The 55045-nt window shown below is 43.3% G+C and carries 42 protein-coding genes; 39 read left to right on the top strand and 3 right to left on the bottom strand.

The window, feature by feature from the left end:
• The 31 genes from ABUA34_RS04665 to hisF all read left to right on the top strand — a co-directional run.
• Window positions 1-800 (top strand): translation initiation factor IF-2 (locus ABUA34_RS04665; RefSeq protein WP_502880260.1); only part of this gene is annotated, 800 nt, incomplete at its 5' end.
• Between the two features lie 8 nt (window positions 801-808).
• A complete protein-coding gene (rbfA, locus tag ABUA34_RS04660; protein WP_015534838.1) occupies window positions 809-1222 on the top strand; it encodes a 30S ribosome-binding factor RbfA in 414 nt (137 codons plus the stop codon).
• 33 nt (window positions 1223-1255) lie between these two features.
• A complete protein-coding gene (locus ABUA34_RS04655; protein ID WP_349818310.1) occupies window positions 1256-2203 on the top strand; it encodes a DHH family phosphoesterase in 948 nt (315 codons plus the stop codon).
• An 84-nt stretch (window positions 2204-2287) separates the two neighbouring features.
• Window positions 2288-3190 (top strand): tRNA pseudouridine(55) synthase TruB, encoded by a 903-nt coding sequence (truB, locus tag ABUA34_RS04650; protein WP_055273491.1) that lies wholly within the window; start codon window positions 2288-2290, stop codon window positions 3188-3190.
• Between the two features lie 12 nt (window positions 3191-3202).
• Entirely contained in the window at window positions 3203-4174 is a 972-nt protein-coding gene (locus ABUA34_RS04645) for a bifunctional riboflavin kinase/FAD synthetase (RefSeq protein ID WP_055144663.1), read from the top strand.
• A 134-nt stretch (window positions 4175-4308) separates the two neighbouring features.
• Window positions 4309-9624, top strand: coding sequence for a glycoside hydrolase family 9 protein (locus ABUA34_RS04640; protein WP_349822918.1), 5316 nt, complete (start codon window positions 4309-4311; stop codon window positions 9622-9624).
• A gap of 173 nt (window positions 9625-9797) precedes the next feature.
• Window positions 9798-10259 carry a MarR family winged helix-turn-helix transcriptional regulator gene (locus ABUA34_RS04635; protein ID WP_022216762.1) on the top strand — a complete coding sequence of 154 codons (462 nt, stop codon included), beginning with the start codon at window positions 9798-9800 and terminating at the stop codon, window positions 10257-10259.
• A complete protein-coding gene (locus tag ABUA34_RS04630; RefSeq protein ID WP_349822917.1) occupies window positions 10256-10951 on the top strand; it encodes a YczE/YyaS/YitT family protein in 696 nt (231 codons plus the stop codon). Before ABUA34_RS04635 ends, ABUA34_RS04630 begins: the two co-directional genes overlap by 4 nt.
• Window positions 10952-11254: 303 nt before the next feature.
• Complete coding sequence (locus tag ABUA34_RS04625; RefSeq protein WP_022216761.1) at window positions 11255-12766, top strand: class I SAM-dependent DNA methyltransferase; 1512 nt, start codon at window positions 11255-11257, stop codon at window positions 12764-12766.
• Window positions 12767-13256: 490 nt separating this feature from the next.
• A complete protein-coding gene (locus ABUA34_RS04620) occupies window positions 13257-14300 on the top strand; it encodes a restriction endonuclease subunit S (protein WP_173794566.1) in 1044 nt (347 codons plus the stop codon).
• A gap of 109 nt (window positions 14301-14409) precedes the next feature.
• A complete protein-coding gene (gene xerA, locus ABUA34_RS04615) occupies window positions 14410-15378 on the top strand; it encodes a site-specific tyrosine recombinase/integron integrase (RefSeq protein ID WP_117551461.1) in 969 nt (322 codons plus the stop codon).
• Between the two features lie 67 nt (window positions 15379-15445).
• Window positions 15446-16618: a restriction endonuclease subunit S gene (locus tag ABUA34_RS04610; RefSeq protein WP_173794565.1), complete on the top strand. Its 1173-nt coding sequence runs from the start codon at window positions 15446-15448 to the stop codon at window positions 16616-16618.
• Window positions 16611-19991, top strand: coding sequence for a DEAD/DEAH box helicase family protein (locus tag ABUA34_RS04605; RefSeq protein WP_349822916.1), 3381 nt, complete (start codon window positions 16611-16613; stop codon window positions 19989-19991). Before ABUA34_RS04610 ends, ABUA34_RS04605 begins: the two co-directional genes overlap by 8 nt.
• A gap of 123 nt (window positions 19992-20114) precedes the next feature.
• Complete coding sequence (locus tag ABUA34_RS04600; RefSeq protein WP_156329363.1) at window positions 20115-20516, top strand: hypothetical protein; 402 nt, start codon at window positions 20115-20117, stop codon at window positions 20514-20516.
• 21 nt (window positions 20517-20537) lie between these two features.
• Entirely contained in the window at window positions 20538-26081 is a 5544-nt protein-coding gene (locus ABUA34_RS04595) for a DUF4132 domain-containing protein (protein ID WP_349822915.1), read from the top strand.
• A gap of 81 nt (window positions 26082-26162) precedes the next feature.
• A complete protein-coding gene (locus ABUA34_RS04590; protein WP_242859157.1) occupies window positions 26163-26405 on the top strand; it encodes an aspartate dehydrogenase in 243 nt (80 codons plus the stop codon).
• Window positions 26406-26604: 199 nt separating this feature from the next.
• A complete protein-coding gene (gene ylxM, locus ABUA34_RS04585) occupies window positions 26605-26961 on the top strand; it encodes a YlxM family DNA-binding protein (protein ID WP_120123079.1) in 357 nt (118 codons plus the stop codon).
• A gap of 30 nt (window positions 26962-26991) precedes the next feature.
• A complete protein-coding gene (gene ffh / locus ABUA34_RS04580; RefSeq protein ID WP_349822914.1) occupies window positions 26992-28338 on the top strand; it encodes a signal recognition particle protein in 1347 nt (448 codons plus the stop codon).
• Between the two features lie 25 nt (window positions 28339-28363).
• Window positions 28364-28609 carry a 30S ribosomal protein S16 gene (gene rpsP / locus ABUA34_RS04575; protein ID WP_004851225.1) on the top strand — a complete coding sequence of 82 codons (246 nt, stop codon included), beginning with the start codon at window positions 28364-28366 and terminating at the stop codon, window positions 28607-28609.
• Between the two features lie 102 nt (window positions 28610-28711).
• A complete protein-coding gene (locus ABUA34_RS04570) occupies window positions 28712-28939 on the top strand; it encodes a KH domain-containing protein (RefSeq protein WP_004851223.1) in 228 nt (75 codons plus the stop codon).
• Between the two features lie 124 nt (window positions 28940-29063).
• Window positions 29064-29606: a ribosome maturation factor RimM gene (rimM, locus tag ABUA34_RS04565; protein ID WP_015534851.1), complete on the top strand. Its 543-nt coding sequence runs from the start codon at window positions 29064-29066 to the stop codon at window positions 29604-29606.
• 49 nt (window positions 29607-29655) lie between these two features.
• On the top strand, window positions 29656-30381 hold the full coding sequence (trmD, locus tag ABUA34_RS04560; RefSeq protein WP_349822913.1) for a tRNA (guanosine(37)-N1)-methyltransferase TrmD: 726 nt from the start codon (window positions 29656-29658) through the stop codon (window positions 30379-30381).
• 138 nt (window positions 30382-30519) lie between these two features.
• Entirely contained in the window at window positions 30520-31164 is a 645-nt protein-coding gene (locus ABUA34_RS04555) for a hypothetical protein (protein ID WP_055144623.1), read from the top strand.
• Window positions 31165-31329: 165 nt separating this feature from the next.
• A complete protein-coding gene (locus ABUA34_RS04550; protein ID WP_022216567.1) occupies window positions 31330-32007 on the top strand; it encodes a response regulator transcription factor in 678 nt (225 codons plus the stop codon).
• Entirely contained in the window at window positions 32007-33617 is a 1611-nt protein-coding gene (locus ABUA34_RS04545) for a sensor histidine kinase (RefSeq protein ID WP_349822912.1), read from the top strand. The genes ABUA34_RS04550 and ABUA34_RS04545 overlap by 1 nt, the downstream gene beginning before the upstream one ends.
• Before the next feature lie 101 nt (window positions 33618-33718).
• The gene (locus ABUA34_RS04540) at window positions 33719-35620 is read left to right on the top strand and encodes a DNA gyrase/topoisomerase IV subunit B (protein ID WP_022216565.1); all 1902 of its coding nucleotides are present in this window, start codon (window positions 33719-33721) and stop codon (window positions 35618-35620) included.
• A gap of 63 nt (window positions 35621-35683) precedes the next feature.
• A complete protein-coding gene (locus ABUA34_RS04535) occupies window positions 35684-37960 on the top strand; it encodes a DNA gyrase subunit A (RefSeq protein WP_055279995.1) in 2277 nt (758 codons plus the stop codon).
• Between the two features lie 130 nt (window positions 37961-38090).
• Window positions 38091-38357: a type II toxin-antitoxin system Phd/YefM family antitoxin gene (locus tag ABUA34_RS04530; protein ID WP_022216563.1), complete on the top strand. Its 267-nt coding sequence runs from the start codon at window positions 38091-38093 to the stop codon at window positions 38355-38357.
• Window positions 38350-38613 carry a Txe/YoeB family addiction module toxin gene (locus tag ABUA34_RS04525; protein ID WP_055273462.1) on the top strand — a complete coding sequence of 88 codons (264 nt, stop codon included), beginning with the start codon at window positions 38350-38352 and terminating at the stop codon, window positions 38611-38613. Before ABUA34_RS04530 ends, ABUA34_RS04525 begins: the two co-directional genes overlap by 8 nt.
• Before the next feature lie 69 nt (window positions 38614-38682).
• A complete protein-coding gene (gene hisH, locus ABUA34_RS04520; RefSeq protein ID WP_055222847.1) occupies window positions 38683-39294 on the top strand; it encodes an imidazole glycerol phosphate synthase subunit HisH in 612 nt (203 codons plus the stop codon).
• 3 nt (window positions 39295-39297) lie between these two features.
• Window positions 39298-40059, top strand: a complete 762-nt coding sequence (gene hisF, locus ABUA34_RS04515) for an imidazole glycerol phosphate synthase subunit HisF (RefSeq protein ID WP_055222526.1) — start codon at window positions 39298-39300, stop codon at window positions 40057-40059.
• Between the two features lie 243 nt (window positions 40060-40302).
• Here the strand turns inward: hisF and ABUA34_RS04510 are convergent, their stop codons facing one another.
• Both ABUA34_RS04510 and ABUA34_RS04505 read right to left on the bottom strand, forming a co-directional pair.
• Window positions 40303-41067, bottom strand: a complete 765-nt coding sequence (locus ABUA34_RS04510; RefSeq protein ID WP_349822911.1) for a hypothetical protein — start codon at window positions 41065-41067, stop codon at window positions 40303-40305.
• Between the two features lie 3 nt (window positions 41068-41070).
• Window positions 41071-41544 carry an RNA polymerase sigma factor gene (locus ABUA34_RS04505; protein WP_004851201.1) on the bottom strand — a complete coding sequence of 158 codons (474 nt, stop codon included), beginning with the start codon at window positions 41542-41544 and terminating at the stop codon, window positions 41071-41073.
• Window positions 41545-41828: 284 nt separating this feature from the next.
• On the opposite strand from ABUA34_RS04505, the gene ABUA34_RS04500 reads away from it, so the two are divergent.
• The 7 genes from ABUA34_RS04500 (at window position 41829) to ABUA34_RS04470 (ending at window position 49890) form a co-directional block, all read left to right on the top strand.
• Window positions 41829-42896, top strand: coding sequence for a hypothetical protein (locus tag ABUA34_RS04500; protein WP_349822910.1), 1068 nt, complete (start codon window positions 41829-41831; stop codon window positions 42894-42896).
• Between the two features lie 102 nt (window positions 42897-42998).
• Complete coding sequence (locus ABUA34_RS04495) at window positions 42999-44417, top strand: hypothetical protein (RefSeq protein ID WP_349822909.1); 1419 nt, start codon at window positions 42999-43001, stop codon at window positions 44415-44417.
• A gap of 78 nt (window positions 44418-44495) precedes the next feature.
• Window positions 44496-44618, top strand: a complete 123-nt coding sequence (locus ABUA34_RS04490; RefSeq protein ID WP_349822908.1) for a hypothetical protein — start codon at window positions 44496-44498, stop codon at window positions 44616-44618.
• Window positions 44615-45565, top strand: coding sequence for a DUF1848 domain-containing protein (locus ABUA34_RS04485; protein WP_022216556.1), 951 nt, complete (start codon window positions 44615-44617; stop codon window positions 45563-45565). Before ABUA34_RS04490 ends, ABUA34_RS04485 begins: the two co-directional genes overlap by 4 nt.
• Window positions 45566-45654: 89 nt before the next feature.
• Window positions 45655-46749, top strand: coding sequence for a hypothetical protein (locus tag ABUA34_RS04480; protein WP_349822907.1), 1095 nt, complete (start codon window positions 45655-45657; stop codon window positions 46747-46749).
• A 3-nt stretch (window positions 46750-46752) separates the two neighbouring features.
• Entirely contained in the window at window positions 46753-48351 is a 1599-nt protein-coding gene (locus tag ABUA34_RS04475) for a hypothetical protein (RefSeq protein WP_349822906.1), read from the top strand.
• Between the two features lie 174 nt (window positions 48352-48525).
• Entirely contained in the window at window positions 48526-49890 is a 1365-nt protein-coding gene (locus tag ABUA34_RS04470; RefSeq protein ID WP_349822905.1) for an AAA family ATPase, read from the top strand.
• A gap of 104 nt (window positions 49891-49994) precedes the next feature.
• Here ABUA34_RS04470 and ABUA34_RS04465 read toward each other — a convergent pair whose 3' ends face one another.
• A complete protein-coding gene (locus ABUA34_RS04465; RefSeq protein ID WP_349822904.1) occupies window positions 49995-54215 on the bottom strand; it encodes an acyl-CoA dehydratase activase-related protein in 4221 nt (1406 codons plus the stop codon).
• A gap of 214 nt (window positions 54216-54429) precedes the next feature.
• Here ABUA34_RS04465 and ABUA34_RS04460 point away from each other — a divergent pair, with 214 nt between their 5' ends.
• On the top strand, window positions 54430-54765 hold the full coding sequence (locus tag ABUA34_RS04460; protein WP_022216550.1) for a LysM peptidoglycan-binding domain-containing protein: 336 nt from the start codon (window positions 54430-54432) through the stop codon (window positions 54763-54765).
• Window positions 54766-55045 lie beyond the last annotated feature (280 nt).

Below are 55045 nucleotides of genomic sequence, written 5' to 3'. Positions count from 1 at the left end.
CACCTGTACAGATCCAGGGTCTCAACACAGTTCCTGATGCAGGCGAGATATTCATGGCAGTTGACAATGAGAAGGAAGCAAGAACCATATCAGAGACATATATCTCGCAGGGTAAGGAGAAGCTTCTTGCAGATACAAAGCAGAGAATGTCACTTGACGATCTGTACAGCCAGATCCAGGCCGGCAACCTCAAGGAGCTCAAGATCATCATCAAGGCAGATGTACAGGGTTCAGTTGAGGCCGTTAAGCAGAGTCTCTTAAAACTCTCAAATGACGAGGTCGTTATCAAGTGCATACATGCAGGTGTAGGTGCTATCAACGAGTCAGATATAATTCTTGCATCAGCATCAAATGCCATCGTAATCGGTTTCAATATCAGACCGGATGCGAGAGCAAAGGATATGGCTGACAGCGAGGGGGTAGATGTTCGTCTGTACAGAGTCATTTACAATGCAATAGAGGATATTGATTCAGCAATGAAGGGTATGCTTGATCCTATATATGAGGAGAAGGTCATCGGACACGCAGAGATCAGACAGACATACAAGGCTTCTGGTATCGGTGTCATTGCCGGTTCATATGTTCTCGACGGAACAATCAACAGAAACTGCAGCGTAAGGATTACCAGAGAGGGCAATCTTATATTTGAAGGAAAGCTTGCTTCACTCAAGAGATTCAAGGATGATGTCAAGGAAGTTAAGTCCGGCTTTGAGTGTGGTATGGTATTCGAGAACTTCCAGGACGTTGCAGAGGAAGATCAGATAGAGGCATACGAGATGGTAGAGGTGCCTAGAAAGTAGTAATAGATATGAGAAAAAACAGTGTAAAGAATAACAGGATCAACGGTGAGGTCCAGAGAGAACTCAGCAGGATCATCAGCCGTGAGATCAAGGATCCAAGAATATCACCTATGACTTCGGTCGTTGATGTGGTTGTCACACCTGATCTCAAGTTCTGTAAGGCATATATCAGTGTCCTGGGTGACCAGGATGCTGTTGATTCCACATTTGCAGGGTTGAACAGCGCAATGGGATATATCAGAAGAGAGCTTGCTCATTCTGTAAATCTGCGCAATACACCGGAGATAACATTTATCATGGACCAGTCCATAGAGTATGGTGTCAGTATGTCCCACAAGATAGATGAGGCTCTCGGAAAGCATGGCGATGCTGACGAGAGTACAGATGAAAACTCAGAGAGTGAAGATGAGTTTGAAGAGTAGGATATAATATGAGAATTTAAAAGGAGGTATATCATGAACGATCTTATAAGGGAGATAGAGAACGCAGACAGCATAGCCATAACAGGACATATCAATCCTGATGGTGACTGTATAGGTTCAACACTTGGAATGTATAACTATATTACAAGCAATTACCCTGACAAGAGGGTTCAGGTATATCTTCAGGAATTCCCGGATGTATTCATGTTCCTGAATGGTGCATCTACTGTAAAGCATGAGGCAGATGACGAGACCTATGATCTGTTTATGTCGCTTGACTGCGGAGATATGGACAGATTCACACCATTTGTCAGATATTATGAGACTGCGAAGAGAACCTTGTGTATAGACCACCATGTGTCCAATAAGGGCTTTGGTGATGTGTGCTATGTGGAAAGTGATGCGTGCTCCGCTGCGGAAGCTATATTCAAGCTCCTTGACGCTGATAAGATCAATCAGAAGTGTGCAGAGTGCTTGTATACCGGAATAGTCCACGATACGGGAGTGTTTAAGCACAGCAATACAACAAGGGCAGCCATGACTATAGCGGGAATCCTGATAGAGAAGGGGGCAAGACCAAGCTTTGTCATAGATGAGACCTTCTACAAGAAGACGCTCATACAGAACAAGCTTCTGGGCTATGCGCTTCTCAACATGAAGCAGTTTGCAGATGGAAAGATAACCCATACACTTCTGACAAAGGAGGACTTTGACAGATTTGGTGCCAGCAAGATGGATACGGATGGAATCGTGGATCAGCTCAGACTGACATCAGGTACTGAGGTTGCTTTCTTCATGTATCAGGCTGGTGAGGATAATTACAAGATATCCCTCAGGGCAAATGATATCGTGAACGTGAGTGAGATCGCGTGCAGCCACGGCGGTGGCGGCCATGTGAAGGCTGCGGGATGCAATATGTCAGGTGATCCGGAAAAGATAGTTGCGGAGATAGTTGCGGATATAGAGAAACAGCTTGGCTGATAAATTGCAGAAAAGATGTGATCTGGAACAGGTACTGATACAGCAGACTGATGTAAAAGACTTTGGATTGGATTTGAAATAGTTATGATAGATGGATTTATCAATATATATAAGGAGCAGGGGTTCACGTCATTTGATGTGGTGGCAAAGCTCCGTGGTATATTAAAACAGAAAAAGATAGGTCATACCGGAACTCTCGATCCCATGGCGGAGGGAGTTCTTCTTGTGTGTCTGGGAAGTGCTACGAAGATGTGCGACCTGCTCACTGAGAAGAACAAGACATACACATGTACCATGCTTCTCGGAAAGACAAGTGACACCGAAGACGTGACAGGAGTCATGACAGACGTGACAGATGTATATCCTGATGAGAAGACAGTCAGGGCTGCGGTGATGAGTTTTGTAGGCGATTACATGCAGATCCCACCGATGTATTCAGCCATCAAGGTGAATGGTAAGAAGCTCTATGAACTGGCAAGAGCCGGACAGGTCATTGAGAGGGATCCGAGACCGGTCACGATACATGGGATTACTATACAGTCAGTAGAACTCCCGAGAGTGACATTTGATGTGAGCTGTTCCAAGGGAACATACATCAGAAGCCTGTGCAGGGATATAGGAGAAAAGCTTGGCTGCGGTGCTGTGATGGAGAAGCTTGTCAGAACCGAGGTGAAGGGCTTTACTATAGAAGAAAGTCTGACGCTTGATGAGGTGGAGAAGGCAAGGGATGACGGGACACTCATGCAGCATATATTAACAACGGATAAGCTCATGCCGGATATACCGGAGCTTCATATAGCTGAGAAGGGTGTTAAGCTTCTGGCAAATGGAAATAAGCTCAGTGCGGATGCATTTGCCGAGAATAAGATACACAGGGATACCTATGTCAAGGTGTTCGATGAGAATGGAAGATTTGCGGCACTGTATGAATACAGCGATGAGAAGAGGCAGTATGTGCCATTTAAGATGTTTCCGGTGAGTAATTAAGGACAGACAGTTATGATTCATATAAAGGACACGAAGAAGGTAAAACTGAATAGCACAGAGCGCACGGCGGTTGCCCTGGGCAAGTTTGATGGTATCCATCAGGGACACATGCTGTTGATAGAGCAGGTGTTGAAGCTTCAGAGACAGGGATATATGGGCGTTGTGTTCACATTTGACATGAGGGAGAATCATGTGTTTGATGTGAGCAATATGAAGACCATATACACATCTGACGAGAAGGCACAGGTGGTATCGGATACCGGAGTTGACGTCCTGGTTGAATATCCGTTTGATGATGCATTTGCGGCTACAGAGCCGAAGGCGTTCATCAGAGATGTTCTGGTGGACATGATGCGGGCCGGATATGTCGTGGTTGGAAGCGATTACAGATTCGGCAGAGACAGAAAGGGCGATGTGGATACCCTCAGAAGCTATGCGGACGAGTATGGATATAAGGTCATAGTCATAGACAAGCTGGAACAGGATGACGAGGTGGTCAGCTCAACTGTCATCAGGAAGAATATTTCTGAGGGAGATGTGAGGTCGGTCATTCCGATGCTCGGCAGACCGTACAGTATGACAGGTGAAGTGGTGTCCGGTAAACAGCTTGGAAGGACAATAGGAATACCGACTGCGAATATGCTGCCGGAGGAGCGCAAGCTGTACCCGCCGGCTGGTGTGTATGCTTCAAGGATCAGGATAATCCGGGGGAAGCATACGGGACATGAGGATCCTTTCAGAGTCTATATGGGAATCACCAACATAGGAGACAATCCTACAGTTAACGACAAGGGAAATATCACCATAGAGACGAATATCTTCGACTTTGACAGGAACATATATGGACAGGTCATCAAGGTGGAGCTTATCGAGCAGATCCGAGGTGAGAAGAAATTTGGAAGCCTGGATGAGCTCAAGGCCCAGATGGCAAATGACATAGAAACTTCAAAAAGAATACTTGCTAAAAAAGTATTGGTAAAATAGCACAGAAAACATTGGTAATTATGCGTATAAATAATGACGGATTATTGGGTCGCATGAAGATGTTTTCTGTGCTATATTTTTAATAATAGGGTATTTTTTAGGAGGAAAAAGGAAGTACAAGGAGGAAAAGTAAAATGAGAAAGAAAGCAGCGAGCAGGATCCTGGCATATGTTCTCACCTTATGCATGATCATCGGCAGTATAACCTGGCCGGAGATCACAGCTAAGGCGGAGAGCATCACGCTGGATCTGAAACCGGACACCGGCTGGAAGACGGTGACTGCGGCAACAGATGAGTGGAGTGATTATGGAAAGGCGGAGATCAGGTTTTCGCCGTCATCAGATCTTGCATCTATGAAGGCTATTGCGGATGCGGGATACAAGACGCTCAAGATCACATATGCGGTTGATACATTTACCGCTGCAAGTGGACAGAATGCGGGAGTTATGCCATTTGCATCATATGGGTCTTCATGGTCAAATAATGACAAGTGGATCGATCTGTCCAAGACCGGTCAGTTTGAGACCGTACTTGATCTGGCATCTATCAGCACAACCAGCACGGAGAAGGTGGCATTTGGTATACAGGTTGCCAATCTTCAGGAGAACAGCACGATCAAATTCAGGATCGTGTCAGCGGTTCTCTCAGGAACAAAGAGCACCTCGGGCGGTTCGTCAGGGGAGTCAGGCGGTTCAGGCAGTGCAGATCTTGATTCAATTGGAAACACAAGTTCAAGCGTAACTGCAAGCCTTGCCGATGGAGATGGAACAGCCAGGGGAGATGGCTACTACGAGACAGAGATAACGATAAATAACAAGAGCAATTCATACATAGCTGACTGGATAGCGGTAGCTGATGTGAATGGTTCGGTAACTGCAGTTAAGGATTACAGCAGCTGGTCAGATCTCAAGGGGGTATTCAGTGATGGAAAGCTGTACATATATCCAAACACATCCAAGAAGTCAGGTGCAGTAAATGCCGGTTCGAGCGTGAGATATTCAAAGCTTGGCTACACAGGTACGGCAAACGGTGTGTCTATAACAGGTGTCAAGGTGTACTACAGCTCACAGTCAGGTGCATTTGACTCATTTATCGGTTCGCTTTCATCATCATCTGGCGGAGCCGGGGACAACACAGGTGAGATCAATACAGATGTTGAGTACAATTATGCAAAGCTTCTTCAGGAGTCACTGTATCTTTATGATGCGAATATGTGCGGAAGTGATGTATCTGCAAAGAGTGAGTTCTCTTGGAGATCAAACTGCCATACTGAGGATGCAAAAACAACATATAATGGAAAGACTGTGGATGTCAGCGGTGGATACCATGATGCGGGAGATCATGCCAAGTTTGGTCTGCCACAGGCATATTCGGCTACGGTCCTAGGACTTGCTCACATGGAGTTTGCTGAGGCATTTGCGGATACTGCTACAGAGGCACACTACAAGAGGATCATGGACAGATTCGTTAATTATTTCGAGAGATGCACAGTCCTTGGAAGTGATGGCTCGGTTCGGGCTTTCTGTTACCAGGTCGGTGATGGAAATGTAGATCATGGATACTGGGGAGCTCCGGAAAAGCAGTCATCTAGAAGTGGACAGGCAACATTCACATCTGATTCGGATACGTGTACAGATATCGTTTCAGAGACAGCGGCGGCACTTGCGGCATATTATATAAATTACAAGGATAAGAAAGCGCTTTCCTATGCGGAGAAGCTTTTCACATATGCGGATACTAAGGCTAAGAAGAACAGCTCGGGTCCGGCATCTGGTTTCTATAATTCGGATTCATGGGAAGATGACTACGCCCTTGCGGCGGCTCTTCTGTACAAGGCTACAGGTAAATCAGCATATGCAACAAAATACAATAATGTATATGGTGGCAGAACAAATCCTAACTGGGCTCTTTGCTGGAATAACGTGGCTCAGGCGGCTCTGCTCTACAGTCCTAATTCATCAAAGAAGAGTGTGTTCGTGGAGAACCAGTCAGGACTTATAGCAAGCAAGACACAGTCAGGAGATAACAACTTCTGCCTGATAGACAGCTGGGGATCGGCGAGATATAACACTGCTCATCAGATGACAGGTCTTCTGTATGATACTATATATGGGAAGAATGATTATTCATCATGGGCAAATGGTCAGATGAGGTACATACTTGGCAACAATGCAGGTTCAAAGTGTTTCGTTGTCGGTTACAACAAGTATTCATCAAAGTACCCTCATCACAGAGCCTCAAGCGGATATCAGGGTTCTGTAACTGGAAATGCATATACAAAGCAGGCACATGTACTAGTCGGCGCTTTGGTTGGCGGCCCGGCGGGTTCGAGTACATCCTATGTAGACAACTCAGAAGATTATAACCAGAACGAGGTTGCACTGGATTATAATGCAAGCCTTGTGGGTGCAGCAGCTGGACTTTATCTGTATGTGAAGAATAGCGGAACAGATGAGGAGAAGGCAGCACAGAAGGTGGTTCCAAAGAGCGAGGTGTCGTCAGAGCTCAGGACGATACGCGGGGAGTCAGGTGGAGACATGACAACAGAGGACGACACGAAGGATCCTTCAACTGGCTCAACCGGATCGACTGGCTCAACTGGATCAACAACGGGTTCAACGTCTGAGAAAGACACAGAGACTCCGTCAGAGACACCGGCCGTAAAGGTTACAGGAATCTCATTTGACAAGACATACATAACACTTAATGTGGGTGACAGTGATGAGATCAAGGCAACGATAACACCTGCTGATGCAAAAGATACATCCCTTGTGTGGTCAAGTTCAGATAAGGCTAAGGTATCCGTACAGAATGGCAAGATTACAGCCCTCGCAGCCGGAACGGCAACTATCACAGCTACGGCTAAGGATGGCTCGGAAATAAAATCGGATTGTGTTGTCAAGGTACTCACTCCTGGAAAGCTGTCATGTAGCAGTGATGCCAAGGCATGGACAGACCTCGTATATGGCTATACAAATGCGAATCATGCAGCTATTGAGCTGTCAAACTCCGGGGAGACAACCCTTACAGATGTAAAGGCCGAGCTTAAGGATGGAACGGCATTCCAGATCGTTTCATCACCAGCAGGGCAGATTTCTGCAGGGAATAAAACAACAGTGTCTGTGAAACCGGTAAACGGTCTTGGCGCCGGAATCTACAGTGATACACTGGTTATATCAACAGCAAATGGCTCAGCGAACGTAACACTTAAGGCGACGGTGGCAAAGGGAGAAAATACCGCCGTTGTCACTCTGACAAAAACTTCAGTAACATCTGATTCGGTGACCGTCAGCGGTCAGGTGTCAGGAGCAGCAGGCGAGATTGAGTATGCAATATCAGGCGATAAGAATATGGTTGAATCAAAGCTTGTATGGCAGAAGGATGCTCAGTTTACCGGGCTTAAGGAATTTACTACATATTATGTGTATAGCCGAGTAAAAGAAACTGCAAATGTCAAGGCTGGTCAGATCAGCCAGGCACTTGGGGTGACTACACTTTTATCAGATCCTTTCGTAATTGATATCGGAAGACTGAATGACAGCAGATATGTTGGAGCGCTCGTTGACAGTGAAGGAAATCCGACAGTAAAGGTATCACAGTCTGGTGGAATCATATCAGTTTCATTTACCGAGAATAAGGATTACACGATCACAGGCAATGGCGAGGATGTAATTGTCGATACCGTAAATGCAAGTGGAATAACCGTGGACAATGCTACTGTAAAGAAGATCACGGTTCGTCCGGGCAATTCTGGAACATTTGTCATACAGGTAAGCGGAGAAAATAAGATTGCTGATGGTATAACATGTGTAAGCGATAACAGTAACGCAGCGGATGTAAAGGTTTCTGGAAAGGATACATCTTCCAAGATATCAACGGCGACACCGGGTGCGGCTGCGATCAAGGCAGATGGAAATATCGAGATAGACAATATACAGATAAAGTCCGACGGCAAGGGAATTGAATCTGCAGGAACGGTGAAGATAGCTGGAGGAAGCAACAGCATAGATTCCGTATCTTCTGCAATATCGGCATCGGATGTGGAGATCACCGGAGGCTCTGTTGATGCAAAGTCATCAGGACTTGGCGATGGGGAGTCGGTAATCTCAGCAGACAATTCTATCAAACTGGTTGGTGGAAGTGTTACGGCGGATGCATCCGGATCAGCCGGTGGAAATTCATTTGGCGTAAAGTCAGATGATGGAACGATCATTGTTGATGGCGATGTGTCAATAGGTGGAGATCCAATTTATTCCAAGGATCCGGTAGACAGCAAGGGCGACAGTGTAACCATGGTAAAGGTTGTGTTCACAGATGAGAATGGCAACCAGTTGTATGCGTCATCTGTAAACAAGGGATCAACTCTTGATCTGTCGAAAATAAATATCACCATGTCTGATGGTACTGATTACAAGACATCGAGGGCTGGATATGCGCTGGCATGGCAGGATGAAGCCGGAACAAGCTATAATGCTGATTCTGCATACGGCGCTGTATCAGAGGATATAACATTTAAGGCTGTATGGACATGGATAGTTGTGGATATAAGCGTTGATGCAAATATTACATTTGCGGCAACTGGAAATGCTTCGTACAAGACTACATATACAGGCGCAGCGATAAGACCGGCCGTAAAGGTTGTATCACGTGGAAGAACACTTGATGCGGGAACTGACTATATAGTTTCATATAGCAGCAATACCAATGCCGGTACAGCAAAGGTAGTTGTCAAAGGTCAGGGCAGATATAAGGGCTCAAAGACTTTTACATTTGCAATAAACAAGCAGGCGATAAGTAAAGCCTCTGTGACAATCACAAAGTCGGCTGTATATACAGGCAAAGCAATAACACCAGCGGTGAAGGTTACCTGCGGCAAGCGGACACTCACAGCGGGCAAGGATTACAGAGTTGCATATTCGTCAAATAAAGACTTTGGCAAGGCAAAAGTTGTGATAATGGGAATCGGTAATTACAGTGGAACACAGACAAAGTATTTTGACATAACTGCGGCTGTGGGTAAGATCTATGCAAATGGAAATTACAAGTACAAGATCACAAATGCATCCCTGAATGGCAAGGGAACGGTAACTCTCGTATCTGTTGTCAAGAAGACCAAGACAGTTGTGGTTCCTGACACTATAAAGCTTGGTGGCAAGACATTTAAGGTCACAGCGATAGGAAAAGCGGCGTTCAAGAAGAATGTAAAGGTTACAAAGGTGACCTTGGGCAAAAACGTCAAGACTATAGGTGCCAAGGCGTTCTATGGATGTAAGAAGCTCAGGACAGTAGTGATAAAGAATACACAGATGACAGGAAAAACAGTTGGATCTGGTGCATTTACAGGGACATACGCCAAGATGACCGTCAAGGTTCCGTCGAAGAAGCTTAAGAGTTATAAGACAATCTTTCTGAAAAGAGGAGTGTCAAAGAAAGCAGTCATAAAGAAATAAAGGCTCAATAAAATAAAGAATAATTGGAGATCCGGGGTGGTTCATATGATCCCGGATCTTTTTTGTGCGTATGGAGGTGACCGAAGTTCGATTTGACATGGGTAAAAATATGTGTATAATATCGTTAGCATTCTAATAATTAGAATTATAACTATCTGGAGAGGAGAATCCATATGGACGAACATACAAAATCCATACATTATCTGCTGATGGCGGATCATTTCATGGTGCAGAAGGCATTGCTGAGTCAGATAAAGGATACAGAGCTCACCATGGGACAGCCCAAGGTGCTGGACTATCTGAAGGATCATGATGGGGCGTGTCAGAAGGATATCGCGGCGGGATGTCATATAGAGCCGGCATCGATAACCGCTGTGTTGAGTGGCATGGAGAATAAAGGTTATATACAGAGAAGTACAAAGTCAGGGGACAGAAGATCCCTGTACGTGTATTTGACAGATAAGGGCAGAGAGTATGTGGAGATGCTCAATAAGAAGTTTGACTTAGTTGAATCTGTGGCACTGAGGGGATTTACCGCGGAAGAGACGGAAGAATTGCAGTCACTTCTTGTAAGGGTGTACGACAATATGAAGGGCAGCGAAAAAGACAACAGAAAAGAGGAACGTAAGAGATGAAGAACATGAAGGTAAGAATCCCAATGTATTTTGTTGGACTGTTTATTATGACTATAGGAATAGCACTTTCAGTCAAATCCAATCTGGGAGTGTCGCCGGTGAGCTCTATACCATATACGATGACATGTGTATGGGGAATCGAGATGGGAAAGGCAACGATCATATTCCATGCGGCATTGGTGCTTATACAGATCATTATACTTCGAAAGAATTTCAAACCGATAAATCTCCTTCAGATAGTGGTTGGAGTAGTATTTGGATACTTCACGACATTCTGCAATTATCTTGCCACATTTCTGCCATCAACAGATAACATAGTTGTCAGGGTTGTTTTGATGCTTGTGAGTACCATATTCATAGCAGGCGGAATATTCTTTTATCTGCCGGCGAATCTTATCCCACTTGCCGGGGAGGGTGTTATGCAGGCTGTCTCAGAGGTCACACACATTGAATTTTCAAAGGTAAAGATCGGATTTGACTGTTCTATGGTGGCTGTGTCGGTCGTAACATGTCTGATCTGCATACATAGTCTTGGAAGCGTGGGCGCCGGTACGGTTATTGCCGCATTCCTTGTTGGATTCAATCTGGGTAAGTTGAATAAGGCATTTGGCGGAAAACGAGATAAACTTCTTGGAAAGCACACATACACTGAGGAGGAAGTGCTCAGGGAAAGAATGGAGCAATTGCATTAGGACTTTTGGATAAAATTGTATCGTATAAACTATTTTATAATGGTAATCAAAATTACCAATTAGAACTGCAATCTGCCTGCATTGTATTTGAAGTCGTCGAAATCATCGGGTATCCGTGTGAGCTCGTCTACGTATGCCTGACTGTCGTATGGCTCATTTGCATTTATATGATGTTCCATATCTGTTATTTTCCCTTCATAAATGGCTAGTCTGGGGAGTTTTATTTGTTTGCTTTTGATATTACGTGGTGTATAATTTAGCCATACAAATTTTGGTTTGTTGTATGTGCAAAGGAGAATACAAATGATAACAGGGGATTTGAAGAATAAAATAGACAGTTTATGGGACATATTTGCCGCGGGTGGACTTGTCAATCCACTTGAGGTTATAGAGCAGATAACATATCTTATGTTTATCCATGATCTTGATGATGTGGACAACAAAAAGGCAAAGGAATGCGAGATGCTAGGGCTTCCGTTTAGCAGTATATTTGCTGATGAGGTGAAGATAGGAGACAGAAACATTGACGGAAAGCAACTCAAATGGTCTGTATTCAGGGATTTTCCTGCTGAGAAAATGTACAGTGTCATGCAGGAATGGGTTTTCCCATTTATAAAAAATCTTCATAGTGACAAGAACAGCGCATATTCAAAATATATGGATGATGCCATATTCAAGCTTCCGACACCGATTCTTCTTTCGAAGGTTGTTGATTCGCTGGATGAGATATATAAATTGATGAATGAAATCCAGTCAGTTGACGTGAGAGGCGATGTATATGAATATTTGCTTTCAAAGATAGCACAGTCTGGAAGAAACGGTCAGTTCAGGACGCCGAGACACATCATCCGTATGATGGTTGAGATGATGGATCCGGCAGCAGACGAGATGATATGTGATCCTGCGTGTGGAACATCCGGTTTCCTTGTTGCGTCAGGGGAGTACCTCAGAGAAAAGAAGAAAGAAGACATCTTTTATAACAAAGCAAATAGAGATCACTATATGAATCATATGTTCTATGGATATGATATGGATAGAACGATGCTTCGTATAGGTGCTATGAATATGATGACACATGGTATAGATAATCCATGTATTGAATATAGAGACAGCTTATCAGATCAGAATAGTGATAAGAATAAATATACACTTGTTCTTGCAAATCCACCGTTCAAGGGAAGTCTGGATGCTGAATCAGTTTCAGCAGATCTTCTCAAGATGTGCAAGACAAAGAAGACAGAATTGCTGTTCCTTACATTGTTCATAAGGATATTGCAGGTAGGCGGCAGATGTGCATGTATAGTTCCGGATGGAGTGCTATTTGGCTCGTCTGCAGCACATAAGGCAATCCGTAAAGAAATAGTGGAAAATCAGAAACTTCAGGCAGTCATCTCCATGCCATCAGGAGTGTTTAAGCCATATGCAGGAGTGTCAACTGCGATACTGATATTTACAAAGACAGATCACGGTGGAACGGACAAAGTATGGTTCTATGATATGACAGCAGACGGATACAGTCTTGACGATAAGAGAACACCGGTAAATGATAACGATATACCTGACATAATAGAGAGATTTGCACATCTTGACAAAGAAAATGACAGAAAGCGAACGGACAAGTCATTCTTTGTGTCAAAGGAAGAGATAGTGGACAATGCTTACGACCTCAGCATCAATAAGTACAAGGAAGTAGAGTATACACCAGTAGAGTATCCGCCTACATCTGAGATAATGGCAAATATAAGAGATTTGGAGAGACAGATAAGTCAGGAAATGGATGAACTTGAGAAATTGTTGGCTGATGATAACCAGTAATTTATTGAAAATATTAGGAAAGGGGAAAACAAACTCGACTTTAGCAAATTCGTATTTGTATGAGTAAATGACAATCGAATATATGTTTGACATGAAAGCGGTTGGATGCTAATATATTATTAAAAGGTGCTACCGATAGACGGTTAGCCCTGATATTACGCTTACAAAAAAGTAACCGCCAAGTTTTGTCAGGACAGGGCGGTTACTTTTTTGTCTTATTTCTTATCATTGCTCTTAGAGCCAACGGCATAACCAAGAGCAAAGCATGTAATGCATAAGCTGATGATGGCTATAAAAAGTTCCGTTGTAAGCATAAGCACAAACCTCCGTATAGATTTCCACAAGTGGATTTATCTATGTTAACACAGGCTATAAACTCCTGTGGCGAAGGCTAACCGCCTACCGAATAGGGTAGCACCAAATATACTATAACAAACATATGTTCGGCATACAACATAAAAATAAATGGCGAGCTTGTGGAATAGTGTAGATGAAATTGAAATTAGAAGATGTATGTGAAAGAGGTTCTTCTAGTTTAAAACAATCAGATATTTTGGGGATGACAGGTGATTATCCAATTTATGGGGCCTCGGGTTATATAGGAAATGTGGATTTTTATCATCAGGAAAAACCATATGTTGCTATTGTTAAAGATGGGGCAGGAATTGGAAGAACTACGTTTCATACGGCTAAATCGTCTGTTATTGGAACAATGCAATATCTTTTGCCAAAAGATAATGTGTTGCCAAAATATCTATATTATGTTGTAGGGCATATGCATTTGGAAAAGTATTTTTCTGGTGCGACAATACCTCATATTTACTTTAAAGATTATAAAAGTGAAGAGTTTAATTATGATTCACTCGATAAGCAAAAAAATATCGTGGAAATCTTAGGACGATGTGAAAAAGTAATTAGTGCAAGAAAAAGGGAGTTAGAGTTATTAGATAGCCTTATCAAAGCCCGATTTGTAGAGATGTTTGGTGATGTAAAATATGGATCTGAACGATGGGGAGGAAAGCCTTTTAAAGATATTACTATTAATCTTGATTCTAAGAGAAAGCCAGTAAAAGACGCAGATAGAAAAAGAATGCAAGGGATATATCCATATTATGGGGCAACTGGGATTGTAGATTACATAAATGATTATAGACAAGACGGTGACTTCCTTTTGATTTCTGAAGATGGAAAGGCTTTAGAATTGCGTAGTAAACCTATTGCTTTTTTAGCGTCTGGAAAAATATGGGTAAATAATCACGCGCATGTTCAGCAATGTACCGATGAATGTAATATGATTTATTTAATGTATCATATCAACTTCATGGATATTAGTATCTGGGTAACAGGAATTGATCAGAAGAAGTTAAATAGGGCAAATTTGGATACAATACCCATTGCCTTACCACCAATAGAACTTCAAGAACAGTTTGCCGCCTTCGTCCACCAAGTCGACAAATCAAAAGTTGTTGTACAAAAGGCCCTTGATGAGGCTCAGTTATTGTTTGATAGTTTGATGCAGAAATATTTTGGATAATAATTTATAGCATATGTTTGCTCAAAATGTGTTTAATGTATAGAAATAAGAATTAAATAAGGTTTGACTGGTGAAGGATGTTGGTAGAATCTGAAAGGAGAATACTAGCATGGAAGAAAAATTAGTCAAGATACTTAACGAGATGGCAGATTATCTGAATATATCTCAGATGAAGAAATTACAGGAGACGTTACTTAAACATTTGGCAGAGAATGAGGCTAAGACAGAAGAAATCCCTAATGTAGAATATTTGAAAATGTTTATTGACGCAAAGCAGATTGAGGGATGTTCTGAAAGAACTTTGCAGTATTATCGTGTTACTATTGAGCATATGCTTGGAAGTATTGACACACCTATCAGAAAGATAACGACTGACGAGATAAGAGGGTATCTTGTTGATTATCAGAAGGTTAATAATTGCAGCAAAGTAACTGTAGACAATGTCCGGAGAAATATGTCGAGCTTTTTTAGCTGGCTTGAAGAAGAGGACTACATACTGAAGAGTCCTATGAGGCGAATACATAAAATAAAGACGAAACAGCCAGTTAAGGAAACTATAACTGATGAAATGATTGAAAAACTTCGTGATAATTGTACGTGCGTCAGGGATCTTGCCATGATTGATCTATTGTATTCAACCGGTATACGAGTAGGCGAATTGGTAGGTTTAAATATATCGGATATTGATTTTGAAGAGCGGGAATGCATAGTATTCGGTAAAGGTGATAAGGAAAGAAGAGTTTATTTCGATGCAAAGGCAAAGCTGCATTTGCAAGAATATATAGAGAGCAGGACGGATGATAATCCAGCTTTATTTGTCACTCTTGATGCGCCGCATGCAAGATTAAAGATAAGTGGAGTTGAGATAAGAGTTAGAGAACTGGGAAGAAAATTGAATATAGACAAAATACATCCACATAAATTTAGAAGAACAATGGCAACCAGAGCTATCGATAAAGGAATGCCGATAGAGCAGGTGCAGAAGATATTGGGACACTCACAGATAGATACGACTATGCAGTACGCGATAGTTAATCAAAATAATGTAAAGGTATCGCATAGACGGTATATTGCATGATGTATTTGTTGTGGATATATATTTATGATTCACAAGCCTCAAATTCGTATTTGTATGAATGATGTGGATGAGATTACTAGATATATGTGATTTTCAAGGCGGTTCACAGCCACCTAAAGAAGAATGGTCGTTTGCTGAACAAGAAGGATATATTCGTATGCTTCAAATACGAGATTTTACACAAAGTGAAAAAGTGACACCTGAATATATTAAAATTAGTAATTGTATAAAAACTTGTACAGAGGATGATGTTCTTATAGCTAGATATGGCGCATCAATTGGAAAGGTTTTAACTGGCATAGCAGGTGCATATAATGTTGCGATAATGCGCACTATTCCTGATACAGATATAATTCGTAAAAGGTTTTTGTATTACTATTTGAAATCTTCGTATTTTCAGTACGCTATTTTAAATGTAGGCTCAAGGGCTGCTCAAGCAGGGTTTAATAAAACAGATTTGGCAAAATTGGAAATTACTTGTCCAGAGTTATCAAAACAGGATAAAATTGTAAAAATTTTGGAAAAAGTAGAATCCATTATCCAAAAGAGAAAAGATCAATTAAATGCACTAGATTATATTATCAAAGCCCGATTTGTGGAGATGTTTGGTGATGTTATTCATAATGATAGAAAATGGGAATGTAAGCAGTTTTCTGATATTACTACTTCAAGATTAGGTAAAATGCTCGATGCTAAACATCAGATAGGTACATGTAAATATCCTTATTTAGCTAATTTCAATGTTCAATGGTTTAGATTTGAATTAGGTAATTTGAATGAAATGGATTTTAATGAAAAAGATCGTGAAGAATTTTGTCTTGAGGATGGAGATTTACTTGTCTGTGAAGGTGGAGAGATCGGTAGATGTGCAGTTTGGCATAATCAGGTTAAGAAATGTTATTTTCAAAAGGCACTTCATAGGGTGAGATGCAACCAAAACATAATTTTACCAGATTATTTGTCATGGTGGTTTAAGTATAATTGTGAGAATGGTGGTTTTGCTGCTATTGAAGGAGCTAAGGCGACAATATCTCATTTGACCGGTGCTAAAATGAAAATGTTAGATGTGACAGTTCCGCCAATTGAGTTGCAAGAACAATTTGTAGACTTTATCAAACATGTCGACAAATCAAAATTGCTCTCTCTCATCAAACTACTGGAACAACTGATTACTTACCTATATAATGTGTTTATAATATACCGACAAGACAAAGGGGAGGAGGTAGAAAAATATGAATAATTTCGACTTCTTAAGGGATGAACCAAGATTTGCCGCATTTGCTGGGGTTGCAATATCGGCTGAGAGAATAATTCTTATAGATCCTGATGTGTGTATACTCAATTGCCGCAGGGCTATGGAGTTTGCAATAAAATGGATTTATTCAGTTGAGACTTCACTTGAAACGCCGTATCAGGATAATCTTCACAGTTTATTGAATTCAGAGGACTTCAGAGATTATGTGGGAAATGACCTGTGGAGACGATTGGATTATATACGAAGAAAAGGCAACAGTGTGGCTCACAATAACAGGCGTCAGGGATTTGACGAGGCTATGCTTTGCCTGGAGAATCTGCATATATTTATGGACTTTATTTCATGTTGTTATGTACGGGGATATGAGCAGAGAGAATTTGATAGAAATGCCATATTGAACAGACGTGAAAATGCCAAGAAATCTAGGGAGAATGCTGAGAATGCAAAGAGCCAGCTCAAAGAACAGGAAGAGTTGATTCGCCAGAATCAGGAAGAGATTGAAAGACAGAAGATAGATCTAAAGACATTGGCTGAGGAAAATGCAGATCTCAAGGAGAAGTTATCTGCACGCAGTCAGGTACAGAGGCAGCGTTATAAGCAGCATCCGCTTGATATATCTGAGTTCGAGACAAGGAAACTCTATATAGATGCTATGCTTGAGGACGCAGGATGGGTACAGGGATCAGACTGGATCGATGAAGTTGATGTTGATGGTGTTCCTAGCAGGTCAGGAAATGGACGGGTGGACTATGTGCTTTACGATGATACACAGATACCACTTGCTATTATAGAGGCAAAGAAGACATGTGTCGGAGTTGAGGCAGGCAGATATCAGGCGAAGAAGTATGCAGACAGCATTGAGAGAAAGTATGGCAGAAGACCTGTTATCTTCCTTACAAATGGGTTTGAGACGCATATTATTGATGGACAGTATCCGGAGAGAAAGTGTTCGTGCATTTACTCCAAAAGGGATCTGGAAAAGTGGTTTAATCTGAGGTCTATGAGGACAAGTCTCAGAAACGTAACGGTAGATAAGACAATTGCCGGACGTTATTACCAGGAGGCAGCGATAAAAGCAGTGTGCGATGCATTTGACCAGAAGAACAGAAGAAAAGCATTGCTTGTCATGGCTACAGGTTCTGGTAAGACACGAACAGTAATCGCACTTTGCAAGATACTGATAAATGCCGGATGGGTGAAGAATATTCTGTTTCTGGCAGATAGAAATTCGCTTGTTACGCAGGCTAAGCGTAATTTTGTGAATATGCTGCAGGATTTATCCTGTACGAATCTGGTGGAGGAGAAGAATAATTATAATGCAAGGTGTGTATTTTCCACATACCAGACCATGATCGGATGCGTTGACAGTGCAAGTGACAAGGGTGGAAGAATATTTACCTGCGGACATTTTGATCTGATCATATGTGATGAGGCGCACAGGTCAATATATAACAAGTATAAAGATATATTCACTTATTTTGATGCACCGCTTGTGGGACTTACGGCGACACCGAAGGATGAAGTGGACAAGAATACTTATGATATATTTGAACTTGCAAATGGAGTTCCTACATATGGCTATGATCTTGCACAGGCTGTTGAGGATGAATATCTTGTTGATTATATGACAATTGAGAGCAAGGTAAAGTTCCTTGATGAGGGAATTGTATATGAAGAACTTTCGGACGCAGATAAGGAAGAGTATGAGAAAACATTTGTGACAGAGTCTGGGGATGTACCGGATAAGATAGAGTCCGCTGCGCTTAATTCCTGGTTATTCAACAAGGATACAATAAGAAAAGTCTTACGTGTATTTATGGATAATGGAATCAAGATAGATTACGGGCAGAAGATAGGAAAAACAATAATATTTGCAAAGAATCATACTCACGCAGAGAAGATATTTGAAGTATTCAATGAGGAATATCCGCATCTTGTTGGGTACGCGGAAGTTATAGATAATCAGACAAAATTTGCGCAGAAAGCAATAGATGACTTTTCTGATCCTAACAAATTGCCACAGATAGCCATATCAGTTGATATGCTTGATACAGGAATAGATGTTCCAGAGATACTCAATCTGGTATTTTTCAAGAAGGTAATGAGTAAGGCAAAATTCTGGCAGATGATAGGAAGGGGAACCAGACTTTGCGAAGGACTGCTGGACGGTAAAGATAAAGAGTTGTTCTATATATTTGATTTCTGTAGTAACTTTGAGTTCTTCAGGGTAAAGAAAAAGGGCAAAGAGGCTGTAAATGTGATGCCTATACAGGGTGCGATATTCCAGAGAAGATTTGAGATAGCGTATAAGCTGCAGTCACTTACTGATAGGGACGGCAGGGTGAATTTCTTCTTGGAAAAACTGATATCTGACATGAGCAGTGAAGTGCAGAGATTGTCGAGGGATAACAGGGATAATTTTATAGTAAAGCAGCATCTGAGATATCTGGACAAATACTCGGATGAAGTTAACTACCAGAAAATAACGTTCCCTGATGTCAATATCGTAAAGGAAGAGGTATCGCCTTATATCATGGCAGATGGTGATGAGCCGAGTGCTTTGAGATTTGATGCGCTTATATATGGCTTGGAGCTTGCACATGTGGCGGGAAAGAATGACGAGAGAGCAAAGAGAGATCTTATAAAAAGGGCTAATGCACTTTCAAGACTTATAGGAAAACATATTGATGAGATTGATTGCAGAAAAGAAATCATAGATAAAGTATTGTCGGATAGCTATGTAGATGGTGCTGGAATTATAGAGTTCGAAGAGATAAGGACAGGACTTAGGGATATCATGAGCTTTATAAAAAGCACAGTACAAACATACGACACTAACTTTGATGATGATATCCTATCTACTGACTGGCATGAATCAGAACTTGAGAACGATGATCTGAAGAATTATAAAGCAAAGGCTGAATTCTATATAAAACAGCATCAGGATAATATTGTAATTGCAAAACTCAAGACAAATAAGCCACTTACTACTGGGGATGTGAAGGCACTTGAGGATATCCTTTGGAATGAGATTGGAACGAGAAAGGATTATGAGGGTGAGATCGGTGACAAGCCTCTTGGTGAATTTGTCCGTGAGATAGTAGGGCTTGATATGAACGCTGCAAAGGAGGCGTTTAGTGAATATCTGAATGAAACAAATTATGACAGCAGGCAGATATACTTTGTCAATCAGATAGTTGAGTATGTGGTGCACAATGGAATGATAAAGGATATGTCAGTGCTGATGGAGTCGCCATTTACAGACAGGGGAAGTATAACGGATATATTTAACGCGTCTGTATGGATGGGCATAAAGAAAGTAATAGATCAGATAAATGCAAATGCTAATGTGGCTTAACAGACGCTATTATTCAATATGTGCAATTTTGCACAAGTTGAACATTTATTTCAGTATGTGCAATTTCTGCACAATGTGAATATACATATAACAAGATTTCGGGGGAATCACATGACTTTATACATGAACATAAAACAGCTCGGCAAGCGGAAGAACACAGTGCACAAGGTCCCATTTGAATATGACACAGCACCGAGCACGCTGCGGGAACTCATAACAGAGACAGTAAAGATCTGCGTGGCACAGTACATATCCCGCATGGATCGCGGCGATGCAGTGCTGACAGATGAACAGATCGATGATATGGGAAGAATAGGAAAGATAGCGTTCGGGATCGTCTATGGGGAGAAGAAACCGGATGTGGATGAAGCAGTGAAGACAGCCATTCAAGGATTTGAGGATGGGCTGTTCAGAGTGTTCCGCGGTATGGATGAATTAACGGAGCTGGACAGGGAAGAGAAGTTTAACGAAGGGGATGAGATCACATTTATCCGCCTCACAATGCTGGCGGGCAGAATGTGGTAGAACATAAAGAAAGGGGTTACAATGGCAGAGGACAAGAAGACAAGGCTTGAGCTTGAGGAGCAGAAGAAGATCGCAGATGAAGTGAGAGAGGTATTTGACGAGAATTCCACGAAACTCAGAAAGAGCTATAGTGCGGATGCGCAGAAGCTTCTTAAGGAGATGGATAATTACTATGGAGATGTAAAAGAGTCAATGATCGGCAAGAGACTTGAGACATTTCTTGAGAATGAAAAGAATGTTCCTTCGGAATTCTTCAGGAACGAGCTGAAGCATTTGCCGGGGTGGGTGCCAGATCATCTGATGGAAGATTTCTACACTTCTATAGACAGCATAATCAAGTGGCAGACAAGCCAGTATTATTACAGAAGAACCATGCGAACGAAGAGGTATGGGGCATTTCTTGACAGATATTTCAGGATCATGAATGAATATCACTCCATGGGGATATACGGATGCGACATAGTATCTCTCTACAAGGAGAAATTACCGCAGGATATATTGTGCTATTACAGGGATGGCAGCAGCAATGGGTATAGAATAGTATCTGAATATTGGATACAGGCGGAGCTCGACAGGGGGAATGCAGAGCTTGAGGAAGTGCTCATGGACATCATGTTCGGTGAGAGTGCGCAGGCAAGGCTCACGACAAATATCCTCAGGGGAATATATATGAGTTCCAACACAAGACTCCATGAGGCTGTAGGCAAGCTGCTCGTTGCGGCAAAGCTTCAGGAGGGACTCAGGCAGGCGATCTGTGAGAACATGGATTATGGAACGGCAGGTGCATTTATGACCCTGTTCCATGTGATAAAGGAGAATGATCTTCTGAGATTCTCATCTGTCATGAGGGCTGTAGCCACCTGGACGGGACTTGTGGCTGACGAGGAGAGCAAGCTTGACCGTATACAGAAGAAACAGCTGCTTCTTATAGATACATATCTGAATGATGAAAATGCAAGGCGTGAAGCTTTATCCGGCGAGGATGCCATGCAGATCTATCTTGCGCTGTGGAGCTATGGTTTCTTTGATGTGGACGAGGCATGCCATGTGATGAACAAGCTGGCGATTGATGGCAGCAGACACCAAAGACTGGTATTTGGCACATATATCAGGGCAATGAGTCTGGGAAAGGTGTACACACACAGCGTTGCAAAGGAATTTATCAAGAGATTCCCAGACGAGATGGACACCATGGCGGTCATCATGCCAAGCTTTATGTCGGATTACCAGCCTTATATGAATAGTCTCATATATAAAGACGGCAGATCGTACAACAATGAACTTAAGAAAATGACATTTGCCGAGGTGGACAAATATTTTGACAACAGGAAAGAATGTCAGGAGATGTACGATATCCTCATGGGCATACTTGAGCGCATGCCAAAGAAGAGGCTTGAGTTTGATCCGTGTGTATTTCCATGGAATGCCGAATATCTGGACAGATCCGCAATTATCATGAGACTTGCGGTCTGTGCAAGCGCTCTAAAGGACGAGGACAAGATCACGCACATAGCGGAGATGGTTCCTGAGATAGATTCCGCAAGATATAGCAGAGATGCGCTTCTGCTTCTGCTTGTAAGGCAGCCGGCAAATGACAGGCAGCGTGCCATACTGGTGGACGCAGTTGCCGACAAGGAGACATATACCAGAAACAAGGCGGCGATGATCGTTAAGGATATGAAACTTTCGCCGGAGAATTATGTACAGCTTGAGAATATGCTCAAGTACAAGAAGTCAGACATAAGGGAGACTGTACTGTCTATACTTTATAAACTTGACGGTGATGACATGGATGATCTCATCGGAAGACTTCTCACAGATGCCAAGGAGGAGAAGAGAACAGCGGGACTTGACCTGCTGCTCCAGCTCAAAAATGATGAGAACAGGCAGAAACTTTTTGCAGATTGTGTTGGTCATATAGACGCTATGCAGAGAGAGTCTGCGAATGGAAGATCCAGTGTTACAACTAAGGAGCAGATTCTTATACGTGAGATTAAAAATGTTGGTAAGGAAAGAGCCGGTGCAGATGAGGGATATGGACTTTATGATGTAAATGCGGACTATGAGCCGGCATTTGACAAGAGTTATCTGGCTGAGTGCTTTGAGCTTTACAAAAAGTATTTCCCTGAAAGCGGAATTGCAAATGGTGATCTGTGCAGGACTGCCAAGAGCGAGGGTGCATTTGCAAAACTCAAATCAAAGCTCCTGCCTAAAAAGAAAGATACAGCAGCTGATTCAGAAGTAATAAATATATTAAGAAAATTTGATGCATTTGTGGATGAACACAAAAATGATGAGTATGAGATGGCTGACGGAGAGATCGGCCTGCTTGGTGAGGCAGGTGGGAAAATATATGTGAACCGTGACAAGGTGGCATGTGAGGAATTGTGGGTAGATTTCTACGAGAAAAATATTCAGACTCCGTATATGTGCATGCAGCTCTATGTGTATCTGAATGGCTACAACAGTGACAAACAGGATTTCAAGAAGTACTGCGAGAGCTTTATGTTGGATATGTTTGGAAATATATATATAGAAGAATGTCCGGCATTCGGATATCTTGCCATTGTCAGAGCTGTAATTGGATTCCTGTATAGAAGATATGTGATGGATAGTGACAAGATGAGACTTGCCGTTGTGGCAGCAGACTATCTGCTTGGAAGAAGTGATGAGCTCATATATACATTTGGCGGGAATAAAGGTGGCAGCAGTATATCTGGTGATGATTCAAAGGTATATCACAGAAGTGTGCTCACAAATGAGCAGATCATGATAATAACAAGGTGGCTTGCGATCGATGGTGACAGCGATATATTGGACGTAAAAGAGGATTCTGACGAGGCAAGGCAGAATGAAGAGGATTTCAGGCATTTGTTTCCATACAACTATGCCATTGCAAAGTGCCATAACTTTAATATACCTTCAGACGTTGTAAATGATAGAAATTCATATTACTGGGTACACACAGGAAGTGTCATGCCGGTTCCTGGTCTCCTGAACTATATTGCCGCATACAGCCGTGGTATTATATCTAGGGATTATATGTACAAGATGGCATTTGAGGGGAATTCCCTGGATAGGAGCCTCAAATGTGTATCTGACGTGATGCGTTTTATAACGGAGCGCAATAGGAAGGTGCAGACCAGAGGCTATGAGTGGGGATATACGGAGCGTGAAAGGCTGAGGAGTGTGCGGCAGATACTTCTTCACAGTCCGGAAGGAGAGTTCTCGGAGACGGACGAGAAAAGGCTGGATATAGCTAAGAAGCTGTACACTGATATGTCTGAGCTTGTGCTTTCTGCAGAGCTCACAAGGGGAGATACAGAGACAGAATTCTCTCCATATATATACGGGCTTACAAGAATATTCGGAGCGGAGTATTTTGTCAGGATACTGTCAGCCCTCGGCAAAGAGACCCTGGAGAGATCAACGTATTTCAATACCGGTTATTACTATAACCGTCAGAAGGTCAGCAAGAAGAATAGTATGTCGCATCTTCTTCAGGCGTGTGTGCCTGATGCAAATGACAGTGCGGAGACTTTGAAGGCCTATCTTACAGGTACGGATATAAGTGATGCCAGGCTTATAGAGGCGGCTATGTATTCTCCAGAGTGGATAGATATAGTTGGAGAGTATCTTGGATGGGATGGATTTACTGCGGGATGCTATTACTTCATGGCGCACATGAACGAGTCATTTGATGACAAGAGAAAGGCTATGATAGCGAGATTTACACCGCTTGAGGTGGATGAGCTGAACGACGGCGCATTTGACAGGACGTGGTTTACCGAAGTCTATGACAGATTGGGTGACAAGCGTTTCCAGCTGATATACAAGGCGGCGAAATACATTTCAGATGGTGCAAAGCACACCAGGGCGAGAAAATATGCGGATGCGGCGCTTGGCAAATATGATGAGCCCGAGCTGATAGCTGAGATCGAGGCAAAGAGAAACAAGGACCTGCTCATGGCGGTGGGAATCCTGCCGATAGAGAATGAGGAGCAGATAAAGGACAGATACATGTTCCTTCAGAAGTTCAAGAAGGAGAGCAGGCAGTTCGGAGCACAGAGGAGAGCCAGCGAGGCGGCAGCAGTTTCTACAGCTATGCGCAATATGGCGATCAATGCCGGATATCAGGACGTGACGAGACTTACCCTACGTATGGAAAGCCTTGTGGTTCAGGGCATGACAGAATATTTTCAGCCGCATGAGGTCGGAGAAGTGACCGTATGGCTTGAGATGGAGGACGGCGGCAAATGCGCTGTCATCTGTGAGAAGAACGGCAAACAGTTAAAGTCCGTTCCGGCAAAGATCAAGAAGGATGAGTATGTATTGGCTCTGATGGATGCCAAGAAGCAGATGGCGGAGCAGTCAAGGCGTACAAAGGCGATGCTTGAGGATGCGATGGAGAGTCAGGAGGAATACACCTGGGCTGAGATCAGGGGCATGCTGGAGAATCCTGTTATACATGACATGGTAGCTGCGCTGGTGTTCAAGGTGTCGGAGCCGGATGGCGTGAAGGCAGAGCTTGATAATGCGGCTGACAGTATTATGTCAGGGATAAATGAACTTGATGATAGCAAGAATATTGATTTGAGGAATAACAGCGATGCTGGTGATGTGCAGTTAGATAATGCAAGAGGCGAAAGTGCTGGCGTACCTAGTCAGAATGTAGTTCTTGGATTTGCAACTAAGGATGGATTCAATGTGTTTGTTGAAACAACCGCTGGTGATGAAAACAAACATTTGTCAGACGACACCAAGCTCACAGTTGCACACCCATTCCACATGTACACAGCAGGCAGGTGGCACGACATACAAAAGTATGTATTTGACAACAAGATCGTTCAGCCGTTCAAGCAGGTGTTCAGAGAACTCTATGTGAAGACCGAAGAGGAGATGAACATGGAACATTCTCTCAGATACGCGGGCAATCAGATCCAGCCGAAGAAGACACTAGGCTGCCTGAAGTCAAGACACTGGGTGGCTGATATAGAGGATGGACTTCAGAAGGTGTACTACAAGGAGAATATAGTAGCGCGGATCTACGCTCTTGCAGACTGGTTCTCACCTGCAGATATAGAATCACCGACGCTTGAATGGGTGGTATTTTCGGATAGAAAGACAGGAAAGGATCTCAAGATCAAGGATATCCCAGATATCATATTCTCTGAGGTCATGAGGGATGTGGACATGGCGGTTTCCGTGGCACATGCCGGAGGCGTGGATCCAGAGACCTCACATTCGACTGTTGAGATGCGAAAGGCGATAGCAGAATTTACCATGCCGCTTTTCAGACTGACAAATGTCACATTTACAAAGAACCATGCAGTGATAGAGGGCAAGCGCGCCAATTATACAGTCCATCTTGGAAGTGGAGTGGTACATCAGGAGGCAGGTCCTATGATAAATGTACTTCCTGTACACTCACAGAGGAGGGGCAGAATATTCCTGCCATTTGTGGATGATGATCCAAAGACATCGGAGGTGCTCACGAAGATACTGTTCTTTGCCGAGGATAATAAGATCAAGGATCCTTATATACTGGGACAGATCGAGGCGTAGTGTCAGCGCAATGATAAGATGATGATTCAGAATGTATCTTGTCAGTGGCTTGCATGATTATGTGTAGAGGTTGATATAGTGGTGGAAAAAGGATTGTTTGCAAGATTAAAGTCAAAACAAAAGGGGAACGCAGAGCTGTTCCCCTATGATGAGGCAAAACACGAGGCTGTCATTAGATGCTCCATCTGCACCGGAGAACAGGTCGCCGGATTCAGGAGCAGAGAGGACGGGAACTTTGTGGGTGTGATGGTGATACAATCAGAGAAGGATCTTGAGAGTTTTAAGAGACTTTACCGGGTGGATGACGTGAAAAAGATATATTGAATACAGTTTGTAAAACTATCGCTGTAGCGATATAACAAACATACAGGGTTTTGTGTTGTAAGACGGAGGATTTGCTGCAAATATAAATATAATTCACTTTGTCAAGAAAAAACACTTGACAACCCACCCTGCCTGTATTAGAATAGCCCATGGTAAAGCAAAAACACTTTACATGCAAGTGCGTTACGGAGAGTTTGTTATGGAGAAGATAGTCAGACAGTCTATGTTATATGATTTTTATGGTGAGCTGCTCACAGAGCATCAGAAGAGCGTGTACGAGGATGTCGTGAACAATGACATGTCTTACTCAGAGATAGCGAGACTCAACAACATAAGCAGACAGGGCGTATATGATATGGTAAGGCGCTGTGACAAGATCCTCGAGGAGTATGAGGAGAAGCTTATGCTGGTACATAAGTTCATGAAGGCACAGGAACAGGTTCAGAAGATCAAGGAATGTGCGGATGAGCTTAAGACGATGAACTCGGATGAACGGCTTGCGGGCAGAATTGAAGATATAGTGAATTATTCAGATAAGATACTCGAAGATTTCTGATGATAGATAATATCAGAAGGGAGAATGTCTATGGCATTTGACAGTTTATCAGATAAACTGCAGAACGTTTTTAAGAAGCTGAGAAGCAAGGGCGTACTTACTGAGGATGATGTCAAGGAGGCCATGAAGGAAGTCAAGAGAGCACTTCTCGAGGCGGATGTCAACTTCAAGGTCGTAAAGTCATTTGTCAAGTCGGTGAGTGACAGAGCTGTAGGAGAGGAAGTCCTCAAAGGTCTGAATCCTGGACACATGGTCATCAAGATCGTTAAGGAAGAGATGGATAAGCTCATGGGCTCTGAGATGACAGAGATCAAGCTTAGACCATCCAATGAGATCACGATCATCATGATGTGTGGACTTCAGGGAGCAGGTAAGACCACCACGGCGGCAAAGCTTGCATATCAGTTCAAGAACAAAGGCAAGAAGCCACTTCTTGTGGCATGTGATGTATACAGACCGGCGGCTATCAAGCAGCTGCAGGTGAATGGTGAGAAGGTTGGAGTTCCCGTGTTTGCCATGGGAGACAACAACAAGCCATTGGATATTGCGAAGGCGGCTATACAGCATGCAGCCAAGAACAATATCAATCTGGTGTTCCTTGACACCGCAGGACGTCTTCATGTTGATGAGGACATGATGAACGAGCTTGCAGAGATAAAGGAGAATCTGGACATTGCCTACACCATACTGACTGTGGATTCCATGACAGGTCAGGATGCGGTAAATGTAGCGACAACGTTCAATGATAAGATAGGTATAGATGGTGTCATCCTCACAAAGCTGGATGGTGATACCAGAGGCGGTGCCGCACTGTCGATCAAGGCAGTAACGGGCAAGCCGATCCTGTACTCAGGTATGGGAGAGAAGCTTACAGATCTGGAACCATTTTACCCGGATCGTATGGCGAGCCGAATCCTCGGAATGGGTGATGTAGAGTCACTTATAGAGAAAGCCCAGTCGGCCATCGACGAGGAGAAGGCTAAAGAGATGGAACAGAAGTTCCGCAAAGCAAGTTTTGATTTCAACGATTTTCTTGATCAGATGGCTCAGCTCGAGCAGATGGGCGGCATGCAGGAGATCCTTTCCATGATGCCTGGCATGGCAAGTCAGATGAAGAATGTTGAGATAGATGAGAACGCTGCTAAAACACCAAAAGCAATCGTTCTGTCCATGACACCTAGAGAGCGTTCACTCCAGGATCCGATATCGCCATCCAGAAAGAAGCGTATCGCAGATGGAGCCGGTGTCCAGATAGCAGATGTCAATCGTTTCCTTAAACAGTTTGAACAGTCTAAGAAGATGATGAAGCAGATGTCAGGCATGATGGGCGGAAAGAGAAGACGCGGTGGTTTTAAAATGCCTTTTGGCTTAAGATAATTAATATTTAGGAGGAACAAGAACAATGGCAGTAAAGATTAGATTAAGAAGAATGGGTTATAAGAAGCATCCTTTCTACAGAGTGATCGTAGCAGATTCAAGATCACCAAGAGATGGTAGATTCATCGAGGAGATCGGAACATATGATCCTAATCAGGAGCCATCTGTAGTAAAGATCGACGAGGAGGCTGCTAAGAAGTGGTTAGCTACAGGAGCACAGCCAACTGAGTCAGTTGCAAAGTTATTAAAGCAGGCAGGTATCGAGAAGTAATTTTACGGATGTATCAGCTTTTCTATGAAAAGCTGATATGCAGCGCCAGCCATCGACGAAGTCGATTTTGCATGGCTGGTGTTCCATTTGGGAGGTATAGAGATGAAAGATTTAGTAGAAATCATTGCAAAGTCCCTAGTAGATCATCCTGAGCAGATAGCTGTAACCGAGACTGAAGAAGACGGCATAATAAAGATAGACCTTACTGTCGCACCAGAGGACATGGGTAAGGTAATCGGCAAGCAGGGCAGAATAGCCAAATCCATCCGTACAGTTGTCAAGGCAGCTGCTTCAAAGGGTGATAAGAAGGTTGTCGTTGATATTAAGTAGAACTGCATAAGCAGGATAAGTGGTATTTCTTAATCTTCATATGACAGAGGATTTTATTACCGAGTTAAGAGGGGGAGTTTATACTCCCCCTTATATTATATATGAGTTATATATAGGAGATAGAATGGAACACAACACAGAAGACAGACTCAGAGTAGGAGTGATAACCTCAAGCCATGGTATAAAGGGCGAGGTTAAGGTATATCCGACAACGGATGACAATGATCGTTTCAAGACCTTGAAGAAGTGCTATCTGTCAAATGGCAGAGAGACTTTGGAGGTTAATTGTACATCTTGCAAATTTTTGAAAAATATGGTTATTCTTAAGTTCAAAGAATACGATAACATAAATGATATAGAGCGTTTTAAGAACTATGACATACTTGTTGACAGGGAGGATGCAGTTCCTCTCATGGATGGAGAGTTCTTCATCTGTGATGTCCTTGACGCTGATGTATATGATCAGAATGACGAGCACATAGGAATCCTTGACGACGTGCTGGAGACTCCGGCAAATGATGTATTTGTCGTTAAGAAGGATGATGGCAGCGAGATCCTAATACCTGTAGTACCGGATTTCGTGTTCGATGTTGACACAGAGAATAAGAAGGTCAAGGTCAGAACATTTGAGATGGTAGAAGCAGATGATTCAGATGACGAGGATTGATCGCATACAGACGTTTGGTGAGATGATGAACATATACTAGGAGCGGACTATGAATTTTTATATTTTGACACTTTTCCCCGAGATGGTTATGAATGGACTTTCAACGAGTATCACGGGAAGGGCCATAGAGTCGGGAAAACTTCATATAGAAGCTATAAATATAAGACATTACACCCAGGATAAACACAATCATGTGGATGATTACCCATATGGGGGAGGCGCAGGCATGGTCATGCAGGCGCAGCCTGTGTATGATGCATACACGGCACTGGTGGAGAAGCTTGGCAGAAAACCATGGGTCATATATATGACTCCGCAGGGAAGAACCTTCAATCAGGGTATTGCACAGGAGCTCTCGGAGAAGGAGGACATAGTTCTTCTGTGTGGCCATTACGAGGGAATAGATGAGAGGGTCCTTGAGATGATAGTCGATGACTATATGTCCATAGGCGATTTTGTGCTGACTGGCGGAGAACTTCCAGCCATGGCTATCGTGGATGCTGTGTCTCGTCTTGTTCCAGGGGTTCTGAATAACGAGGACAGTGCTGAGATAGAGACTTTTTATAACAATCTGCTTGAGTATCCGCAGTATACCAGACCTCCTGAATTCATGGGGAAGAAGGTCCCGGATGTACTGCTTTCGGGCAACCATAAGCTCATAAATGAGTGGCGACTTGAACAGTCTATCACCAGGACGAAGGAGCACAGGCCAGACATGTACGAGAAGTATATGATCGAGAATCCTCCTAAGGAGAAAAAGAAACGAAGAAAATAGCAGGTTGCCACCTGTGGTCTTAAGGTGGTATACTAAGAGATGGCAGAATTCGAGGTTATTCGAATTCTGCCATAACCTTGTGGAGACGCGACTGCAGGGCATACACAAATACAAGGAAGAACAAGGAGACAAAAGATTATGAAACGCAGATTACTTATGACTATGATGGCTATGGTTCTTGCATTCTCATTTACAGGATGTGGAAACAAGAAGGCAGACGAGACGACGGCAACCACAGAGGCTGCATCAGAGGTGAAGGATGAGTTCATCAAGTTTGTTGGAACAGATATCCCTAAGATGGATACAGAGGAAGCGGAGATCATGAAGAAGTTCAACTCATATTTTGCTGAGGGAACTGCTGTTGATACAGATGCTCTGCTCAAGGATTTGACAGACAATCTGCTTCCAAATTATAAGACATTTCTTGACGACATACAGGCTATAGAAGTCAAGACCGACGAGGTGAAGGCGCTCAAGGATCAGTATTATGATGCCATGAATGCACAGTATGAGGCTATGCAGAAGGTTGAGGCTGCTGTTAAGGATAAGAACAAGGACATCCAGACAGAGGCACAGAAGCTTCTCTCAGACGCCCAGAGCAAGTATACAGCATACAATGACGCGGTATATGCACTTGCCCAGAAGGAGAATGTAACGTTGAACGGCGAGATAGCAACAACTGCAACCAGTGAGGCAGGAAGCACAACAGAGGCCAACACAGAGGCTATAGATCCAAGCGAGGCCATGACAGATGAGGTTGAGACAACAGAGGCAGCGCAGTAGTATTTAAGATATAGAAGAATATTTTGAAAAGCAGTGGATACATGAGTGTGTTCACTGCTTTTTTGCTGTGGTATACTGTAAAAAATATGCTCAGTTCACATTTTTTACAAATATCAATGTTATATTGAGATAAATTGGATATTATTCTATATGTGGAGGTACGATATGGATTCAATAAAGGTTCTTATGGTTGATGATGAGAGCAGAATGAGGAAGCTTGTCAAGGACTTCCTCACAAGAGAGGGGTATATGGTTCTTGAGGCCGGAGATGGTGAACAGGCCCTGGATATATTCATGAATGACAAGAATATATCTCTTGTAATACTTGATGTCATGATGCCTAAGATGGACGGATGGGAGACTCTTAAGGAGATAAGAAAGTTCTCACAGGTTCCGGTTATCATGCTTACCGCGAAGGCAGATGAACGCGATGAGCTCCAGGGCTTTGATCTGGGAGTAGATGAGTACATAACGAAGCCGTTCAGTCCCAAGATACTTGTTGCCAGAGTTGCAGCGATACTCAGAAGAACAACGGATGCCGCTTCAGATGAGAAGCTTGTAGCCGGAGGTATTGAGATGAATCTGTCGGCTCATGTGGTGACGATAGATGGCAAGCCGGTTGAGCTCAGCTTCAAGGAGTTCGAGCTGCTTCAGTATTTTATCACGAACAAGGGCGTGGCATTGTCGAGAGAGAAGATACTCAACAATGTATGGAACTATGATTACTTTGGCGATGCCAGAACCATAGACACGCATGTCAAGAAGCTCAGAAGCAAGATGGGAGATAAGGGCGAATATATCAAGACTATATGGGGAATGGGCTATAAATTCGAGGTAGAGTGATGAAGAAATCAAAAAGGACATCGATCAGGACCAAGATAACGTTGTCTCTGGTTGCGACCATACTTATCATGGTGGTTATGTCGTGTGCTATAACCATGATCTTTATCAAGAAGTATTTCTATCACAGCATGGAACAGATGCTGCTGGATACATACAATTCCTGCAATGAACTGTTCGGACGGGATGAGGATATAGACAGTAAAGAGCTGGCGAATGATGTGATCAATCAGTCAGGTGCGATGATATTTATCTTTGACAGTGTGAATATGCATGTGTACACGACGGTTAACGAGGAGGCTGCGGTATATAACAATCTGTCATTTATAGCAGACTACTTCAATTACAGCGGTGGAAAGAATCCGGACAATCCGAAGATAAAGAGAAAGCAGATTGAGAAGACAGATAAATATGATATACAGATCACAAATGACAGGAATACAGGCAACAGCTATTATGACGTTGTCGGATTCCTTGACAATGGTTTTGTTGTCATCATCAGAAAACCTATTTCCAGTGTGGACTCAACGATAGTTACATCTTTGAAGTTCTTTTTATTGGTGTTCTCAGTGGTGGCACTGCTTGGATTTGTGATGGTTTATTTTATAAGCAATGCGGTTGCAAAGCCGATAAAGAATCTTGCGTCGGTTGCCAATCGTATGGCACAGCTTGATCTCGATGTGAAGGTGGATCACGCATCCAACGATGAGATTGGTGAGCTGGCGGACAGTATGAACGAGATGTCATATCAGCTGAGAAACACGCTGACAGAGCTTCAACAGGCAAATGCTAAGCTGCAGACGGATATTGATGAGAAGGTACAGATAGATGAGATGAGGAAGGAGTTCCTGTCCCATGTGTCCCATGAACTCAAGACTCCTATAGCTCTCATACAGGGATACGCCGAGGGCCTTAAGGACAATGTTATAGAGGATGATGAGAGCAAGGAGTTTTACTGTGATGTCATTCTGGACGAAGCTGGCAAGATGAATAAGCTTGTCAGACAGTTACTTGATCTGAATGAGCTTGAATTTGGAGTGGACAGGGTTCATCCTGTGGTATTTGACATAGATGCACTCATAAAGAATGTAGTGGATTCATCATCCATTCTGGTGGAGCAGAACCATGCGGAAGTTGAGCTGGCGGATGAGCTGAATGATGTGTGCAACGTATATGCAGATGAGTTCATGATAGAGCAGGTATTCACCAATTATTTTACAAATGCACTTCATTACTGCAACGATGGAGGCAAGGTCAGAGTGTGGACGGCGAATAAGGACTATGATCAGCCGAGAAGGACTGAGGATGGACTCGTCACAGGCAACTTGAGAGTATTTGTATATGATGAGGGACCGAACATTCCTGACGATGAGCTTGATAAGGTATTCATTAAGTTCTACAAGGTGGACAAGGCGAGGACGAGAGAGTATGGTGGAAGCGGTATTGGACTTTCTATAGTTGCGGCGTCCATGGCGGCTCACAACAAGAACTATGGTGTTTACAATGTGGAGAATGGAGTGGTATTCTACTTCGACCTTGATATCATACAGCAGGATGATGGCGAACCGGAAATGATACCGGAGAATAGCGCAGATAACACGTCAGAACAATAAATACTTTGCAAGGAGGAAACTTTTAGGCTATAATTCTAAGGGTTTCCTTTTTCTGTTGGATTCTGGCATCTGCAAATATATTTATAAAATGGGAGAAGATTATGTCATATAGTGCAAAAAACATTGAGGTGTTAAAGGGACTTGAGCCGGTAAGACTGAGACCGGGAATGTACATCGGCAACACAGGGCGAAGCGGACTGAACCACCTCATACAGGAGCTTATAGACAACTCGGTGGATGAGCATCTGGCGGGGTATTGCAACAATATATGGGTGAGCATCAACGAGGATGGCTCGGCAACCGTGTCTGACGATGGACGAGGCGTTCCTGTCGATATACATGAGCAGGAGGGAATTCCTGCGGAGCGTGTTGTATACACAGTGTTGCATGCAGGTGGCAAGTTTAACAGCTCCACCTACAAGATAAGCGGCGGACTTCACGGAGTAGGTTCTGCAGTTGTAAATGCACTGTCTAACAAGCTTATAGTAGATGTTGCCAGGGATGGCTACCTTTATCACGATACATACGAGAAGGGAATACCGACAACTGAACTTGTTGACGGTATGCTTCCAAAGACAAAACTCAAGGAAAAGAGAACAGGTACGACGGTAACACTCTATCCTGATGATACAATATTTGAGACAGTAAAGTTCAAGGCGGACGCCATCAAGCAAAGGATTAAAGAGACAGCATATCTGAATCCGAATCTTACGATCACATTCCAGAACAAGAGGGATGGCGAGGAGCCTATAGTGTTCCATCAGCCAGGGGGACTTGCAGCATTTGTTGAGGATATATCCCAGGGACTCACACATACATCACCGGTTGTCGCCATATCGGGTGAGAAGGACGGAATCGCCGCAGATATCGTATTTCTGATGACGGAGGACGGCGAGGAGAATATCATAGGATTTACCAACAATATCACGAATCCTGAAGGTGGAACCCATGTGACAGGATTCAAGTCAGCATTTGCCAAGCTTATCAATAATTATGCGAGAAATGAGCTTGGAACTCTGAAAGAGAAGGATTCCAATCTGACAGGTGCAGATATAAGATCTGGCATGCAGGCTATCATATCCGTGAAGCATCCGGATCCTCAGTTCGAGGGACAGACTAAGACAAAGCTTTCCAACACGGACGTGTCAAAGGCCATCGACGATATCGTGAAGGAACAGCTCACAGTTTATTTTGACAGAAATTATGATGTGCTGAAGGATATAGTGGACAGGGCGGTGGCTCTCTCCAAGAGAAAGGCGCTTGAGAAGTCCAAGATCAATATAAACAAGTTTTCATTTGAGGGAAATGGCAAGCTTGCAAAGCAGGAGTCCTCAGATTCGTCTAAATGCGAGATATTCATAGTCGAGGGAGATTCGGCGGGAGGCTCAGCCAAGACCGCGAGAAACAGAAAGTATCAGGCAATACTTCCACTTAGAGGTAAGATACTCAACGTGGAGAAGAAGCCTGTTGCAAAGGTGCTTGAGAATGCCGAGATCAAAGCACTCATCAATGCATTTGGCTGTGGCTTCATGCAGGGATACGGCAATGATTTCGATATAAGCAAGCTGAATTACGACAAGATAATCATCATGACTGATGCCGATGTGGATGGTGCCCACATAGCGACACTTCTGCTTACATTCTTCTATAGATTTTACCCTGACCTTATCAGCGAGGGACATATATACATAGCTATTCCGCCTCTCTACAGAGTTGGCGAGGGCAAGAACATCAAATATCTGTACTCAGATGATGAGCTTGCAAAGTACAGAAAGACACACACGAACAAGTTCACGATCCAGAGATACAAGGGACTCGGTGAGATGGATGCAGACCAGCTCTATGAGACGACCATGAACCCTGAGACAAGACTTTTAAAGCAGGTATCAGTGAACAGCCGTGTTGAGGCAAATCAGCTCACACAGACGCTCATGGGAACTGAGGTTGCGCCTAGAAGAGAGTACATAGAGACACACAGTGCAGATGCGGTGCTAGATATATAAAAGTGATATTTGGGAATGCTTAGCAGCGCGTTTTCACAGTTTGTATTATGAAAGGGATAGATCATGTCGGAAAAGATATTAAATGTAGATTATGAGAGCGAGATGGGACAGTCCTATGTGGATTATTCCATGTCGGTTATAACAGAGAGAGCGCTCCCAGATGTAAGGGATGGATTAAAGCCTGTCCAGAGAAGGATACTTTACTCACTGGATGGTCTTGCAGGCTCCGACAAGCCACACAGAAAATGTGCGAGAATAGTCGGAGATACAATGGGTAAATATCATCCACACGGAGATAGTTCCATATATGAAGGACTTGTAAATATGGCACAGAACTGGAAACTGCCGATACCACTTGTTGACCCACACGGCAACTTTGGCGCGGTGGACGGTTCCGGTGCGGCTGCCATGCGATACACTGAGGCGCGTATATCTAAGTACACAGAGGATGTGTGCATGAAGGATCTTCCGTTCTTCAAGGATCAGTTCATACCAAACTTTGACGGAACGGAGACAGAGCCGACTTTCCTGCCTTTCCAGGTGCCAAATATCCTGGTGAGCGGTTCAACCGGTATAGCAGTAGGTATGGCGACAAATATTCCTACACACAATCTCGGTGAGGTCATAGACGCAACTGTTGCATATCTGAATGATCCTGAGATAGAGCTTGAGGACCTGTTAAAACTCATGCCGGGACCTGATTTTGCCACAGGTGGAATCATCAATGCCACACCTGAGGAACTGTACAATGTGTATGCCACAGGACTTGGCAAGATCAAGGTGCGCGGTAAGGTAGAGGTCAGGGATATCGGATACGGAAGAAAGAGTATCTGTGTCACAGAGCTTCCATATACCATGATCGGAGGCACCGCCAAGTTCCTCGATACTGTTGCAGAGCTTGTCAGGAACAGAGAACTTCCAGCTGTCGTGGATATTGCGGACAGAGGAGACAAGAACGGTGAATGTCTGTGTATCGATGTGAAGAAGGGAACTTCTGATGAGGAGATACAGAACATTATCAATATATTATATAAGAAGGCAGCCCTTGAGGATACATTTGGCGTGAATATCAACTGCATCAACAACGGCAAGCCGGAGGTAATGGGACTCAAGAAGATACTGAAGGTGTACACAGATTTCAAGTACGGTCTGTATGACACGAAGTACAGAAAGCTTCTTGCACAGCAGGAGGAGATCAGAGAGATCAAGATGGGACTCCTCACAGCTGTCGATTGCATAGACCTGATCATAGAGATACTCCGCGGAAGTACAAAGGTTGCAGATGCCAAGGCGTGTCTCATGCACGGCGATACATCAAACGTTAAGTTCAGATTCAAGGGCTCAGAGGCGGATGCAAAGTTCCTGTGTTTCACAGAGAAACAGGCGGATGCGATACTTGCCATGAGACTTCAGAAGCTCATAGGTCTGGAGATCAATGCTCTCAAGAAAGAGCTGGCAGACGCAGAGAAGCTCATCAAGAAGTATACAAGGCTCATGGAGTCCAGGGATGCCATGAAGCAGCAGATGATAGATGACATGCTTGAGATCAAGGCCAAGTATGCTATACCTAGAAGAACACAGATCCATGACTATGGAACTGTTGTTGTGAAGAAGGCTGAGGTTGTGGCTACAGATGTGGCTGTACTTCTTGATAGATTCTATTACATCAAGGTCGTAGATGCAAATGTATACGAGAAGAACATAGAGCAGATCACGAAGGACTACAGATTCGCGGTTAAGTGTCAGAATCTTGACAGGATAGCGGTATTTGCCGACAATAATCAGGTGTATACCATCAAGGTCGCCGACATCATCAAGCTTCAGGCGAAGAAGAACACCAGCAAGAAGGGCGGCGGAAGCCTCATAGGACGTCTTGCCGACAAGGGAATCCAGGTGTTCGAGTTCTGCAACATGAACGGTGACGAGAATATCCTGTTCATGGACTGCATAGAGCATTTTGTGACTGACAAGTTGCTGTTCGTCAGCAGGCAGGGCCTTGCCAAGGTTGTTGACGGCTCCGCATTTGACACCACAAGGCGTGCTGCAAATGCTTCAAAAGTCGGTGATGATATAATTTACATAGGTAAATTCTCTGATGGAGATTTTATTATTGCACAGTCAGAAAAAGGATATTACATAAGAGTTGATATCTCCGAGATTCCTGAAAAGGGCAAGGGCGCAGCGGGAGTCAAGCTCATCAACTTAGAGGGTGACGATGTCCTTGAGTCGGTATTTGTGGGAAGCACGAAGGATAACTTCAAGGTTGGCGACAACGAGATAATCTTCACCAGAGTTAAGCCGGGTAAGCGCGGCGGCAAGGGAAGTAAGCTGAGGTTCTAATACATTGCATGCATGAGCAGAATATCTATTATAATATAGGCATAAGATAATACAGATACTTGACGTACGGTTTTCTGTACGGTACAATATAAGTACAGAAAGCTGTACGTGAATCTGAGGAGGTGTTCTTATGTTAGCTGTTAATTATACAAACTTACGCGATAATATGAAAAAGTATATGGATAAAGTTACAGATGATTATGAAACAATGATTGTAACTCGTAAGGATAATAAAAATGTTGTTATGCTGTCTGAAGAGGCATATAATAACCTGATGGAAAATGTGTATGTAATGGGAAATAAAGCCAATTATGATTGGTTAATGGAATCAAAAGCACAGCTTGAAAAAGGAAACTTTGCTGTTCATGATCTGACGGAGGTATCTGCGGATGAATAAGGTCTTTACTGATAATGGTTGGAAAGACTATGTTTATTGGCAGACGGAAGACAGAAAGACATTAAAGAAAATAAATAGTCTTATAGAAGATATATGCAGAAATGGAAATGAAGGCATTGGCAAGCCTGAACCATTAACTGGAAATCTGACTGGTTTCTGGAGCAGACGAGTAAATGATAAAGACAGAATAATATATAAGATCGATGATGATAACGTATATATTCTTGCTTGCAGATATCACTACAGTGACAGATAGAAGTTTTGTGCCAGTGGGAAGAGATATAATATAGATCAAAATATGTTAGACTTGAAAGGACAGAGACAGATGATTTCAATTTTGGATTACGATGCAGGTAACATAAAGAGTGTTGAGAAGGCAGTGCAGTATCTGGGTGAGGAGGCTGTCATCACAAGAGACAGAGATGTGATCATGGCGAGCGACAAGGTGATACTTCCGGGAGTTGGTAGTTTCGGAGATGCCATGAATAAGATCAGGGAGTATGGTCTTGAGAACGTCATCTATGATGTTGTGGATGCAGACAAGCCATTCCTCGGAATATGCCTTGGTCTTCAGCTCCTCTTCAAGACCAGCGAGGAGTCACCGGAGGCAACAGGACTTGGAATCCTGGACGGTGAGATACTCCGTATACCGGATGCGCCGGGACTTAAGATACCGCAGATAGGATGGAATAATCTTGAGATAAATCCAAATGCAAGACTTTTCAAGGGACTTCCAGAGAACCCATATGTCTACTTCGTTCATTCATATTATCTGAAGGCTAAGAATCCGGAGGATGTAGCAGCGTCCACATTCTACTCAACTCAGATCCATGCCTCCGTGGAGCACGGCAATGTATTTGCATGTCAGTTCCATCCTGAGAAGAGCTCAGAGGTTGGACTTAAGATACTGAAGAATTTTATAGAGCTGGAGGTGTAGGACATGCATACAAAGAGAATAATACCTTGTCTTGATGTGAAGAACGGACGAGTTGTAAAGGGCGTAAATTTCGTAAATCTTATAGATGCCGGGGATCCGGTTGCCGTCGGTGCAGCGTATGACAAGGCGGGCGCTGATGAGCTTGTTTTCCTTGACATAACAGCTTCATCAGACCAGAGAAATATAGTTGTCGACATGGTAAGAAGAGTTGCTGAGACTATCTTCATTCCGTTTACAGTCGGCGGCGGAATAAGAACTGTCGATGACATTAAGGCAATACTCCGTGAGGGCGCAGACAAGATATCCGTGAACTCGGCAGCCATAGACAATCCGACGCTTATAGCTGATGCCGCTGACAAGTTTGGCAGCCAGTGCGTAGTCTTAGCAATAGATGCCAAGAGACGTGATGATGGTTCAGGCTGGAACATATACAAGCACGGCGGCAGAATCGACTGTGGAATAGATGCAGTTGAGTGGGCCATGAAGGCCGCAGAGCTTGGAGCTGGAGAGATATTACTTACCAGCATGGACTGCGATGGAACAAAGGCTGGGTATGACATAGAACTCACCAGAACCATAGCAGACAACGTGAACATCCCGGTTATAGCTTCAGGCGGTGCGGGAACAAAGGATCATTTCTACGACGCCCTGACAGAGGGCGGTGCGGATGCAGCCCTTGCGGCATCTCTGTTCCACTATAAAGAACTTGAGATAGGAGATCTGAAGAGATACCTTCAGGACAAGGGAATTCCTATGAGACTGTAGCGATTTCTATATCAATCTCACGACACAGAATGATCGGAATGGATACCTATTCAGAGATTATTTTCCTAAAAATATATATGATAGAAGAAATAAAGATACAAAATTTTCCTAAGACAAGGTTAAATCATCAAAAAGGGAGAAATATGAGGTAAATATTTGATGATTTATCCCTTTTTGATCGAAAAAGGCTTGTTTAGGAAAATTTTGTATCTTTTGCTTTTTAATATGGCTTATTAGGAAAAATTACTGTTCGATATATGTTGCATTTCCGTCAGCGGCGCTGCCGGATGTATCTGAAAGGTCATCATCCAGGTAAGGATTGCCTGTGTCAACACCCTCAGCATGCAGGGCGTCATTAAGCCATGGGTCGCTGTAGTCTTCAACGTTCATGTTGTTAAATACATATTTCCCATTCTTGTCAAAGAAGAGCTCTGCCCATCCGCAGCTCTCAGGTGTACCGCCTATGAGGATGACGCTGTGTGAGCCGTCCGCATTCTTGATCTCATGACGGAAATATTTGTCAGGACCGCACTGGTCGGTGATATCTTTTTTTGTATTTCCGAGAACAAGGTAGAGACGACCATTTTCAACTTTCGTGTAACCGTTGACATCATCTGTAGATATTGTGAACTGTATGGAGTTTCCCTCGCTGTTTTCCTCGTATGTCACCTCGGTGCCATTTGCCAGGTGGAATGTCTGCTTTATGTAGTCGATGGCTGCTGAGACGGTTGTCCTTGTCGCCGGGATGCACAGTAGGATTGCGCACACAGTGGCGGCAATGGCTGAATACTTTCCTATGCGGATGAGCTTTCGTCCAGATCTGCCAGTCTGGGACTGCTCAGCAAGCTTTGCGCGTATAACATCCTTGTTTTCCTGAGACATAGTCACATTATCCATAGTTTTAGTGTACAAGTCTGTAAATTTGCTGTCATCAGAATCATCAGACGTGTTATATGTATTTGAGTTTTGGAAATCATCAATATCGCTGATCTTGTCTTTGTTTGTCATATGTTATTCCTCCTTCAATATTTCTTTTAATTCTTTTCGTCCCCGGGATACTCTCATTGAAACTGCAGATGGTGACAGGTGAAGTATCTTTGCAATTTCTCCAAATGTATATCCCTCATAGTAGTGCAGATAAAGAACAGTGCGGTATGAGTCAGGGAGTTTCCCCAGAGCCTCGTACATGGATTGCTCTTCAATATTGAATCCGCTGACGATAGAGTCGCTGCTCAGTTCCTCGTAGCTGCTGCTTAGACGGTTCGCTGCGGATTTTAGATGATTCCTGCACATATTTGCCGTCATCGTGAGCAGATATGATTTTTCTTTGCCCTTTGATATATGTGGGCTTTTTTCTATAAGTTTTGTATATACATTCTGAACAATGTCCTCAGAGTCCGCTGTGTTGCCTAAAAAGCTCATAGCGAGACGGAATACGTTGTTCGAGTATGTATCATATAACTCCAGCAGCTGCTGCTGTTTCAAGATTTATCACCTCCGTAGTTTGTTTATATGAGAATACGTGAGAAATGAATTTCTGCAATTCTCTCATTTGAGATCTCATATATAAAACAATCCAGAACATCAAAATAGCACACAGGTTTGGAAAAATCCATAAACATTTATAATCATCTGAAAACATGTCGTAAATATTACGAGACAAATATATACATAGCTATAATAAGAAACAGTGAAGCAGAAAAAAGTTTATCAGACATGCATCGCCTGCCATTTGCATGGCTGGTGTTCAAAAACAAGGAGGCATGAAAATGAAATTTGAAAATTGTAAAGAGTATTGCAGCCTAAAAAATAATAAGGAAAATATCAGGAAGCTCATGAAGGAATTTGACTGTGAGGCAAGTGGAAAAAGTAATTTGATCAGACCGCTGGTGACTGATGAGAATGGCAGATTTGATGAGAAAAAAGCGGAGAAGCTGATAACAGAGCTCGTGGAAGACATGGACCGATATGGATATAGGTACAAGATGTGGTTGGGGCACATAACAGCGGAAAATGCACTCCCGGAACAGAAGAGCTTTTGCAGATATGTGAGAATGTATCTGTATCTTGCGATAAGAATGTCTTTATTGGATTTTTCCCAATACGGATTCCTGATGGATAACCTTCCAAATGGTTCATTTGATAATCTGCTCTCAGGCTGTATTGATTTTGAATCAAATAATGATAAGGATACGCTGCTTTTTGAGTATATTGTGGATGGCTGGATAGGTGATGCAGGTATTATATCATGGTGTGTTTTTGCATTTGACTACTCGCATCCTGACAATAAGCCTGACTGGATGTCCGATAAGGTTTATAAAAGGATGCAGGAGATTGAAGAAGAAATGTTTGAAGACTTGGATTCGAATGATATGGAAGAACTGAATGACATGGAGGACATGGAGGACATGGAGGACATGGAGGACGTGGAAGACTTGGGTGATATGGATGACTTCGATATTGATGATATTGATATTGTGGAGCCGATATATGATAATCTGGATGCTGACGAGTTTGTGGATGAGGGATTTTTACAGGATGGTCATGATTCGGATGAAAGTAAAACCATCGTCTCTGTGTGTGACCAGATGGAAGATTCGGATAAGGTTTGCAGTTGTTTTGCCAGTTTTTTGGATATGATATATTCTGATGAGGTGCCGTATAGTTATCTGTCACAGATGAGAAAAGCTGTGGAGGGAATGCTTGACACGTACATGTGGGATCATGGGCTGTCGATATACAGCAGTATGGATAGTCTAAAAAGATCGAAGCTTTATCTGGAAAAAGCAGCCGAGAAGACTGCGTATCTCAATGCACAGAGAAAAAACCGGCTATGATAACTATATGATGTTATTGAAACATTAAGTGAATATATATTATACTTTACATGATGTAGGAGAAAGGAGTCTGCCATGTCGGTTATAAATTTAAGAGAGTACATGAAAAGAGTATATACTGAATTAGAAAATTACATAGAAGGACTTTCCGAAGAGGAGAGAGTCAGATTTGTTACAGAGTTCCATGATATGTTCGATTCGGGAACTGCGGATTATGATGATGAGCATATAACCGCATTATATGTTATGAAGTATGCAAGAGCATATGGATTCCAGTTTTCAAGAGCCTACGCAGATATATTTGCAGATATGAATAACCCTGAAAGTATAAAGGCGGTAAGCATAGGCTGTGGCACAGGTATTGACTATTGGGGAATGTCCTATGCAGCGAGAGTGCTGGGCGAAGCACCGGAAAGTAAGCTTGATTACACCGGAATTGACCCGGTATGCTGGCCGTACAGGATCACGGAAGCGGCTGACATGCCGGAGCAGGACATGGTGAGATACAATGAGATTACATCTGGTATACATGATGAAAAAGGATCAGGTCATCCAGATTTGTTTCATGAGCCGGCGGATGAAATAAAATCATGCACGGACTTTAATGAGTATCTGGGTTATATGGAAAATAGACCAGGAGAACCTCTAAGCGATATTTATTTCTTCCCTCATTCCACGAAGGAGGTATGTATTCACACTGTGCCCAATGAGGTGGAGGACAGGTCGCTATACAATACATATCAGGCTATGTCAAGATTTGCCCACATAATACACTCAAGGATAAAGGACAAGCCGGTATACGTTGCATTCACATACAGACAGGTCCCAACTGACGATGGAGTGTGCAGAGAGCAGAATGAATCATATGATATCCGCTATGGAACATACCTTAGAACCTGTCTCATTGAGAGAGGAATGAACGTGGAGCTGCTGCAGCCAATGCACTGTGAGCAGAGGTATGGACACGATCTGGAAATCTGTGAGAGCCCGGAGAGTAACAGAGGCTGTTATTTTACATATGACGAGTTTCATAGTTATGTGGGGGCACCGGATACCCCGGACAAGATATGGCTTTTTGGACGTGACGATGATGACTCATTTGACAGTATATTTTATGGCAGTAAAAAGATATGCGACAGAGACAGATGGAACGAGCTTACAAATGTCAGTGATAAGATACACAATTATCCGATGGACAGCACAAATGGAATATGCTATCAGGTTTTTAAGATAACAAGAGGGAAGGCTGACAACAGGGAACTTACCGATAAAAATCTAGTTCTGGATATACTTGAAGAAACCATGAGAGGGTTTACATTCTGGAGTGGATTCTCGCAGGATATTTATAAATTTGCAAAAAATATGTATATGTATCCGTGGACTGTTCATGAAAAAGCTATCAAGCTTATTGCCGATACGACCGGATATGTACCTGACAGTGTACGTGGGCTTCAGGAGGTATTCAGTATTGATAATATCTTTAAGGGACTGATAGCCGATGGCTGTATAGAGCAGTTTTAGGAAGCTGACGGAAGACTGCGGTATGGCATAACTCCAAATGGCGAAAATTGTGGACTCTATGACAAGGATGGCAGGATAATGGCCAAGTCATTTGCGAGAAGAATGATATTTGCAAATATGATCTGTGGAAGATATGTCAAATTTGAAGGAATCAAGAAGCAGATAACGATGGAAGATACAAGGGGAATTTTAAAATTATGATAGTTAGTGCCAGCAGAAGAACAGATATTCCGACATTTTATTCGGAATGGTTCTACAACAGAATAAAGGAGGGATTCCTGTATGTCAGGAATCCCATGAACGCTCATCAGATAAGCAGGATTGATCTGTCACCGGATGTGGTGGACTGCATTGTGTTCTGGACAAAGAATCCGATACCGATGCTTCCAAGACTTGATGAGCTTGAGGCATACAAATATTACTTTCAGTTTACTCTGACAGGATATGGCAAAGACATGGAGGCTAATCTTCCGGATAAGAAGCAAAAGCTCATTCCGGCTTTCCGGCAGCTTTCGGCAAAGATTGGAAAAAAGCGCGTCATATGGAGGTACGATCCTATCGTATTAACACACAAGTACACACCGGAGTATCACATAAAAGCATTTACCCAGATCGCAGAGGCGCTTGACGGATGTACTGAGAAGTGTGTCATAAGCTTTGTCGACATATATGCCAAGAACAAGAAGAACATGGAAGCAGTGGACAGATATGAGATGAGTCATGATGAGCTTGAGGCATTTGCAAAGACCATCGCCGACATAGCAAGGAGCCACGGTATGGTGGTTGCGACATGTGCGGAGGTCATAGACCTTGAAAAATGCGGAATTGAGCATAACTGCTGCATAGATAAGAAGCTCATCGAGGAGATCATAGGCTGTGATATAAAGGTGTCAAAGGATAAGGTGCAGCGCCCGGAGTGTGGATGTATGGAGAGCGTGGAGATAGGCTCATACAACACGTGTTTAAACGGCTGCAGATACTGTTATGCCAACTATTCTGAGGCTGCGGTGAAATCAAACTGTGCATGCTACGATCCAAGATCGCCTCTCCTGTGCGGAACTGTTGGTGAGTTAGACAAGATCACAGAGCGCAAAGTGAAATCCCTTAAGGAGACGCAGATGAGCTTAAGGTTTGATGACGTAGATTAATCTCGCAATCATTTCAAAAGATTAGTTTAATAGTTAGGTTGATAGAGAATTTGCCTATTATTATATAGAAAGAAGAGGTCGTGATCGCTTTGAGAATATCGGACAAAGAGTGGAAAAATATAGAATTCCGCAAGAATAAGTTTCGGGAGCTGGAATCGGCTCTGGATCAGGCTGTAAGCGGAAGAGACAACAAAGTCTCATCATTTCTGTTGGGGTGTCTGGCAGATGGAGAAACGGGAAAAGCTGCGGCTGTGGAAAAACTTGTAAATGAGCTGGTAAAATCCATGGACAGCTATGGTATAAGAAACAGACTGTGGATAGAGAGTGACGAAACGATAAAAGATAATGGGCTTTCGGATGATGACTTTTGCAAAATGAAAGCGACAGAAGAAAAAGCTTCGGAAGAGAAAATTCCATGTATGCCGACAAGATTCAAAGAATTTATACATGATTATCTCTACTGCATGATACTGCTCATGACAAGCGAGATGGAGTGGGTTGAACAGATCTATGCTGAACCGTATGCCGATTCATTTCAGCAGCTTTACCTTCATGCCAAAAGAGTGAGAGAGTTTTCTGTAAGACCAATCGAGAAAAAATATGATGAGCTCTGGGGGGAGGCTTATTTTGGCGTCAGAGGAGCATCTGGTCTGTTTGAAATATTCAGCATGGCATATGAGTCGATTACCGGGAAAGATATCGGAGACAGCCTTACCCAGAGCATGAAGGATGGACTTGATACGTACTGTCAGGAACAGATGCAGATGTATGATGAGTTTCTGGATGAGGCTGAAGATAATGCTATGACCGACGAAGAGATAGAAGAGGCTATTAGTGAATATGTGGATGTTGAAGAAGATCCGGATATGGCAGAGCTTAACAGATATTTCGATGAGCTGGCAGTCAGATGGGATGAAAGCGAGAAGCGGTTCAGGCAGGAATTTCCTGACACTGAAGGGTTCTGTGCCAGATATATGAAGCTCCGTGAGCTTTTTTATACGGATGAATCCAGGGATATCAGGTATCCGCTTACGATATTTGATATCCTGGTGGAGGGCATGCTGGATGTATTCCTTGGCAGACGTGGGATGACTCTTTATACTGATGCAGATAATTGCGCAAGGGCATACATCAGTATAAAGAAGCAGATAGATGCGATAAAGAAGCTTCGGGAGGAGGCATAGGAAGTGGCTGGTTTCAGAGAAGATTTTTATGCCAGGATAGGACGTGATTACCATGAGAATATGGAGAATTCTTTCTTATACGGATATGTAAAAACTAAAAGAGAGAACAATCTAAGACTTTGCTTGAAGGAGGAATATTACTGTCTGGCAGACACTGCGGCAAGCAGAAAAAAGTATGTCCGTTTCCTTGTGAAAGCGCTGCTTTCTGATAAAAGCCTTTCAGCTTCATTGGAGAAGATAAACAGCCTCCAGAAACTGCTGGACAGCATATCATTTGCGGCAGAGGGGTTGGATGAAGCATCCAGACTTGCGATGAGGTCAGAACTTGAAACAGAGCTGGAAGCGGTAAAGCATGCGGAGGGCAAGTCGTGTGGAGACAGACTGAGGATGCTTGATAAGTATATGGACAAATGCCAGGCATCAGAGTCAGTTATAGGTATAGATGCAGATATAGAGAGTCTTAGACATATCTCATCCGAACTGCTCGACTCATTCGAGTTTGATGGTGAGAAGAAGAATCCGTATGTGGAGCTCATGTCGTCTTACCTGGATTTTTATTATGGTATTATATCGGGCTCAGGATACGTCAGAAGATTGCTGGAATTCTGGTCAGGAAGCAGCAAATATATTCCTGACAAGAAAGCGCTGTCGCATTTTATAGAATTTGGTAAGAGAACATTTGGGAAAGATGTATTTGATGGCTGCGGGCGGGCTGCGGTAAGGCTTGAAAAACTGCGGCAGATTGGAAAGACAGATCGTGCAGGATTTGACATGGCAGCGGATATGTTCTTTGATACAGAATTTCTTGATAAGCTCACGGAGAACCTGCAGAGAGACATATTAACCATTGATGTGAATACATTGCTTTATGACGCAGGCTTTTCAAATGGAGGCAGGCCCCGCAAGAAGGATAAAAGTATGGACATAATGGATGCGTATTTCAGATATGTGGGGGATAATCCATTTTCTGGCGGTACAGGCTATGTTGAAATCCCCGGCGGTTATACGACATGGGATGAATATTACAATGCGTGTGATAATGTCCGCGACAGACTGAATTCGGATAGGAGAGCATCTGCTTATCAGAATGTCTTTATGCCGATGTGGATTGATAATGATACAGGCGGCGGAATATTCCTAATAGGCAAAAGGCAGTTTGCGGAGAATGCCGATGTGAGGCTTGCCAGCAACTGTGAGTTCGGCGTGGTATATTTCTACGGAACAGATGGCGGAAGTGCATTTGAATTTTCGGCGTTTCAGGAAGGCACCTTTGATGAAAATGTGTTCCCTGGTATGTCAGAGGCGGTGAGTTGGTTTAGAAATTATGATTATAAGGCTGACTCTATGGAGGAGTACAGGCGGTATAATGGGGATGCCCCGGCAGGCTGTCCGGAGGTTTTCCTTAAGTATTTCAAAGGCTATGACAATGTAAAAGCAGAGGTGGCAGATATATCTGGCGAAGTGACAGGAAACTCTGCATTATATGGAGATGTTGATGAGTCAGATATAAGAGATACGCTTGAAGCGTTCGACAGGGAACAGGAGGAGAAAGAAAGAAAAAAACGGCTGAGAATGACATTTCAAAGCCCAAAAATAAAATAGCTGCATTGGTTTATAGGCCATCAATCTGTATTGGCACAGATTGGTGGCTTTTCTTCGTAAATTTTACGAGCTTAAATATTGCTGTAGTTATACTGTGTTTATCAAATAAAGAATATCCCATGTGGCACAGACAGTGAGCTGTTTCGTGGAGCAAGACGAAAGGAGAAAATGCATATGAAGATCGACAATATGAGAGAACTTTACGAGGAATTACTTAGAGCAACATCAAATGGATACAGAAACAGAAGCATTGCAAATCCGGCAGTAGATTTCACAAAGAAAGCAAAGGCCGGGGACTTTGATGAGATGTCCGACGAAGAGTATTACCAGGCGCTTGATAAAGTAAATGAATTAAATGATGTATGGCAGCATCGGCCAAGCGGTCAGATTGGTGAACTGCTTTTTACTGCACTTGAGAATCTTACACTTAGCGACAGTGACGTGGAGGACATGGCAGCGACATTGCTTTGTGCTTATGAGCGTTCAAGTAAAGAGCATATCCCCTGTGATGCAAAAGCGGCGGATAGAAATGAAAGAACAGCCGGATATGCTGCTTCCAAGGAGATAGACAGCGATAATCCATCCAAAACAAAGACACAGTCTGATAAAAGAAGCACTGATGCAAAAGGAATATTGAGCTCGCCGGCGAAGATATATGAATATCTTGACCGCAGAGTGTACGGCCAGAAGGAGGCAAAGCGTGCCGCTGCCATGCTCCTCTGGAACCATGTGAATGGCAGGAGGCAGAATGTACTCTTTGCAGGCCCTACCGGCTGTGGCAAGACAGAGATATTCAGGCAGCTCGCAAAGCTATATCCGAACATAGTGATCCACAATGCCACCTCTCTGACGGGCGCGGGCTGGAAGGGCAATACGAAGGTTCGAAACCTGTTCGACGGTGTGGATCAGGATAAGATGAGCCATCTGATCATCGTTCTCGATGAGGCCGACAAGATGTTTGAGGACGCGGACGACAGACATTACAGCTACATAGTCCAGAATGAACTGCTGAAGGTCCTGGAGGGGGACATGGTTCATTTTGATGGCAATCCGTCGAACAGTGAACCAGCTCTTGATATAGATACATCAAATGTAAGTTTTGTGTTCCTGGGTTCCTTCGATTCCATGGTCAGAGCGAAGGAGGTGGCTGTGAATAAGAGCAGGGCTATAGGTTTTGGTGCAGTATCGTCTGACGAGTCATTTGACGGATACAGGAGTACATTCACTCAGGAAGATCTTGTACAGTATGCAAATGTGAGATGTGAAATAGCGGGGCGCATAGGGAATATAGTTCAGCTCAGGGAGATGACTGAGGATGACTTCTACGCCATATTAAATGACAAAAGAATAAGTCCTGTCAGAAAGCTTTCTGATTACTATGGCGTTAAGCTTAAGATGTCAGAGACAGCAAAACATAAGCTGGCAAAGGAAGCTGCGGAGAATGGGATGGGAGTTCGATTTATTCATTCACAGATACAGAGAAGACTTGATTATGAGCTTTTCGAGAATTGTGACAGAAAGGAATATGTCATAGCCTGACCATTGAGTCATAAATAAATAAAATATAAAAAAACCTGAAGCAGTAAGATATTGACTGCTTCAGGTCCTTTTTTAATGTGTTTAAATTGTTATATATAGATATTTTATTTCTTCATATTCTTATTTGCCGCTGCAAGCATGAGCTTGATTCTGTTTACCTGATTGACCTCAGATGCACCAGGATCATAGTCGACTGCCACGATGTTTGCCTCAGGATATGCCTCACGCAGATGCTTGATAACACCCTTGCCCACGATGTGGTTTGGAAGACATGCAAATGGCTGTGCGCACACGATGTTCGGAGCACCGCTCTTTATGAGCTCTATCATCTCACCTGTAAGGAACCATCCCTCACCGTTCTGGTTTCCTATGGATACGATTGGTCTTGCATAGGCAGCAAGCTTTTCGATATGGGCAGGAGCCTCGAATCGCTTACTCTTTTCAAGAGCATCCCTTGCAGGTTTTCTGAAGGATTCCAGAACCTTTATAACAGTGTTGCTGACTATGGCTCCCTTCTTGGTCTTGCCAAGGAACTCATAGTTGTAATTGTTGTTGTAGAAGCAGTACATGAAGAAGTCCAGGAGATCTGGCATAACAGCCTCTGCTCCCTCTGCTTCCAGCAGGTCAACTAAGTGGTTGTTGGCTGATGGCAGGAACTTTACAAGTATCTCTCCAACAATTCCGACTCTAGGCTTCTTGATATCAAGGAGTGGAAGAGTATCGAAGTCGTGGACGATTCCCTGTATATTCTTCTTGAATACTGCGTTGCTTCCGGTCTTTGTAAGGCTCTCCAGACAAACCTTCTTCCATTTCTCATGGAGTGCATTTGCCGAACCCTTTTCCTTCTCGTAAGGTCTTGTCCTGTACAGACATCTCATGAATACATCACCGTATATCAGAGCCTGCATTGCACGCTTTACGACCTTGTAGCTTATCTTGAAACCTGAGTTCTTCTCAAAGCCCTGGGCTGACAGTGCTATTACAGGTATCTGACCGTAGCCTGCCTTGGAGAGGGCACGTCTGATAAATCCTACATAGTTTGTTGCACGGCATCCGCCTCCTGTCTGGCTCATGATGACAGCCAGCTTGTTCACATCGTACTTTCCTGAAGTGATGGCGCTCATCATCTGTCCGACAACGATCAGAGATGGATAACATGCGTCGTTGTTTACATATTTCAGACCAACATCTATCGTCTCCTTGGTTGCATCCGGCAGGATCTCAATGTTGATTCCCATGCACTTGAATGCAGGTGCAAGAAGATCGAAATGGATAGGAGACATCTGAGGTGCAAGAACTGTATAGTCCTTCTTCATCTCCTTGGTAAATTCTATTCTGTTGATGGCACTGCTTGACGGACATGTCTTGTAGTGCTGTTCATGTCTTGAGTTGACCGCGCTTATTAGGGATCTGATTCTGATCCTTGCTGCACCCAAGTTGCTGACCTCATCGATCTTGAGGACAGTGTATATCTTGCCTGACTTGGTAAGTATATCGTTGACACAGTCAGTTGTTACAGCGTCCAGACCACAGCCGAATGAGTTGAGCTGTATGAGCTCTAAGTTGTCACAGGTCTTGACGTAGTTGGCTGCCTTGTACAGTCTTGAGTGGTACATCCACTGGTCGGAGACAATAAGAGGTCTCTCGACCTTGCCAAGGTGTGCGACTGAATCCTCGGTAAATACAGCAATCTTGTATGAGTTGATGAGCTCTGGGAGACCATGGTTGATCTCAGGGTCCAGATGATATGGACGACCAGCCAGAACTATGCCGAGCATATCGTGTTCATCAATGTATCTGAGAGTTTCTTCGCCCTTAGCACGCACATCCTCCTTGACCTTCTCTGCCTCTGCGTACGCCGCATGTATGGCGCTTCCAATCTCGTCCATTGTCACATCATAGTACTTGGACATCTCACGGTACATACGTTTTACGAGAGCTTCCTCGTTGTCCAGGGCCACAAATGGTCTAATGAATGTTATGTCGTCAGCCTTGAGTTCCTCCATGTTGTTCTTGATGTTCTCTGCATAAGAAGCAACGATAGGACAGTTGTAGTGATTGTTTGCCTCAGGAGTCTCGTTCATTTCATATGGTACACATGGGTAGAAGATGGACTTGATTCCATTTTTCAGCAGCCACATAACGTGTCCGTGTGAGATCTTGGCAGGGTAACACTCTGACTCACTAGGTATGGATTCGATACCCAGGCTGTATATGTTTCTCGATGACTTTGGAGACAGTACAACTGAGAATCCAAGCTTTGTGAGGAATGTGTGCCAGAAAGGATAGTTCTCGTACATGTTGAGTACACGAGGAACACCTATCACGCCACGCTTTGCCTCCTCAGGTTTAAGTGACTCATAGCCAAATATTCTTCCAAGCTTATATTCAAAGAGGTTAGGAATGTTGTCTGCGTTCTTCTTCAGACCGACACCCTTCTCACATCTGTTTCCGGTGATGAACCTCTTGCCGTTTGAGAATTTGTTTATTGTAAGGAGACAGTTGTTTGTACATCCTTTACATCTTGTCATGGAGCTCTCATATGTGAGCTTTCTTATCTCCTCGATAGGGAGCATAGTCGTGACAAATCCCTCTTTGTACTTGTTCCTAGCGATGAGGGCAGCACCAAAAGCACCCATGATACCTGAGATGTCAGGTCTTATGGCTGTTCTTCCTGATATGACCTCAAAACTCTTTAAGACTGCATCGTTGTAGAAGGTACCACCCTGTACCACGATGTTTTTTCCGAGATCCTTTGGATCCGTGAGCTTTATAACCTTGAGCAGGGCATTTTTGATGACGGAGTAGGCAAGTCCGGCGGATATATCAGCCACGGATGCGCCCTCCTTCTGCGCCTGCTTAACCTTTGAATTCATGAAAACGGTACATCTTGAACCGAGGTCTATAGGTGTTCTCGCTGTGATGGCGATGTGCGCAAAATCTGCTATGTCATAGTTCAGTGACTTCGCAAATGTCTCTATGAATGATCCACATCCTGATGAACAGGCCTCGTTCAACATAACGTTATCTACAACGCCGTTCTTGATCTTGATACACTTCATATCCTGACCGCCGATATCAAGAATGCAGTCGACCTCAGGGTCGAAGAATGCTGCGGCTGTGTAGTGGGCTATTGTCTCAACCTCACCGAAATCCAGAGAGAGAGCCTGCTTGATAAGAGCCTCACCGTAACCAGTAGAACATGAGCCTGCGATCACTGCGCCCTCAGGAAGCTTGCTGTATATATCCTTTATAGCTCTGATGGTGGTGTTAAGTGGACTTCCGTTGTTGCTGCTGTAGAAGTCGTAGAGCAGTTCACCGTCAGAACCGACAAGTGCAACCTTTGTGGTGGTTGAACCGGCATCGACACCGATGAAACAGTTTCCTTTATATGTTGCGAGATCACCGCGCTTTACGGCGTACTTGTTGTGATCTGCCTTGAATTTCTCGTAATCTTCATCGCTCTCAAAGAGTGGCGCAAGTCTCTCTACACCTGAGGAGAGGTTGAGCTCCTGTGAGAGTGCATGTATAAGCTCTGAAAGTGTCATGGATACCTCAGGCTTGGAGTTCATGGCGGCACCTACGGCTGCAAACAGATGTGAGTGTCCCGGATCTATGATGGCATCACCTGTCAGGTTAAGAGTTCTGATAAATGCATTCTTCAGCTCCGGGAGGAAGTGAAGAGGACCGCCCAGGAATGCAACATTGCCCTTGATAGGTTTACCACATGCAAGACCGGATATAGTCTGGTTGACAACGGCCTGGAATATGGAAGCGGCCAGGTTTGGCTTTGTAGCTCCCTCGTTGATGAGTGGCTGTATATCTGTCTTGGCAAATACACCACATCTTGCAGCGATAGGGTAGATGGTATCGTAATCCTTTGCATAGTCGTTAAGACCTGATGCATCGGTCTGCAGAAGTGTAGCCATCTGGTCGATGAATGAGCCTGTACCTCCGGCACAGACACCATTCATACGCTGCTCTATTCCGTTTGTAAAATATATGATCTTGGCATCCTCACCGCCGAGCTCTATGGCAACGTCGGTCTGTGGTGCATAGTCCTGCAGTGCCTCTGATACACAGACTACCTCCTGTGTAAATGGCACACCGATGAGCTGGGCGAGAGCCAGTCCACCTGAACCGGTTATACATGGATTGACCTCGTTCTCGCCGAGGGCATCCTTTGCTTCCTGTACAAGATCTTTAAGTGTTTCTTTGATATTTGCAAAATGTCTTTTGTAATCGGAGAAAAGTATCTTGTTGTCCTTGTCAAGGACAGCAACCTTAACTGTTGTTGATCCAATATCAATTCCTAATGTGTACATAAAACAACCCTTCCAATTTCTTTTGTGTGTTGAATGTGTTTGATTTCGACATTTCTGCCGATAAAGCTACTTTATTATAGTGTAGCGTTTGAAAAAATACAATGACTTTATAAAAACTTAACCATTACCAGAAAATGTAAAAATAAAAGTTTTTTGCAGGTAACTATATCATCGGAGGTGAATATATTATAAAAAAGCCTTTCAGGGGTAAGCTATGAATTTTGATACCTGTAACGGAGTTATCCATGTAGTGAAGAGAGGGGACACACTGTATAAGCTGTCCAGGATATACAAGGTAAAGCTCAGCGACATCATATCAGCAAACCCGTACATCAACGTATACAATATGCAGCCGGGGGATGAAGTGTGTATTCCCGTGATCATGGAGGAAGATTTTCTTATATATACAGTGCAGGATGGAGATACATTTGAGGATGTCCTTAAGAATACCGGAGTATCTCCGGATGATCTGTTCAAATTCAATCCGGATCTCTACAAGATGGCCCTTGCCGCGGACATGGAGATAAAGTATGTGGACTTTCAGAAGTAGATGGATGCACATGGCTGTATGATATCTGTCCTGGCTGCCGGTTTATAGCTGGCAGCTATTTTGCTGTTATCCGCCAGGTTAGAAAAACTTAATTATTCTACTGTTGTAAACTCATTTTTTATATTATATAATTCAAAAGGTGTAGTTTAAAAAAGTATGACAGGAGTTTTTCTATGAATATAATAAGTAAGATCGAGAAGAAGTTTGGCAGATACTCCATTCGAAACCTCACATTATACCTCATCATAGGCTACGGTATAGGATATCTGTTGTTCATGTT

Origin of the sequence: Coprococcus sp. RTP21428st1_C9_RTP21428_210409 (assembly GCF_040227395.1) — a bacterium.
Classification (GTDB): Bacteria; Bacillota; Clostridia; order Lachnospirales; family Lachnospiraceae; genus Coprococcus; species Coprococcus aceti.
The sequence above is the reverse complement of the archived record's forward strand: the minus strand, read 5'-3'. Positions and strand labels throughout refer to the sequence as shown.

Excerpts from the sequence above, each read along its gene's own strand:
- ABUA34_RS04495 (WP_349822909.1), top strand. The coding sequence starts at position 42,999 with ATGAAAAGAGTATATACTGAATTAGAAAATTACATAGAAGGACTTTCC.
- ABUA34_RS04635 (WP_022216762.1), top strand. The coding sequence starts at position 9,798 with ATGGACGAACATACAAAATCCATACATTATCTGCTGATGGCGGATCAT.
- ABUA34_RS04645 (WP_055144663.1), top strand. The coding sequence starts at position 3,203 with ATGATTCATATAAAGGACACGAAGAAGGTAAAACTGAATAGCACAGAG.
- ABUA34_RS04525 (WP_055273462.1), top strand. The coding sequence starts at position 38,350 with ATGAATAAGGTCTTTACTGATAATGGTTGGAAAGACTATGTTTATTGG.
- ABUA34_RS04550 (WP_022216567.1), top strand. The coding sequence starts at position 31,330 with ATGGATTCAATAAAGGTTCTTATGGTTGATGATGAGAGCAGAATGAGG.
- ABUA34_RS04600 (WP_156329363.1), top strand. The coding sequence starts at position 20,115 with ATGAACATAAAACAGCTCGGCAAGCGGAAGAACACAGTGCACAAGGTC.
- rbfA (WP_015534838.1), top strand. The coding sequence starts at position 809 with ATGAGAAAAAACAGTGTAAAGAATAACAGGATCAACGGTGAGGTCCAG.
- ABUA34_RS04510 (WP_349822911.1), bottom strand. The coding sequence starts at position 41,067 with ATGACAAACAAAGACAAGATCAGCGATATTGATGATTTCCAAAACTCA.
- ABUA34_RS04595 (WP_349822915.1), top strand. The coding sequence starts at position 20,538 with ATGGCAGAGGACAAGAAGACAAGGCTTGAGCTTGAGGAGCAGAAGAAG.
- ABUA34_RS04490 (WP_349822908.1), top strand. The coding sequence starts at position 44,496 with ATGGCCAAGTCATTTGCGAGAAGAATGATATTTGCAAATATGATCTGT.
- hisH (WP_055222847.1), top strand. The coding sequence starts at position 38,683 with ATGATTTCAATTTTGGATTACGATGCAGGTAACATAAAGAGTGTTGAG.
- ABUA34_RS04610 (WP_173794565.1), top strand. The coding sequence starts at position 15,446 with ATGAGATTACTAGATATATGTGATTTTCAAGGCGGTTCACAGCCACCT.
- ABUA34_RS04620 (WP_173794566.1), top strand. The coding sequence starts at position 13,257 with ATGAAATTGAAATTAGAAGATGTATGTGAAAGAGGTTCTTCTAGTTTA.
- truB (WP_055273491.1), top strand. The coding sequence starts at position 2,288 with ATGATAGATGGATTTATCAATATATATAAGGAGCAGGGGTTCACGTCA.
- ABUA34_RS04535 (WP_055279995.1), top strand. The coding sequence starts at position 35,684 with ATGTCGGAAAAGATATTAAATGTAGATTATGAGAGCGAGATGGGACAG.
- ffh (WP_349822914.1), top strand. The coding sequence starts at position 26,992 with ATGGCATTTGACAGTTTATCAGATAAACTGCAGAACGTTTTTAAGAAG.
- ABUA34_RS04540 (WP_022216565.1), top strand. The coding sequence starts at position 33,719 with ATGTCATATAGTGCAAAAAACATTGAGGTGTTAAAGGGACTTGAGCCG.
- ABUA34_RS04555 (WP_055144623.1), top strand. The coding sequence starts at position 30,520 with ATGAAACGCAGATTACTTATGACTATGATGGCTATGGTTCTTGCATTC.
- xerA (WP_117551461.1), top strand. The coding sequence starts at position 14,410 with ATGGAAGAAAAATTAGTCAAGATACTTAACGAGATGGCAGATTATCTG.
- ABUA34_RS04485 (WP_022216556.1), top strand. The coding sequence starts at position 44,615 with ATGATAGTTAGTGCCAGCAGAAGAACAGATATTCCGACATTTTATTCG.
- ABUA34_RS04465 (WP_349822904.1), bottom strand. The coding sequence starts at position 54,215 with ATGTACACATTAGGAATTGATATTGGATCAACAACAGTTAAGGTTGCT.
- ABUA34_RS04570 (WP_004851223.1), top strand. The coding sequence starts at position 28,712 with ATGAAAGATTTAGTAGAAATCATTGCAAAGTCCCTAGTAGATCATCCT.
- ABUA34_RS04630 (WP_349822917.1), top strand. The coding sequence starts at position 10,256 with ATGAAGAACATGAAGGTAAGAATCCCAATGTATTTTGTTGGACTGTTT.
- trmD (WP_349822913.1), top strand. The coding sequence starts at position 29,656 with ATGAATTTTTATATTTTGACACTTTTCCCCGAGATGGTTATGAATGGA.
- ylxM (WP_120123079.1), top strand. The coding sequence starts at position 26,605 with ATGGAGAAGATAGTCAGACAGTCTATGTTATATGATTTTTATGGTGAG.
- ABUA34_RS04530 (WP_022216563.1), top strand. The coding sequence starts at position 38,091 with ATGTTAGCTGTTAATTATACAAACTTACGCGATAATATGAAAAAGTAT.
- rimM (WP_015534851.1), top strand. The coding sequence starts at position 29,064 with ATGGAACACAACACAGAAGACAGACTCAGAGTAGGAGTGATAACCTCA.
- ABUA34_RS04655 (WP_349818310.1), top strand. The coding sequence starts at position 1,256 with ATGAACGATCTTATAAGGGAGATAGAGAACGCAGACAGCATAGCCATA.
- rpsP (WP_004851225.1), top strand. The coding sequence starts at position 28,364 with ATGGCAGTAAAGATTAGATTAAGAAGAATGGGTTATAAGAAGCATCCT.
- ABUA34_RS04460 (WP_022216550.1), top strand. The coding sequence starts at position 54,430 with ATGAATTTTGATACCTGTAACGGAGTTATCCATGTAGTGAAGAGAGGG.
- hisF (WP_055222526.1), top strand. The coding sequence starts at position 39,298 with ATGCATACAAAGAGAATAATACCTTGTCTTGATGTGAAGAACGGACGA.
- ABUA34_RS04640 (WP_349822918.1), top strand. The coding sequence starts at position 4,309 with ATGAGAAAGAAAGCAGCGAGCAGGATCCTGGCATATGTTCTCACCTTA.
- ABUA34_RS04500 (WP_349822910.1), top strand. The coding sequence starts at position 41,829 with ATGAAATTTGAAAATTGTAAAGAGTATTGCAGCCTAAAAAATAATAAG.
- ABUA34_RS04605 (WP_349822916.1), top strand. The coding sequence starts at position 16,611 with ATGAATAATTTCGACTTCTTAAGGGATGAACCAAGATTTGCCGCATTT.
- ABUA34_RS04470 (WP_349822905.1), top strand. The coding sequence starts at position 48,526 with ATGAAGATCGACAATATGAGAGAACTTTACGAGGAATTACTTAGAGCA.
- ABUA34_RS04625 (WP_022216761.1), top strand. The coding sequence starts at position 11,255 with ATGATAACAGGGGATTTGAAGAATAAAATAGACAGTTTATGGGACATA.
- ABUA34_RS04545 (WP_349822912.1), top strand. The coding sequence starts at position 32,007 with ATGAAGAAATCAAAAAGGACATCGATCAGGACCAAGATAACGTTGTCT.